A 57,671-nucleotide genomic window follows, 5' to 3' on the forward strand; every position below is an offset into this window, starting at 1 on the left:
GTGCCCTGGGTATCGCCGAAGGACAGATTGAAGAAGTTGTTGAGGACCTGGCCGCCGGCCTCGCCGTCGAAGGCGTAGATGCCCATCACGCCGCGCGCGCGGCCGCCGCCGTCGTAGTTGGCCTGCAGCTCGTGGCTGACCTGCTGATCGCTGTAGAACGCCTTCACGTCGGCGATCTTGTTCTGCAGGGTGTCGAAGTCGATGTTGGTCTCGGTGTCGGACTCGCGCTTGGCCAGCACGTACTTGAACGCCCAGTTCTCGTTGGCGTTCCAGTTCACCGTCGCCGAGGCGCCCTTGATGGTGGTGTCGTTGACGTTAGGCATGCCGTTGCGCACGTCGTAGCGGCTGTCCAGCGGCTGCGTGCCCGGAGCGAAGCGGTTCGCGGCCAGCATCTTGGCGCCGCGCACGCCGGACTGGTCGTCCATCCAGTCGAATGCGAACTGGATGTTGAGGTCGTCGTTGACGTAGGCGCCGAGCTGGCCGCGCAGGGCCAGGATTTCCTTGTCGCTGACTTCGGCGCCGGTCACCACGTTGTTGCCGAAGCCGTCGCGGTTGAGGCTGGCCACCGCGATGCGGCCGCGCAGGGCGTCGTCGCCGCCGATCGGACCACCGATCGCGGCCTTGACGTCGAGCTGGTTGTAATTGCCCACCGTCACCGAGGCGAAACCGTCGAACGAGGTCGGCAGGCCGCGCGAGATGTACTTGATCGCGCCGCCGATGGTGTTCTTGCCGTACAGCGTGCCCTGCGGGCCGCGCAGCACTTCGATGCGGTCGACATCGAACACGTCCAGCAACGCGCCCTGCGGCCGCGCGATGTAGACGTCGTCCATGTAGATGCCCACGCCCGGGTCCACGCCCCACAACGGATCGGACTGGCCGACGCCGCGGATGTAGGCGGTGATGGTGCTGCTGGAGCCGCGCGCGGCGTAGATGGTCAGGTTGGGCACCTGCGCGTCGAGGTCGCTGAGGTCCTCGACGTTGAGGCGGTCCAGCGAATCGGCGGTGAACGCGGTGACCGCGACCGGCACCTCCTGCAACGTCTCCTCGCGCTTGCGCGCGGTGACGGTGACCGAGCCCAGGGTCTTGGCCTGGTCGCCAGCGGCGGCGGGCGCGGCATCCTGGGCCCAGGCCGTCGGCGCCAACAGGGCGCAGGCAATGGCCAGACTCAGACTGCGGCGGCTCATGGTGGTGCGTGCGATCACGATGCTCTCCTCCCCAAGGTGACGCCGGCGGCGGTGCGACCCGACAGGCGGCGGACGGGCATTCCCGTCATGCGGCACAGACTAGGAGGCGACCGGCGCGGGCGGCAGCTGTACCTTCGGACAATGCCCCTGCGCCGCCGCGATGCGGACACTGCGCCCTTACGCGCGGGCATCCGTCCGCAGACGGGATTGGGGCTGTTCAATGGATTTTCTGATCGTGCTGGCCGCGCTGTGCTTCCTGATGTTCGTGGCCTACCGCGGCTACAGCGTGATCCTGTTCGCGCCGGTGGCGGCGCTAGGCGCGGTGCTGCTGACCGACCCGGCCCTGGTCGCGCCGATGTTCACCGGCCTGTTCATGGACAAGATGGTCGGCTTCCTCAAGCTGTACTTCCCGGTGTTCCTGCTCGGCGCGATCTTCGGCAAGCTGATCGAACTGTCCGGCTTCTCCAAGGCCATCGTGGCCGCGACCATCCGCCTGCTCGGGCGCGAGCGCGCGATGTTGTCGATCGTGATGGTGTGCGCGTTGCTGACCTACGGCGGCGTGTCGCTGTTCGTGGTGGTGTTCGCGGTGTATCCGTTCGCGGCCGAGCTGTTCCGCCAGAGCGATATTCCCAAGCGCCTGATCCCCGGCACCATCGCCCTGGGTGCGTTCACCTTCACCATGGACGCACTGCCGGGCACGCCGCAGATCCAGAACATCATTCCGGCCTCGTTCTTCGGCACCAACGCCTGGGCCGCGCCCTGGCTGGGCAGCCTGGGCGGCGTGTTCATCCTGATCGTGGGCCTGAGTTATTTGAACTGGCGCCGGCGCGGCGCGCTCAAGGCCGGCGAAGGCTACGGCACCGCTCTGCTCAACGAGCCCGCGCCCTTCGTCGGCGGCAAGCTCGTCAACCCGGTGCTGGCGATCCTGCCCTTGGTGCTGGTGGGCGTGTCCAACAAACTGCTGACCGCCTGGGTGCCGGCCTACTACGGCGCCAGCCACAGCTTCGATCCGGCGGTGATCGGCGACGCCGCGCCGGTGGTGCAGGACGTGGCCAAGCTGGCGGCGATCTGGGCGGTCGAAGGCGCTTTGTTGATCGGCATCCTCAGCGTGCTCGCCCTGGCCTGGAAACCGGTGATGGCGAGCTTCGCCGAGGGCACCAAGTCGGCGATCGGCGGGGCCTTGCTCGCGGCCATGAACACCGCGTCGGAATACGGCTTCGGCGCGGTGATCGCGGCGCTGCCGGGCTTCTTGATCGTCGCCAATGCGCTGGGCTCGATCCCGAACCCGCTGGTCAACGAAGCCGTGACCGTGACCGCGCTGGCCGGCATCACCGGCTCGGCCTCGGGCGGCATGAGCATCGCCCTGGCCGCGATGTCGGAGACTTTCATCGCCAACGCCAACGCCGCCGGCATTCCGATGGAGGTTCTGCACCGGGTCGCGGCCATGGCCTCCGGCGGCATGGACACCCTGCCCCACAACGGCGCGGTGATCACCCTGTTGGCGGTGACCGGGCTCAGCCACCGTCAGGCCTACAAGGACATCTTCGCGATCACCCTGGTCAAGACCTTGGCGGTGTTCGTGGTGATCGCCCTGTACTACGCGACCGGCCTGGTCTGAGGCCGCCGCGCCTGTTGTAGGCTGGCCGCATCCGTCCCCAGCGCAGGCCGCCATGCCGCCCACCACCTCCGCGCCCGACCGCCGGCGCGCGCGTAACGGCCACGATCTGAGAGGCGTGCAGCGCCTGACCATCGACGCGATCACCGGCGTCACCGACCTGGTCGAAGCCATGCACGCCAACATCAGCGCCCTGCCAGGCGTGCTCGGCAAGCCCGCCGCGGGCCCGGCGCCGGGCATCGCCGGCCTGGTCTACCGCAGCGTGCGCGGGGTCACGCGCTTCGTCGGCGACGGGCTCGATCTGGCCTTCTCCAAACTCGCGCCGCTGCTGGACGTGGTGCGCCCGCCGCCGCAGCGCGAGGCCGTGGTCGCAGCGCTCAACGGAGTGCTCGGCGATCATCTCGACGCCACCGGCAACCCGCTCGCGATCGAGATGCGCCTGCGCCACGACGGCCATGCCCTGACGCTGCGCCGCGACGCCCTCGCGCAAGCCCTGCCCGAAGCCGGCGGCAAGCTGCTGGTGCTGGTCCACGGCCTGTGCATGAACGATCAGCAGTGGCGCTACAACGGCCACGATCACGGCGCCGCGCTCGCCCGCGATCTGGGCTATACGCCGCTGTACCTGCACTACAACAGCGGCCGCCACATCTCGAGCAACGGGCGCGAGTTCGCCGCGCTGATGGAGCAGTTGCTGCGGCAGTGGCCGGTGCCGGTCGAACGCCTGAGCATCCTCTGCCACAGCATGGGCGGGCTAGTCGCGCGCAGCGCCTGCGTCGCCGCGCAGGAACAGCGGCACACCTGGCTGGCGCGCCTGGACAAGCTGGTCTTCCTGGGCACGCCGCATCAGGGCGCCCCGCTGGAACGCGCGGGCAGCTGGGTCGACGCGCTGATCGCGCTGAGCCCCTATACCGCGCCGTTCGCGCGCCTGGGCAAGGTGCGCAGTGCCGGCATCCAGGACCTGCGCCACGGCAACGTGCGCGACGAGGACTGGCGCGACCGCGACGGCGACGGGCGCGAGGACGGCCGGCTACCGTCGCCGCTGCCCAAGGGCCCGCGTTGCTATGCGATCGCCGCGAGCACCACCGCCCAACCCAGCGACGACGACGAACTGCCCAAGGGCGACGGCCTGGTGCCGGTCGCGAGCGCGTTGGGCTGGCACGAGGACCGCGCCTACGACCTGCGTATCCCGAAGGCGCGTCAGCGCATCGCCTACGGCGTGCATCACCTGGAGCTGCTCGACGACAAGGGCGTCTACCCCCAGCTGCTGCTCTGGCTGGCCTGAGCGGCGCGCTCAGTCGCTGCGCGGTACCGCGTCCCAGGCCAGGCCCAGGGTGAAGCCGCGGCCCGCACCGGGCTCGAAGTAGCGCGCATTGCCTTCGTTGACGATCACCGAGCCCACGTAATCGCGGTCGAACAGGTTGTCGACGCGCGCGAAGGCGCGCCAGCCGTGCATGTTGCGCGGGCGCCAGTCCAGACGCAGCGCATAGCGCGCGTTGCCGGCGACGCGGTCGGTGTTGCGGTCGTCGACCGCGATGCGGTCGCTGAAACGCCCCTCCAGCGCCGCGTTCAAGACGCCGTCGCGCGAGCGCCAGGCGAGTTCGGCGTAACCGTCGGCGCGCGGCACGCCCGGCACCCGATTGCCGGCGGCGACCGTGCGCGTGGCGCCCTGCACGCGATAGCTGTAACTCTGCTCGAAGCGCGCATCGATCCAGTTCGCGGCCAGCGCGTAACGCCACTGCGCGCCCCAGGCGCCCTCCACGCCCAGTTCGATGCCGTCGCGGCGGGTGCGCCCGGCGTTGGCGAAACTGGCGCGGCCACCGCGGCTGTCGGCGGGCACGATCTCGTGCTCGCCCTCGACCCGATACGCGGCCAGGCTGGCGCGGCCGCCGGCGTAGCGCCAGCGCAGACCGAGCTCGGCGCTGTCGTAGCGCGCCGCGCGCAATTCGCGATTGAAGCCGGCGCTGCCGTCGGCGCGATAGGCCAGTTCGGTCGCGGTCGGCGTCTCGAAGCCGCGGCCGACGCTGGCGAAAGCCTCGCCGCGTCCGAACGCGCGCGCCACGCCCAGCGCGGCGGAACTTTCGCGATAGTCGGCACCGCCGCTGTCGTCGCCGTTGCCCGGCGCCAGGTAGCGGTCGTTGGAGCGGAACGCCAGGCGCGCATGCCGCAGCGCCGCCAGCACGGTCCAATCCTGCGCCGGCGCGTAATCGCCGATCGCGTATACCTCGCGGCTTGAGATGCGGTTGCGCTCGTCGCGGCGCAGGCGGCCGCGCACGCCCAGGCGGTCGCCGACGAAGTTCTCGTAGCCGCGCCGGTCTTCGTCCAGGCGCGCCCACTCGACACCGAGCGCGAACGCGCCGCGCGCACCGCGCCAGCGATGTCCGGCGTCCACGCCTAACGAACTGCGGCCCAGGTCGATCACGCCGCCGGCGCTGCCCAGCGCGGCCTGCGCCGCCACCGGCAGGGCCAGGTACTGCAGCACGTCGCGCTCGATGCGGTAGCCGCCGATCCAGACCTCGCGCCCCGGTGCGTAATCGCGCTGCCAACGCAGCCCGGCCTGATGGTTCTCGATGCGCTTGCGGGTATCGAACAACGACGCGACCGCGTCGGTACCGTGCGCGTCGGCGCGCAGGCCGGCGCGGTCCAGGCCCAGCGGGTCCTGGGTGTCGGGCTGCGACAGCGAGTTCAGCACCAGACGAACGCGTTCGCCCTCGCGCGGCGCCCATTCGGCCACGGCATCGAACTGCGAGCGCTGCGCGGCCGCGTGCGCGCGCTCGCCGTCGGTCTGGAAATAACTGGCGCCGACCCGGCCGCGCCAGCGTCCGTCGTCGCTGGCCGCGTCGGCGACCGCGCTCGCACGCGCGCTGCCGTGATCGCCGCCCCAGGCCTGCAGGCTGGCGCCGCGCAGACGCTCCAGATCGGTCGCGGCCACGATCGCGCCGCCGGCGGCGTTGCCGTACTGCAGAGCCAGGGGGCCGCGCAGCACTTCGATCCGGTCCAAGGCATCCAGCGGAAAGTTCGCCGCCTGCCCCTGCCCGTCCGCGGCCGAGGCCGGAATGCCGTCGACGACCAGGCGGATGCCACGGATGCCGAAGGTCGACCGCGCGCCGAAGCCGCGGCTTTGTATCTGCAGGTCCTGGGCGTAGTTCTGGCGATCCAGCACGCTGATGCCGGGCACCCGCGCCAGGGCCTCGGACAGGTTCACCTGGCGCTGGCCCGCGCGCAGGGTGTCGCCGTCGATGGCAGTGACCGCGCCTGGGAACGTGGACAAGGCACGTCGCGGCGCGACGACTTCGACTGTGTCCAAAGTTCGCGCATCCGCATCCGCTTGTTGTGCCGCGGCGGGAGCGGCCAGCGCACCCAGGACCAGGACGCAGGTCATGGACAAGCGCCGGCGCTGCAAAGGCGATAGGCGAGACCGGGAGGGCGCGACGGGCGGCATGCAGTTCAGTTCGGAGAGCAGCGCTCATGATGCCATCGCCGCTGCGACGGGCACGCTACGACGGTCTCAGTCACGGCGGCCGATGGTGCGCTGGTTTGTGCGGTGCCTTGTAAAGCAAATCCCCCTCAATCCCCCTTTTTCAAAGGGGGAGGCCAAAGCATGGCCAGCTAGGCTTCGCCCCTGTCGGAGAGGGAGAAGCCGATGCCCTTTCTGCCCCCTTTGCCAAAGGGGCAGGCGGCCACGTAGCGGACGACCGGGGATTGTTGCTGTCACGCGCACCTTGCGCGGAACCCTCCCTACAACCCGCAGCGCAGCCACCGCCCGTCGTCAGCGCCGCACCGCCTCGCGTTCGAAGCAATGCTCGCCCACGTCGTGCAACCAGTCGCTATCGCTGTCGTAATTGTCCTCGTCGCTGGCCGTGTCGGTGACGAAGCGCGCGCACAGCTGGTAATCCAGGTCTTCGCCCGCGCGATAGACGTAGGGCATACCGTCGACAGGATCCACGATCGACAGGTTCATGCCGGGTTGGGCGGCCAAGGTCTGGAGGTCGGGCGGCAAACGCTCGTGCTGGCGCACGTAGTTGTTCACCACATAGGTGATGCGGGTCAGATCCTGCACGCGGCGCGCGTCCAGCCGCTGTTCGCGCTGAACCGCGGGGCCGCCGGTGGTCACGATCGCCGCGGCCGACGCCGCCAAGATCACCACCGCGGTCGCGATCAGCAGGCCGCGCCCGACCGGTCTGCCGCCCGAGCCCTCGACTTCTTCGCGGCGCAGATCGCGCAGGTAGTAGCCGAAGACGGTACCGGCGATCGTCGCCACCACCACCACCTTCAGCACGAAGCGCAGGCTGAGCTCGCCGCCGAGCAGGTTGTAGACCAGCACGGTCATGTCGCCGATCAATACCGACGCCGCCACGAACAGGGTCAGGTAGGTCAACCAGCGGCGTACCGGCGACAGACGCTTGATCGGATAGCGCTCGACCTCGCGTGCGAGGTAGGCGGACACGAAGGCGAACACCGGGAAGGCGATGGTTAGGGCCGCGACCGACCAGCGCATGCTGGGCCCGAGCACCGCGGCGCTGGCGTCGTAGCCGTTGGCGGCGTCCGGCCACATCCGGTTGATCAGATCGAACAGCAGGCTGCCCAGGCTGAAGGCGACGCAGTACAAGGTCGCGAATAGCACCAGATAGAGGAAGGCCTCGCGCGCTGACAGCGAGGCGCGCGGCTTCGGCACCGGCACCACGAAACCCACGTCGGCATAGGCATCGAGCACGCCGCGGGTCTGTTCGGCGGTCCAACCGGCCTGGCCCAGGGCCTGCGCGATCGCCTCCTTGGATTGGCCGCGCATCAACGCTTCGCGTACGAACAGTTCGAGTTCCTGGGTTCCCGCCGCCATGCCCCGTTCTCCTGAGTGGACGCGGCGAATCTAGCAGCCTCGCTGCGACGTCCGGCGGCGATCGTCGGGGTCGAGCATTACGCTACCGGCGGGCGCCGACGGCGCTACGTCGGGTCGCCGGACCCGGCCTCGACCCGATGCTGGCGCAGGCCATCCACCGCCCTCGCCCAGAGACGAAGACAGCGCGAAATCGCGTCGCCTCGGTCCGCGTTGAGTCCGTACGAATCGCAGCCCCATAATCGGGAGCGGCTCGACGGTTTCAGTTTCGCTGGCGCGCAATTCCCTGGTAGTGGAGGAAGACCGGCATGAGCCTCTCGCACATCGCCCCCCTGGCCATCCTGCTGGCGCTCGCGGGCGTCGCCACGGCGGCGCCCGATGCCGGCGCAGGCGGCGCTCGCAAGCCGGCTTGCGAGCTCGATGCGTATTCCAAGGACACCGATCCCCAGGGTCTCAATGTCCGCTCAGGCCCCTCGATCGACGCCCCCATTCTTGCGACCTTGCCGGGCTGGAAGCCACCCGGGCCCGATGACGAGTTGGAAGGACATCTCCCGGTAGGATTCACCATCGTCGAGGCGCGCAACGGCTGGGTGCGCATCGCGAACGTGTCGATACCGGACCCCGACAGCGGTGCCCATCAGGCCTCCCCGATCAGCGGCTGGGTCAGCGGCAAGAAGGTCGGTTACGCCCTGCAGACCGAGGTCGGCTTCGAACGGCCCGATCCGACCAGCCCGGTGGCGATCCGCAGCGACGACTGGATCCGCCTCGATGACGCGATCGGCATCAGCGACTGCTCGGGAGAGTGGGCGCAGATCGCTTACGGCGACCGCAAGTCGCCGCAGCGCGCCTGGTTCCGCGGCTTGTGCGGCCTGATCGAGACCACCTGCGATGGCCGGCTGGGCGACGACAGCGAGGATCATGCCGCCGCTGATGCGGACGCAGCGGCCGACGCTCCCAGGCCTTGAGCGAACACGACACAGCGAACGCGCAAAAGAAAAGCGGGCCGTAGCCCGCTTTTCTCCGGTCCAGCGTGGTGCGCGGCGATTACTCGGCCACGACGCCCTCGCCTTCCTCGACGGCCTTCATCGACAGGCGGATGCGGCCCTGCTTGTCGACTTCCAGCACCTTGACCTTGACCACGTCGCCTTCCTTGAGCTTGTCGCTGACCTTCTCGACGCGTTCGTTGGAGATCTGCGACACGTGGACCAGACCGTCCTTGCCCGGCAGGATCGTCACGAAGGCGCCGAAGTCCATGATCTTGGCGACCTTGCCTTCGTAGATGCGGCCCGGCTCGACGTCGGACACGATCTGGTCGATGCGCGCCTTGGCGGCCTGCGCGGCGGCGGCGTTGACCGAAGCGATGACGATGGTGCCGTCGTCTTGGATGTCGATCTGGGTGCCGGTTTCCTTGGTGATCGCCTGGATGGTCGAGCCGCCCTTGCCGATCACTTCGCGGATCTTGTCCGGGTGGATCTTCATGGTCAGCAGACGCGGCGCGTACTCGGACAGCTCCGAACGCGAGGTGGTGATGGCGTTGGCCATCTCGCCCAGGATGTGCAGACGACCGGCCTTGGCCTGGCCCAGCGCGACCTGCATGATCTCTTCGGTGATGCCCTGGATCTTGATGTCCATCTGCAGGGCCGAGATGCCTTCGCTGGTACCGGCGACCTTGAAGTCCATGTCGCCGAGGTGATCCTCGTCGCCCAGGATGTCGGACAGGACGACGAAGTTATCGCCTTCCTTGACCAGGCCCATCGCGATGCCCGCGACCGGCGCCTTGATCGGCACGCCGGCATCCATCAGCGCCAGCGAGCTGCCGCAGACCGAAGCCATCGAGGACGAGCCGTTAGACTCGGTGATTTCCGAGACCACGCGAATGGTGTACGGGAATTCTTCCATGGTCGGCATCACGGCGAGCACGCCGCGCTTGGCCAGACGGCCGTGGCCGATTTCGCGGCGCTTCGGACCCATCATGCGGCCGGCTTCGCCGACCGAGAAGGGCGGGAAGTTGTAATGGAACAGGAAGTGTTCCTTGTACTCGCCCGAGACGGCGTCGATGATCTGACCGTCGCGCGCGGTGCCCAGGGTGGCGACCACGATGGCCTGGGTCTCGCCGCGGGTGAACAGCGAGGAGCCGTGGGTACGCGGCAGCACGCCGACCTTCGAGGAGATCGGGCGCACGGTGTCGAGCGCGCGGCCGTCGATGCGGACCTTGGTGCTCAGCACCGAGTTGCGCATGGTCTGGTACTCGAGCTCGCCGAATTCCTTCGACAGTTCGGCGGTGGCCCAGCCGTCGGCTTCGGCGCGGCCGGCCAGACGCTGCATCACGTCCTTCTTGATCGCACCGATGGCGTCGCGGCGCTGCAGCTTGTCGCGGACCTGGAAGGCGGCGGCGAGCTGGTCGCCCACGGCTTCCTTGAGCGCGCCGATCAGAGCGTCGTTCTTGGCCGGAGCTTCCCAGGTCGAGGCCTTGGTGCCGGCTTCGACGACGAGCTCGTTGATGATGTTGATGACCTTCTGCATTTCGCGATGGCCGAACATCACCGCGCCCAGCATGACGTCCTCGGACAGCATCTTGGCTTCGGATTCGACCATCAGCACCGCGTTGGAGGTGCCGGCGACGACCAGTTCCAGCTCGGAATCGGCCAGCTCGCTCACGGTCGGGTTCAGCAGGTACTGGCCGTTCTTGTAACCGACCTTGGCCGCGCCGATCGGGCCCTGGAACGGGGTGCCGGCCAGCGCCATGGCGGCCGAGGCGCCGATCAGCGCCGGGATGTCGCCGTCGACTTCCGGATTCATCGACATCACGGTGGCGATGATCTGGACTTCGTTCTTGTAGTCCTCGGGGAACAGCGGGCGGATCGGGCGATCGATCAGGCGCGAGATCAGCGTTTCCTTTTCGGTCGCGCGGCCTTCACGCTTGAAGAAGCCGCCCGGGATGCGGCCGCCGGCGTAGAACTTCTCCTGGTAATCGACGGTGAGCGGGAAGAAATCCTGCCCCTCGCGCGCGCTCTTGGCGGCGACGGCCGTCACCAGCAGTACGGTGTCGTCCATCTTGACGATCACGGCGCCGCTGGCCTGACGAGCGATCTCGCCGGTTTCCAGCGTCACCTGGTGGTTGCCGTACTGGAAGGTCTTGGTAATTTTTGCCACGTTGGGTTCCTTCGGTTCGATACGTTCCGGTCGAGGCCCTTGCCTCACCCGGTCGGCCGCCGTAACGGCCTGCGGTTTGGTGTGCACCCTGGCCCGGGCGTCCGCCCTGGCCGGTCACGCGGTCCGGACTGCCGGACCTGGGCCGAAGCGGACTGGACCGGAGCGGTCCTGGGCCGATCGGCTGGCGCTGCATCCTGCATCGCCGCGGGGCGCGGTTCCGAAGATTCCGGTCCCGCAAAAGAAACCGCGGCGCATCGCTGCGCCGCGGTCGGTATCGGTTAGCGGCGCAGACCGAGCTTTTCGATCAGGGCCTTGTAACGCTCGTTGTCTTTGCGCTTCAGGTAGTCGAGCAGGCTGCGGCGGCGGTTGACCATCTGCAGCAGGCCGCGCCGGCTGTGGTGGTCCTGCTTGTGCAGCTTGAAGTGACCGGTGAGCTGCTCGATGCGAGCGGTGAGCAGAGCGACCTGGACTTCCGGCGAACCGGTGTCGTTGGCGCCGCGCTTGTTGTCTTCAATGATCTTGCTGGTGTCGATCGACATGATTGTTCTCTTCCGATGCGTGGCCTGCAGAAGCGAATCGGTCGCGGCCTTGCCGCTCCGACGCACCGCCTGGCTCGCCGTTTGCTATTGAGTAGGGATGCCGTTCAAGCGCGAGTGCTAGCGAAGTGCTTGAAAAGCGGCGGAATTGTAGCAGCCCGCGGCGGCGAATGCGACCTGAATCGCGACCGTCGCCCGCGATAGGCCTCAAGGCCGATGGACGGTAGAGGCCATGCACTGGCCGCCGCCGCGCCGACCGGCCTCAGTCGCGGGCTGCGTCGCGTTCAGTTTCGGTCCCGTCCCGATCCTTCGCCTGCCGTGCCGCTTCCAGCGCCGCGCGTGCGCGCTGGGCTTCGGCGTGGGCCTCGAGCCGCCGCTGCTGGAGGGCCTGAAGCTGCGGACGCCGCAGCGCTCCCTGGGCATCGCCCCCGCCCTGCCCTCCGTCTGTGCCGGCCTGCGCCCGCATGCGCCGCAGGCCCTCGATCATGGCGCGCACGTCGCCCTTGAGTTGCAGACGCCAGCGGCCGTCGATGCGGCGCAGGCTGACGATGTCCATCATGGTCATGGGCGTGTCGGTCAGGCCGGAACGCATGACTGCGCGGGTGACCGCATGGTACTGGTCCTCGCCCTCGGGAATGCCGCCGACCACCTGCAGGCTCTCGATACTGACCCCGCCCACACTGCGCAGCGTGCCGGCCATGAATGCCGCGAAGAACTCGCTGTCGTCCAGGCGCTTGATCTGCTCGGGGGTTTTGCCGTCGAACATGGCCGTAAAGCGCGGATCGGGCGTGGCGCCGGAGATCCTCTCGCCCAGCAGTTCGCGCAGGTCCTTGAGCGCGACCGGGTCCATCAAGCGGGCCAGGCACAGCCAGTCCTGGCGGCGGCTGCACTCGGCCGAGGCTTCGATCACCGGCTGCGGGCGGCTGGTATCGACGCTCGCCAGGGCCTTGCCCGGAGGGGCCGCGGCCGCCAAGAGGGGCATCACGGCGGCGGCCAATGCGGTCGCCAGCCTCAGGTTCATGCGCTTCATCACCACTCCCCTAGTGTCCCTGGACGCGTCGAACGCCGGCGGCCCTCAAGCGTCCGTATCGGATTCCCGCTCCTGGACGACGGTAGCCGCGCCTGGGCTGCCGCTCAAGACCGCCCAGCGGAACAGCCGCTGCGGTTGCAGGCGGCCGGCGTCGCGCTGACCCAGGCCCAGGCAGCGGCCGTCCTCGCCGAACACCGCGACCAGGCCCGGCTCGCCTTCGGCGCAGTCCACCGGCTGGCCGTAGCCGATCCGGCGCTGGGCCTGTGCGTCCAGTTGCACGCGCTCGAACCCGACCAGGCCGGCCTCGATCGGCAGCAGGCAGGCGTCCAGCGCCGCTTCGCCCTGCTCGGCCAAGGCGCGCAACTCGTCCAGGGTGATCATGCGCGGCTGGGCGAAGGGCTCGACCCAGAGCCGGCGCAGCGTGGCCACGTGCGCGCCGCAGCCGAGGGTTTCGCCGAGATCGCGCACCAGGCTGCGCACATAGGTGCCCGAACCGCATTCCACGTGCAGGCGCAGACGCGCGCCCTCGCGCTCGATCACGCGCAGCGCATGCACGCTGACGTCGCGTTCGGGTGCCTCGATGGCTTCGCCGCGGCGGGCCTTGGCGTACAACGGTTCGCCGCCCTGCTTAAGCGCGGAATAGATCGGCGCGCGCTGGCGGATCTCGCCGCGCAGGGGCGCCAGGGCCGCCTCGATCGTGGCCTCGTCCAGCGCCGGCACCGGGCGTTCCAGCAGGGTCGCGCCATCGGCGTCGTCGGTGTCGGTGACCGCGCCGAGCACGGCTTCGGTTTCGTAGGCCTTGCGCGCCCCCAGCAGCAGGCCGGCGATCTTGGTCGCCTCGCCGAAGCACAGCGGCAGCAGCCCGGTCGCCAGCGGATCCAGGCTGCCGGTGTGGCCAGCCTTGTCGGCGCGGAACAGATGACGCACCTGCTGCAGGGCCTGGTTCGAGCTCAGGCCCGGCGGCTTGTCGAGCAGCAGCAGCCCGTCTAGGGGCCGGAACACGGTGCGAGGCTTCTTGCTCATGCGGGCATTGTAGGAGCGATAACGGCCGGCACCAGCCCGGCTGGCGGGTACTGGGGCGCGACGGAATGGGGAGGGATCGCCTACCGCCCTGCTGTGGAAGCGGCATGAGCCGCGATCGCGAATCCGCGACCGCATAGCCAGTGGGTAACCGTTTGAGCACCGATCGCGGCTCACGCCGCTCCCACAGGAAGCGGGCGCGGCGCGAGGTCGTACGAGAGGAACTCAGTCCTGTTCGGACTCCGGCTCCTGCGGCGGCAGATCGCGCAGCAGGTTGTCGATGCGTTCGCCGCGATCGACCGAGTCGTCGTAGTGGAAATGCAGCTCCGGCACGTGCCGCAGCTTCATCGCCTTGCCGAGCTGGAAACGCAGCTGCGGCGAGAGCAGCTTCAGCGCCTTGACCGCTTCCTTGGAACGCTCGGCCTGCAAGGCGGTCACGAACACCTTGGCATGGGCCAGGTCGCGCGTGACCTCGACATCGGACACGCTGACCGACGGCAAGGCGTGCTCGCGCACGGCCTCGTGCACGATCCGGCCCAGCTCGCGACGGAGCTGGGCGGATACGCGATCACTGCGATAAAACGTCTTCTGCGCCATTTCGATTACAGCGTGCGCTGCACTTCGATACGCTCGAAGCACTCGATCTGGTCGCCCGGCTTGACGTCGTTGTACGCCTTCACGCCGATGCCGCACTCGGTGCCGTTACGCACTTCGTCGACGTTCTCCTTGAAGCGGCGCAGCGATTCCAGCTCGCCCTCGAAGACCACGGCATTGTCGCGCAGCACGCGGATCGGCTTGGAGCGCTTGACCACGCCCTCGACCACCATGCAGCCGGCGACCGCGCCGAACTTGGAGCTGCGGAACACGTCGCGCACTTCGGCGATGCCGATGATCTCTTCGCGGATCTCGACGCCGAGGATGCCCGAAGCCACCTGCTTCACCTGATCGATCACGTCATAGATGATCGAGAAGTAACGCAGATCGACGCCGTTGCCCTCGATGATGCGACGCGCGGAGGCGTCGGCACGGACGTTGAAGCCGATCACGGTGGCCTTGGCGGTGGCCGCGGCATTGGCGTCGGACTCGGTGATGCCGCCCACGCCGGAGCTGATCACGTTGATGCGGATCTGATCGTTGGACAGCGCCATCAGCGACTGGCGCAGCGCCTCGACCGAACCCTGCACGTCGGCCTTGATGACCAGGTTGAGGCTCAGCTGGCCCTCGCCCTTGCCCATCTGGGCCATGATGTCTTCCATGCGGTTGCCGGCGGCGGCGACCAGGCGCGATTCGCGGCGCTTGGTGTCGCGCTGCTGAGCGACGTCCTTGGCCAGACGCTCGTCCTCGACCACCACGAAATCGTCGCCGGCGTCGGGCACGCCCGACAGGCCCAGCACCTGCACCGGAATCGACGGACCGGCGAACTCCACCTGCTTGCCGTTCTCGTCGAACAGCGCGCGCACGCGGCCGTACTGCACGCCGCAGACCAGGTAGTCGCCCTTCTTAAGCTGGCCCTGCTGGACCAGCACGGTGGCGACCGGACCGCGGCCCTTGTCGAGCGCCGATTCGATGACCGTACCGGTGGCGCGGCCGACCGGCACCGCCGACAGCTCCAGCACTTCGGCCTGCAGCGAAATCGCGTCGAGCAGGTTGTCCACGCCCTGACCGGTCTTGGCCGACAGCTCGACCATCTGGGTCTCGCCGCCGAACTCTTCGGCCACGACCTGTTCGGCCAGCAGTTCGTTCTTGACCCGCAACGGATCGGAGTCGGATTTGTCGACCTTGTTGATCGCCACGATCAGCGGCACGCCGGCCGCCTTGGCGTGTTGCACGGCCTCGCGGGTCTGCGGCTTGACGCCGTCGTCGGCCGCGACCACCAGCACCACGATGTCGGTCAGCTTGGCGCCGCGCGCACGCATCGAGGTGAAGGCGGCGTGGCCCGGGGTGTCGAGGAAGCTGATCACGCCGCGGTCGGTTTCGACGTGGTACGCGCCGATGTGCTGGGTGATGCCGCCGGCTTCGCCCGAGGCGACCTTGGTGCGGCGGATGTAGTCCAGCAGCGAGGTCTTGCCATGGTCGACGTGACCCATGATGGTGACCACCGGCGGACGCGCGACGCGGTCGCCCTGCTGCTCTTCGACGTGTGCGATCAGCGCGTCTTCGGCGTCGTTGCCGTTGGCCTTGATCACGGTGTGGCCGAGTTCCTCGGTCACCAGCGCCGCGGTGTCGTGGTCGATGCTCTGGTTGATGGTCGCCATGACGCCCATCTTGAACAGCGCCTTGACCACGTCGCCGCCCTTGAGGGCCAGCTTCTGGGCCAGATCGGCGACCGTGATGGTCTCGCCGATTGCGACTTCGCGCACGATCGGCGCGGTCGGACGGGAGAAGCCATGGGCGCCGCCGCCGGAGCGGCTCTGCTCGGCCTGACGGCGCGGCTTGGACTTGCCGCGCGTGCTGCTGGTGCGACGGGCGCGGTCGGAGGCGCTCAGGTGCAGCTGACCGGCGAAGCGGTTGGCGGCATCGTCGTCCTCGACGCCGGCGACCATCGCATGCGAGCCGCGGGTCTTGTGGCGCGGGTTGTTGCGGTCGTCCACGCGGGCCGGCTCCGGACGCGCGGGCGCCGGCTTCGGATGGCCGTGGCCGTGGGTGGTCGGCGGCTTGCGCACCGGCGCTTCGTCGTCCTCGGCCGGCACGACCGCGCTGACGTCGGCCAGCTTGGCCTTCTGCTCTTCCTCGGCCTTGGCGCGCGCAGCCTCTTCGGCTTCGCGGCGCGCGGCGTCGGCGGCTTCGGCGCGACGCTTGTCGACCTCGGCCAGCTTCTGCTGCTCGGCGAGATTGCGCTGCTTGGACTCTTCGAGCTTGCGCAGGATCTCGGCGCGCTCGTCGGTCGGGTCGCCCTGGGCCTCGTTCGGCTTGACCAGGGTGACCTTCTTGCGCACGACCACGTCGACGGTGGTGCGGTTCTTGCCGCCACCGACGGTGAGTTCCTGCTTGCGGCTGCGATTGAGCGTGATCTTCTTCGCTGCCTCGCCCTCTTCGACCGGCTTGTCGACCTTGCCGTGGGAGCGCTTCAGGAAGCCGAGCAGCTTTACTTTCTCGATGCTGGTCACGACCTGGTCGGGGCCGCTGAAGCTCATGCCGGCCTCGGCCAGCTGCTCCAGCAACTTCTCGACCGGCGTGTTCACCAGTTCGGCCAGCTTGCGGATGGTGGTTTGCTGCGACATTCGGTGTCCGTTTCCTTCGTGGCGCGGGACGCATCCCGCGCGTGATGGCGCCATTCTAGCCCCGCGCAACGCCTAACACCTCGGCATCGCGCAGGCCCGGATGGCCTGCCCGCGGACCGGGCCCATGCCCGGTCCAGCGAAGCCGGATCGGGGCGGCAGCCGCGATCCGGGGTGCCGGAAGACGCCCGCCAGGGGCCTCTTCCGACCTGAAGCTAAATCCTCACTCGAACCAGTGCTTGCGCGCTTCCATGATCAGGGCCGCAGCGCGGGCTTCGTCCACACCTTCGATATCGGTCAGCTCGTCGGTCGCCAGGTCGGCCAGGTCGTCGCGCGTGACCACGCCGCGGCCAGCCAGGACGTAGGCGAGCTCGTCGTCCATGCCCTCCAGCGACAGCAGATCCTCGGCCGGCTGGTGCTCGTCGAGCTCTTCCTCGGCGGCCAGAGCCTCGTTCAGCAGGGCGTCGCGGGCGCGGGCGCGCAGCTCCTCGACGATGTCCTCGTCGAAGCCTTCCACCGCCAGCAGCTCGCCGACCGGCACGTAGGCGATTTCCTCGACCGTGCTGAAGCCTTCCGAGACCAGGATGCCGGCGATTTCCTCGTCGACCTCGAGCTTGTCCTGGAACAGCTGGCGGGCCGAATTCTGCTCGGCTTCCGACTTGGCGGTGACCTGGTCCTGGGTCATGACGTTGAGCTGCCAGCCCGACAGGCGGCTGGCCAGACGCACGTTCTGGCCGCCCTTGCCGATCGCCTGGGCCAGACGGTCCTCGGCCACGGCCAGGTCCATCGAATGCTTTTCTTCGTCGACGATGATCGACTGCACTTCCGCCGGCGCCATCGCGTTGATCACGAACTGGGCCGGGTTGTCCGACCACAGCACGATGTCGACGCGCTCGCCGTTGAGCTCGTTGGACACCGCCTGCACGCGCGAACCGCGCATGCCGATGCAGGCGCCGATCGGATCGGTGCGGTTGTCGTGCGCGAGCACGGCGATCTTGGCGCGGTCGCCCGGATCGCGCGCGCAGGCCTTGATCGACACCAGGCCCTGGCCGACTTCCGGCACTTCCAGCTTGAACAGCTCCATCATGAATTCCGGAGCGGCGCGGCTGATGAACAGCTGCGGGCCGCGCGGCTCGGTGCGCACGTCGAACAGGTAGCCGCGCACGCGGTCGCCGGCGCGCAGCACGTCGCGCGGGATGCCCTTGTCCTTCGGAATGATCGCCTCGGCGTTGCCGCCCAGGTCGACGTAGATGTTGCCGCGCTCCACGCGCTTGACGATGCCCGTGACCAGCTCGCCGACGCGGTCCTTCCAGGCGTCCACGACCTGGGCGCGCTCGGCCTCGCGCACGCGCTGCACGATGACCTGCTTGGCGGCCTGGGCGGCGATGCGGCCGAAGTCCGGGTTCTCGATCTGCTCTTCGATGTAGTCGCCGACCTCGACGCCCTCGACTTCGTCGATGGCGTCCATCAGGCGCACCTGGCGGTCGGGCGATTCCATCACCACGTCGTCGGCCACGACCTCCATGCGGCGGAACGTTTCGTAGCTGCCGTCCTTCTGATCGATGGAGACGCGCACCAGCACGTCCTCGTCGTGGTAGCGCTTCTTGGCGGCGGACGCCAGCGCGGCCTCGATGGCCTCGAAGATGACCTCGCGCGGCACGCCCTTTTCGTTGGCGACCGCGTCAACTACCAGCAACAGTTCCTTGCTCATCTCGTCACTCCGCACGGGTCGGCTCGCGGGCCGCCGGCTCTAGGGTTGGTTAATGCTCGTTGGATTGCGATTGCTTCACGAAGCTTTGGGCTTCGTCGGTTTGTTCTTGCCGTCTTTCGGCTTGGGCTTGCCCGGCTTGGTCGGCGCCAGGCCCAGCGCGGCCCAGTCCGGTACCAGCCGCGCCTTGTCGATGTTCGAGAACGGCACGCTGTAACGCACGCCGTCGATCGCGAACACCACCTGCGCGCCCTCCACGCCGACGATCTCGCCCTGCAGCCTGCGCCGGCCTTCGTGCGGCAGCTTCAGGCCGACCTTGGCGGTCTGGCCGGCGAAGCGCGCGTAATGGTCCAGCGCGAACAGCGGGCGATCGATGCCCGGCGACGACACTTCGAGGGTGTAGTTGCCGCTGATCGGGTCCTCGACGTCGAGTTGCGCCGACACTTCGCGGCTGACCGCTTCGCAGTCCTCGATGGTGACCAGACGCGGCTCGCCGTCGGCGCCGCTGGCGTCGTCGGCGGGCACGTCGATGTACAGGCGCAGCACCGCGCTGCCGGGCGACGGCAGGTATTCGGCGCCGAGCAGCTCCACGCCCAGCGAACGGATCGTCGGGGCGAGCATCGCGGCGATTTGGACTGCTTTATCCGACACGCGCATGACTCCTGCGGCTTCGATCGATCGACGGCGCTTGCGGGATCGACCGCTAGGTTGAACGTTGTTTGGCGAAACCCGAACGCGAAAAACAACAAGGGGCCCGGTGGGCCCCTTGTCCGTACAACTGGATTTCGGTGTGTTGGCGCGAGCAGAGCGCCATCACAAAGCCCGACCTGGTTCGAAAAGAAAGCCTCGGTGAAGAGGCTTCTTGCGACCGCCGTTGAACCGGCGGCTTCGAACCGAAGCTGGTAGCGGGGGCAGGATTTGAACCTGCGACCTTCGGGTTATGAGCCCGACGAGCTGCCAGACTGCTCCACCCCGCATCAGGCCGACCATCATAACGGCCGGCTAACCTTCCTGCAAGCCCGCATTCACTTTTATTTTCAACATCCAGTGATTGGGGTTTGCCGCGACACACAACATATAGGCATTCGGCCGGGTTTCAAGCGCCGGCCGCGCTTTTATTTTTCAGCCCGCGAACGCGCGTTGGCACCAGGCCATGATCGGGTTCCAGGCCAGGCCCAACGCCAGCAACGCCAGGGCGTTGACGCCGAAGACCACGTTCAAGGGACGGTCCTCGCGCAGCGGCGGCAGCTCGCCATCGGGCTCGTCGAAGTACATCGCCTTGATCACGCGCAGGTAGTAGAAAGCGCCGACCACCGCGAACACGATGCCCACGATCGCCAGCCACATCATCCCGCCCTGCAGGGCGGCGCGCAGCACGGCCAGCTTGGCCCAGAAGCCCAGGAACGGCGGCAGGCCGGCCAGCGAGGCCATCACGCACAGGACCAGACCGGCCATCCACGGACTGCGCGCGTTGAGGCCCTTGTAGTCGTCGATCCGGTCGGCTTCGAAGCCGCGGCTGGACAGCACCACGATCGCGCCGAAGGCCGCGGCCGACATCAGCGAGTAGCTGATCGCGTAGAACATCGCCGCCGCCATGCCCTGCTCGCCGCCGCCGGCGATGCCCAGGAACAGGAAGCCCACGTGCGACACGGTCGAATAGGCCAGCAGGCGCTTGAGGTTGGTCTGGACCAGCGCGCTGAGGTTGCCGATCGCCAGCGACATCACCGCCAGCCAGGCCAGGGCCAGGCGCCAGTGGTCGTCGAGCGGGCCGGCGCCGACCTCGAGCAGACGGTAGGTCATGCCGAACGCGGCCAGCTTGGGCGCCGAGCCGATGAACAGCGTGATCGGGGTCGGCGCGCCCTGATAGACGTCAGGCAGCCACATGTGGAACGGCGCGGCGCCGAATTTGAAGGCGATGCCGGCGACCACGAACACCACGCCGGTGATCAGCATCAGCGACGAGGGGTTGCCGTAGGCGCTGGCGCCGATCTGGCCCAGGTCCAGCGAGCCGGTGGCGCCGTAGATCAGCGACAGGCCGTACAGCAGCAGGCCCGAGGCCAGCGCGCCCAGCACGAAGTACTTGATCGCCGCTTCCGAGGCCAGCGGGCTGTCGCGGTCGATCGCGACCAGCGCGTACGAGCACAGCGCCAGCATTTCCAGGCCCAGATAGACCATCACCAGGCTGCCGGCCGAGACCAGCAGCATCATGCCGGCGGTCGCGAACAGCATCAGCACCGCGACCTCGCCCTTGTAGAGCTGGCGCTCGCGCAGGTAGGACCAGGTGTAGATCATCGACAGCACGCTGACCACGCCGATCGCGAGCTTGAGCACGTCGGCGGCGGTGTCGCGCACGAACATGCCGCTGAGCACCGTGCCCTGCCCGCCCACGCCGAAGGCCACCAGCGCGGTCGCGACGATCAGCACCGCGATCGCGAAGGCGTGGCTGACGATGCGGTGCCGCTCGGACACGAACAGGTCGATCATCAGCAGCGCGAACGCGCCGACGATCACCACCAGCTCGGGCAGCAAGGGCATCAGGTCGGCGAGTCCTCGTACAGGCATGTTCATGCGTTACAGCCCCATCTGCAGCTTGGAGGTGGCGATCTGCGTCGCCAGGTTGGCGATCGCCGGTTCCATCAGGTCGGTGAGCGGCTTGGGCCAGATGCCCAGCAGCAGCACGCCGGCGGCGAACACGCCCAGCACCAGGGCCTCGCGCGGGTTGATGTCTTCGAGCTCGGCGACGTGGGCGTTGCCGACCTCGCCCCAGATCGTGCGCTTGACCAGCCACAGGGTGTAGGCGGCGCCGATGATGAGGGTGGTGGCGGCGGCGAAGCCGATCAGCGGGTGCTTCTGGAACGCGGCCAGGATCACCATGAACTCGCCGACGAAGCCGGACGTACCCGGCAGGCCGGAGTTGGCCATCGCGAACAGCACCACGAACGCCGCGAACCAGGGCATCACGTTGGCGACGCCGCCGTAGTCCTTGATCATGCGGCTGTGCATGCGGTCGTAAAGCACGCCGACGCAGGTGAACATCGCGCCCGACACGAAGCCGTGGCTGATCATCTGCACCATCGCGCCCTGCAGACCCATGCGGGCGGCGTCGACGTTGCCGTAGTCGCGCACCAGGGCGAAGGAAATGAAGGTGCCCAGGGTCACGAAGCCCATATGCGAGACCGACGAGTACGCGATCAGCTTCTTCATGTCCTCCTGGACCAGGGCGACCAGGCCGACGTAGATCACCGCGATCAGACTCAGCGCGATCACCAGCCAGGCCCACTCCTGCCCCGCGTCCGGCACCACCGGCAGGGTGAAGCGCAGGAAGCCGTAACCGCCGATCTTCAGCATGATCGCGGCCAGGATCACCGAACCGGCGGTCGGCGCCTCGACGTGCGCGTCCGGCAACCAGGTGTGGACCGGGAACATCGGCACCTTGACCGCGAACGCGATCAGGAACCCGAAGAACAACCACATCTGCTCGGTCGCGGTCAGCGACAGCGGGTACCAGTCGGCCAGCTGCCAGCTGCCGCTCTTGAGGTACAGGTAGATCAGCCCGATCAGCATGAACACCGAGCCGAGGAACGTGTACAGGAAGAACTTCACCGCGGCGTAGACGCGGCGCGGGCCGCCCCAGACGCCGATGATGATGAACATCGGGATCAGCATGCCCTCGAAGAACACGTAGAACAGCATCGCGTCCATGGCCGAGAACACGCCGACCATCAGGCCTTCCAGGACCAGGAAGGCGGCGTAGTACTGGCTCACGCGCTTGTCGACCGAGCCCCAGGCGCTGATCAGCACCAGCACGGTGACCAGGGTGGTCAGGCCGATCAGGGCCACCGAAATGCCGTCCGCGCCGAGGTGGTAGCGGATGTCGTAGGCCGGGATCCAGGCCCGGTCCTCGATGAACTGCATGCCGGCATTGGTCGCATCGAAGCCGGTGAACAACAGCACGCTCAGGACCAGGGTCACCAGGCCGATGGCGAGCGCGAACCAGCGCGCGGAACCGGCGCGCTGGTTGCCGAAGGCCAAGGTGGCCAGGCCGCCGACGATGGGCAGCCAGATGATCAAGGAGAGCAGATGGGTGCTCAGCAAGGGAATGGTGCTCTGCAAGGGCTCGGGGCTCACGTCTCGGTCCTTGTCCTGTTAGCGCCAGTAACGAATCAGCACGGCCAGCAGTGCAATCAGGCCGAGGATCATCGCGAAGGCATAGTGATAGAGATAACCGGATTGCGCGCGGCGCACGATTCCGGCGACGAAGTCGACCACGCGCGCGCTGCCTTCGACGATGCCGCCGTCGATGACGCGGCTGTCGACCTCGCGCGAAGCCTTGCCCAGGCGTACACCGCCGGCGGCGAAGCCTTCGATCCAGAGCTTGTCGAAGTAGAACTTGTCTTCGAGCACGCGTACCGGCCAGGCAAACAGCTTGCGGGCCTTGGCGGGCAGATCGGTCCAGATCAGGTACATCGCCGTCGCGAGCGCGAAACCAGTAAAGGCGAACCAGAACGCAGGTGCGAAGAAACCATGCCATGCGAATCCGGCGGGGCCATGCTCCCAGGCTTCCTTACCCACCAGCGCCACGGTGTCGCGCATGGGCTCCAGATCGATCGCGCCCAGGAAGTACGGCAACTGCGGTACATGACCCGTCCAGTCGGTGCCGAACAGCATCGGACCGGCGGTGAAGTAGCCGATCAGCACCGACGGAATCGCCAACAGGATCAGCGGCAGGGTCACCACCCACGGCGACTCGTGCGGCTCGTGCGCGCCGTGGTGGCCGTGGTCGTCGTGCGCATGCTCGTCATGGGCGTGCGCATCGTGATGCGCATCGTGGCCGTGGTCGGCGTGGGCGTCGCGGAAACGCTCCTTGCCGTGGAAGGTCATGTAGAGCAGACGGAAGCTGTAGAACGCGGTCACGAAGGCGCCCGCCAGCACCGCTAGATAGGCGTACTGCGAGACCCAGGTCGCGTGCGCGCCGTTGGCGGCGTGGTGCGCGGCCTCGATGATGGTGTCCTTCGAGTAGAAGCCCGAGAAGAACGGCGTGCCGACCAGGGCCAGCGTGCCCAGCAGGCTGGTCCAGTAGGTGATCGGCATGTACTTGCGCAGGCCGCCCATCTTGCGCATGTCCTGCTCGTGGTGCATGCCGATGATCACCGAGCCCGCGGCCAGGAACAGCAGCGCCTTGAAGAAGGCGTGGGTCATCAGGTGGTACACCGCCGACGAGTAGGCCGACACGCCCAGCGCCACGGTCATGTAGCCTAGCTGCGACAGGGTCGAGTACGCGACCACGCGCTTGATGTCGTTCTGGACGATACCCATCAGGCCGGTCCAGAACGCGGTGGTGGCGCCGATGAACAGCACGAAGTTGAGCGCGGTGTGCGACAGCTCGAACAGCGGCGACATGCGCGCGACCATGAAGATGCCCGCGGTCACCATCGTCGCGGCGTGGATCAGGGCCGAGATCGGGGTCGGGCCTTCCATCGAGTCCGGCAGCCACACGTGCAGCGGCACCTGCGCCGACTTGCCCATGGCGCCGATGAACAGGCAGATGCAGATCGCGGTCGCGGCCGACCAGACCACCGGCGCGGCGGTGACCTGCCAGCTGTGGCCGAACAGGCTGAGGCTGCCGCCCCAGATGCCGATGGTGCGGTTGGCGATCTCGCCGGCCTTGGCGAACACCACGCCGTAGTCCAGCGAACCGGTCGCCCATAGCACGCCGGCGATACCCAGCAGGAAGCCGAAGTCGCCGACGCGGTTGACCAGGAAGGCCTTGAGGTTGGCGAACACCGCGGTCGGGCGCTTGAACCAGAAGCCGATCAGCAGGTACGACACCAGGCCCACCGCTTCCCAGCCGAAGAACAGCTGCAGGAAGTTGTTGCTCATGACCAGCATGAGCATCGAGAAGGTGAACAGCGAGATGTAGCTGAAGAAGCGCTGGTAACCCGGGTCCTCGGCCATGTAGCCGATGGTGTAGATGTGCACCAGCAGCGAGACGAAGGTGACCACCACCATCATCATCGCGGTCAGCTTGTCGATCATGAAGCCGACGTTGGCCTCGATCCCGCCGACCTGGAACCAGGTGTAGAGGTTTTCGTTGAACGGCAGCGCCGCCTGCGCGACCAACTGCCACAACACGTAGCACGACAGCGCGCAGCTGACCGCGACACCGAGGATGGTGACGGTGTGCGCACCGGCGCGGCCGACCTGGCGCCGGAACAAGCCGGCGACGATCGCGCCCAGCAACGGCGCGAGCACGATGGCGAGCAGGACGGACTTGGAGAGTACGACGGGTTGCATGCCGGTCAGCCCTTCATCGTGTCGATTTCAGCGACGTTGATCGTGCGCCGGTTGCGGAACAGCGTGACCAGGATCGCCAGGCCGATGGCGGCCTCGGCGGCGGCGACGGTCAGGATGAAGAACACGAACACCTGACCAGCCGGATCGGCCAGCTGGCGCGAGAACGCGACGAAGTTGATGTTGACGGCGAGCAGCATCAGCTCGATCGACATCAGCAGCACGATCACGTTCTTGCGGTTGAGGAAGATGCCGGCGACGCTGATGCAGAACAGCACCGCGCCCAGCGCGAGATAGTGGCCCAGGGCCAGACCGGCTCCGAAGAATTCGCTCACGGCTTGGCCTCCTCGACGGGCGCTTCGGGTTCGGGCGGCAGCGGCTTGACCGCGTCCATCTTGACCATGCGCAGACGGTCGCCGGCGCGCACGCGCGCCTGCTCCGACGGATTCTGGTGCTTGGCGCCCGGACGGCGACGCAGGGTCAGCATCACCGCGGCGATCACCGCCACGGTCAGGATCACCGCGGCGACCTCGAACGGCAGCAGGAATTCGGTGAACAGCGCGCGCGCCAGCCACTTGGTGTTCTCGCCGCCGGACGGATCGGCGGTCAGTGGCGTGGCGATGTTGGCCTTGACCCCGATCAGGGTCAGCATCTCGACCAGCATCACCACCGCGACCAGCAGGCCGACCGGCAGATAGCGCACATAGCCCTCGCGCAGGGGCGCGACGTCGATGTCGAGCATCATCACCACGAACAGGAACAGCACCATCACCGCGCCGACGTAGACCAGGATCAGGGCCACGCCGAGGAACTCGGCGCCGGCGATGATCCACACGCAGGCGACCGAGAAGAAGGTCAGCACCAGGCTGAGCGCGGCGTGCACCGGGTTCTTGACGCTGATCACCGCCACCGCGGCTGCGGTGGCCGCGAAGGCGAAGACGAAGAAGGCGATCTGGGCGAGATCCATATCAGGCACTCAGCGGAAGGCGGCGTCGGCGGCGCGGCGCTCGGCGATCTCGGGCTCGAGACGGTCGCCGATCGCCAGCAGCTGCTGTTTGGTGACGATGTTCTGTCCGCGCTGGTCGAAGTGGTATTCGTGGATGTGGGTCTCGACGATGGAGTCGACCGGGCAGGACTCCTCGCAGAAACCGCAGAAGATGCACTTGAACAGGTCGATGTCGTAACGCGTGGTGCGGCGGGTGCCGTCCTCGCGCTTGGTCGAGTCGATGGTGATCGCCAGCGCCGGGCACACGGCCTCGCACAGCTTGCAGGCGATGCAGCGCTCTTCCCCGTTGGGGTAGCGGCGCAACGCGTGCACGCCGCGGAAGCGCGGCGATTGCGGCGTCTTCTCCATCGGGTACATCAGCGTGTACTTGGGCTTGAACAGGTACTTGAGCGTCAGCCCGAGGCCCTGCGCGAGCTCGATCAGGAGCAGGCTCTTGAAGTAGGAAACGATGCGATTCATGTCTTGAGCCTGTCCTTACACGCCCGGCAGGAACACTTTGTAGTACGCCATGACGGCGACCACGCAGATCCAGGCGATCGTGAGCGGAATGAACACCTTCCAGCCCAGACGCATGATTTGGTCGTAGCGGTAGCGCGGGAACGAAGCGCGGAACCAGATGAAGCAGCTGGCGAAGAAGAACACCTTCGCGAACAGCCACCACCAGCCATCGACCGAGAGGAACGGAATGCCCAGGCCCTGGAACGGGCTCAGCCAGCCGCCGAGGAAGAAGATCGAGGTCAGGAAGCTGATCAGGATCATGTTCGCGTATTCGGCCAGGAAGAACAGCGCGAACGCCGAACCCGAATACTCGACCATGTGGCCGGCGACGATCTCCGACTCGCCTTCGACCACGTCGAACGGCGCGCGGTTGGTCTCGGCCACACCGGAGATGAAATACACCACGAACAGCGGCAGCATCGGCACCACGAACCATTCCAGCGCGCCGGCGTTGCCGGACTGCGCCATCACGATCTCGGTGAGGTTGAGGCTGCCGGCGCCGACCATCACGCCGACCATGGCGAAGCCCATCGCGATCTCGTAGGACACGACCTGGGCCGCGGCGCGCATCGCGCCGAGGAAGGCGTACTTGGAGTTCGAAGCCCAGCCGGCCAGGATGATGCCGTACACGCCCAGCGAGGTCATCGCCAGCAGATAGAGCAGACCGGCATTGGCGTTGGACAGCACCGCCTGCGCGTCGAAGGGCACCACCGCCCAGGCCGCGAACGCGGGCGCCAGGGTCAGTAGCGGCGCCAGCTTGTACAGGAAGGGCTCGGCGCGGGCCGGCTGGATCACTTCCTTGAACAGCAGCTTGAACACGTCCGCGAAGGCCTGAAGGATGCCCATGCCGACGTACATCGGGCCGCGGCGCACGTGCATCCAGCCGATCAGCTTGCGCTCCCAGACCACGTAGAACGCGACCGTGATGATCACCGGCATGGCGATCAGCAGGATCTTCAGCACGATCCAGGCCACCGCGCCGGCGTTGCCGAACGACAGGAACCATTCGCGGGTCGGGTCGACCAGTTGGGTAGTGAACATACCGTCCGTCATGGCTTATGCCCTCCCCGCCTGGACGCGACCGGCGCCCAGCGGCGCGGTGGCGCCGTGGCCGGTTTCGATCCAGACCGTGCCGCGCGCGACCTTGTCGCTGGTCGCGACCGGCAGGGTCGCGGTACCGGCAGCGGCGGCGAACTTGCCGACCACGCCATCGGCCAGGCCCAGGTCCTGAGCGTCGAGCGGGTGCAGCACCGCGCGCGGCGCGAGGTTGAGCGGATGCGACTGCAGCGCGGCGGCACGACGCACGGTGGCGTCGCTGCGGTAGATCGCGATGCTGGCGGCGACCTCGAAGCCCTCGCCCGCTATATTCGTCGTCTTGCCAGCCGCCGGCTTGAACGAAGCCGGCTGGATGCCGGCGCGCAGGCCGGCCAGATCGGTGAAGTCGAAACCGGCCGCGCCGAGCTCGCCGCCCAGTGCGCGCAGCACGCGCCAACCGGCGCGCGCCTGACCCGGCAGCTTGCCGCCGGCGCTCGCGCTCTGGTCGCGACCGTCGAGGTTGGTCAGGGTGGCGTCGATTTCGGGCAGCAGGCCGATCGGCAGGATCACGTCGGCGACCGCGCGGGTCGAGCGACAGGCGTAGTGGCTGAAGGCCACGACCTGGGCCTGACCCAGCGCCTTGAGCGCGCTGGCGGTGTCGGCGAAATCCAGACCCGGCTCGATGCCGTAGATCAGGTAGGCGCCGCGCGCGTCGGCGAGCATGCCCTGGGCGTCGCGCGCGCTCGGCAGCACGCCGTGGCGGCTCAGGCCCAGCGCGTTGGCGCCCTGCGGGATGCGGCACAGCGCGGCACCGGTGGCGACGGCGAAATCGGCCGCGGCGGCGCGGATCGCGGCCGCGTGCGGGCCGTTCTCGGCCAGCGCGCCCAGCACCACGGCGACGCGGCTGCCGGCCTTGGCGGCCTCGCGCAGCGCGCCGTCGGCGAGCGCCGCGGCCAGCTGCGACGGCGCGACGATGTGCTTGCCGGCCAGATCGAAGGTGAAATCGAAATCGACCGGGTTGACCGCGTGCACCTTGGCGCCGCGGGTCCAGGCCTTGCGCACGCGCTGGTGCGCGAGCGGCAGTTCGTGGCGCAGGTTGCTGCCCACGATCACGATCACGTCGGCCTGCGAGAGGTCGGCGACCGGCATCGCGAAGGCTTCGGCGACGGCGGCGTCGGACAAGTCGTGCTGAGCGATGCGGTGATCGAGGTTGCCGGTACCCAAGGCGCCGGCCAGGCGCGCCAGCAGCGCGCCCTCTTCGTTCGAGGTCGCCGGATGGGCGAGCACGCCCAGCGCGTCGGCGCCGTTGTCGCGCAGGATCCTGGCGGCGCGCGAGATCGCGTCTTCCCACGTCGTCTCACGCCATTCGCCGCCGTCCTTGACCATCGGCGCGGTAGCGCGGTCTTCGGCGTACAGGCCCTGGTGCGAGTAACGATCGCGGTCCGACAGCCAGCATTCGTTGACGGCTTCGTTGTCGCGCGGCACCGCGCGCAGCACGTCGCCGCGACGCACATGCAGGAACAGGTTGCTGCCCAGCGCGTCGTGGTAACCCAGCGACTCGCGCGCGGTCAGCTCCCAGGGACGGGCCTGGAACTGGAACACCTTGTTGGTCAGCGCGCCGACCGGACAGACGTCGATCACGTTGCCGGACAGCTCGGTGGTCAGCGGCTTGCCGTCGTAGGTGCCGATCTGCAGGTTCTCGCCGCGGTACATGCCGCCCAGCTCGTAAGTGCCGGCGACTTCCGCGGTGAAGCGCACGCAGCGCGTGCACTGGATGCAGCGGGTCATCTCGGTGGCGACCAGCGGGCCCATGTCTTCGTCGGGCACCACGCGCTTGCGCTCGGCGAAGCGGCTGACCGAACGGCCGTAGCCCATCGACAGGTCCTGCAGCTCGCACTCGCCGCCCTGGTCGCAGATCGGGCAGTCCAGCGGGTGGTTGACCAGCAGGAACTCCATCACGTTGCGCTGCGACTTCAGCGCCTTGTCGCTGCGCGTGACCACCTTCATGCCGTCCATCACCGGCGTGGCGCAGGCCGGCGCGGGCTTGGGCATCTTCTCCACTTCGACCAGGCACATGCGGCAGTTGGCCGCGATGCTGAGCTTGTCGTGGTAGCAGAAACGCGGGATCGGAATGCCGGCCTTGTCGGCGGCCTGGATGATCATCGAGCCCTTGGGCGCGGCCATCTCGACGCCGTCGATGAAGACGGTGACGTGGTCGGGCGGCAGGTTCGGATTTACCGGCTGGGCGCTCATGCGGCCACCTTCTCGACCGTGCCGGCGGCCTGGTCGTCGACGAGGAAGCGCTTGTTCACGATCGCGTACTCGAACTCGTTCCAGTAGTGGCGCAGGAAGCCCTGCACCGGCCACGCCGCGGCTTCGCCGAACGCGCAGATGGTGTGGCCTTCGATCTGGCCGGCGGCGGCGCGCAGCATCTGCAGGTCTTCCAGCGTGGCCTGCTTTTCGACGATGCGGGTCAGCATGCGGTACATCCAGCCGGTGCCTTCGCGGCAGGGCGTGCACTGGCCGCAGCTTTCCTTGAAATAGAAACGCGCGATGCGCTGGCAGGCGCGGACCATGCAGGTGGTCTCGTCCATCACGATCACGGCGCCGGAACCCAGGCCGGAACCGGCCTTCTGGATCGCGTCGTAATCCATGGTCAGGCCCATCATGGTCTCGCCCGGCAGCACCGGCATCGAGGAACCGCCCGGGATCACCGCCTTGAGCTTGCGGCCGTCGCGCATGCCGCCGGCCATTTCCAGCAGGTCGGCGAACGGCGTGCCCAGGCGGATCTCGAAGTTGCCCGGCTTGGCGACGTGGCCGGACACCGAGAAGATCTTGGGACCGCCGTTGTTGGGCTTGCCGAGGTTGAGGAACCACTCGGCGCCGTTGCGGATGATCGCCGGCACCGAAGCGTAGGTCTCGGTGTTGTTGATCGTGGTCGGCTTGCCGAACAGGCCGAAATTGGCCGGGAACGGCGGCTTGTAGCGCGGCTGGCCCTTCTTGCCCTCCAGCGACTCCATCAGCGCGGTTTCTTCGCCGCAGATGTAGGCGCCGGCGCCGAGCGCGCCGTAGATGTCGATGTCGATGCCGCTGCCCAGCACGTTCTTGCCCAGCCAGCCGTGCTCGTAGGCTTCCTTCAGCGCCTGCTCGAAATGCTCGAACGGCTCGTGGTGGAATTCGCCGCGCAGGTAGTTGTAGGCCACGGTGGAACCGGTGGCGTAGCAGGCGATCGCCATGCCCTCCACCACCGAGTGCGGGTTGTAGCGCAGGATGTCGCGGTCCTTGGCGGTGCCCGGCTCGGACTCGTCCGAGTTGCACAGGATGTACTTCTGGGTACCGCTGCCCTTGGGCATGAAGCTCCACTTCAGGCCGGTCGGGAAGCCCGCGCCGCCGCGGCCGCGCAGGCCCGAGCCCTTGACCATATCCACCACCTGGGCCGGATCGATCTTCTCGCTCAGGATCTTGCGCAGCGCCGCGTAACCGCCGGTCTTGAGGTAGTTCTCGTACGACCAGGGCGTGTCGAAATGCAGGGTCGTGTAGACGACCTGATGCTCCTGCGGAGCCGGGCCGACCGGACCGTAGCCCTGGGAATAGTCGTGGTGATCGTGATGCGCCATCTGGCCCTGCCTCACTTCAAACCGTCGAGAATCTCGTCCACCTTGGCGGTGTCGAGCTTCTCGCGGTAATGACCGTTGACGACGACTACCGGCGCGCCGCAGCACGCGGCCAGGCACTCTTCCTCGCGCTTGAGGAAGATGCGGCCGTCGGCGGTGGACTCGCCGAGCTTGCAGCCCAGCTTCTTCTCGGCGTGGCGGACCAGGTCCTCGGCGCCGTTGAGCCAGCAGCTGATGTTGGTGCAGAAGGCGACGTTGTGGCGGCCGACCTTCTCGGTCTCGAACATCGAATAGAAGCTCGCGACCTCGTAGGCCCACACCGGAGGCAGGCCCAGGTACTTGGCGACGCCGGCGATCAGCTCGTCGCTGAGCCAGCCGCCGTTCTGCTCCTGCGCGGCGTGCAGGCCCTGCAGCACGGCCGAACGCTTACGGTCCGGCGGAAACTTGCTCAGCCAGTGATCGATATGCGCGCGCGTCTTGTCCGACAGCACCGCCATCGGATCGACATGCTGCGCGGTTTCGAAATTGCCAGTCGCCTTCATTCGCTCTATTCCTCAGTGATCGCCGCGATCAGCGGTCGATCTCGCCGAACACGACGTCGTAGGTGCCGATCATGGCCACCACGTCGGCCAGCATGTGACCCTTCACGATCTCGTCCATCGAAGACAGGTGCGCGAAACCCGGCGCACGCAGCTTGCAGCGGAACGGCTTGTTGGCGCCGTCGGAGACCAGGTAGCAGCCGAATTCGCCCTTGGGCGCTTCGACCGCGGCGTAGGTCTCGCCGGCCGGCACGCAATAGCCTTCGGAGAACAGCTTGAAGTGGTGGATCAGGGCTTCCATGTCGTCCTTCATTTCCTCGCGCTTGGGCGGCGCGACCTTGAAGTTGTCGACGATGACGGGGCCCGGATTGGCCTTCAGCCACTTCACGCACTGCTTGATGATGCGGTTGGACTCGCGCATTTCCGCTATCCGGACCAGGTAGCGGTCGTAGCAGTCGCCGTTGACGCCGACCGGGATATCGAAATCGACCTCCGCGTACTTGGCGTAGGGCTGCTTCTTGCGCAGATCCCAGGCGATGCCGGAGCCGCGGACCATCGGCCCGGTCATGCCCAGGGCCAAGGCCTGCTCCGGCGACACCACGCCCACGCCGACGGTGCGCTGCTTCCAGATGCGGTTGTCGGTGAGCAGGGTCTCGTACTCGTCGACGCGCTTGGGGAAGTCGTCGGTGAACGCGTCCAGGTAGTCCAGCAGCGAACCTTCGCGCCATTCGTTGAAGCGCTTGAGGCTGCTGCCCTTCTTCCACGGCGATTCGCGGTACTTGGGCATGCGGTCCGGCAGGTCGCGGTAGACGCCGCCCGGACGGTAGTAGGCCGCGTGCATGCGCGCGCCGCTGACCGCTTCGTAGCAGTCCATCAGCTCTTCGCGCTCGCGGAACGCGTACAGGAACACCGCCATCGCGCCCAGGTCGAGCGCGTTCGAACCCACCCACATCAGGTGGTTCAGGATGCGGGTGATCTCGTCGAACATGGTGCGGATGTACTGCGCGCGCTCCGGCGCCTCGATCCCCAGCAGGTTCTCGATCGCGCGCACGTAAGCGTGCTCGTTGCACATCATCGACACGTAGTCCAGGCGATCCATGTAGCCGATCGACTGGTTGAAGGGCTTGGACTCGGCCAGCTTCTCGGTACCGCGGTGGAGCAGACCGATATGCGGGTCGGCGCGCTGCACGACCTCGCCGTCCATTTCCAGGATCAGGCGCAGCACGCCGTGCGCGGCCGGATGCTGGGGGCCGAAATTGAGGGTGTAGTTGCGGATCTCGGCGTTGTTCAGGCCCGAGGTCGCGCTGGCCTTGCCCGGCAGTTGAGCGCTCACTTCTTCACCTCCGAGCGCTGCGCGGCTTCGCCGACGGCGGTCTGGTAGCGGGCGTCGTCGCGGATCACGCGCGGCACGCCGACGCGCGGCTCGATCGACACCGGTTCGTAGACCACGCGGCGCTTGTCGGGGTCGTAACGCACTTCGACGTTGCCGATCAGCGGGAAGTCCTTGCGGAACGGATGACCGACGAAGCCGTAGTCGGTGAGGATGCGGCGCAGGTCCGGATGGCCTTCGAAGATGATGCCGAACAGGTCGAAAGCTTCGCGTTCGAACCAGTTCACGCCCGGCCAGATCGAGGTCAGCGAGGCCACGGTCGGCAGATCGTCGTTGTCGGCGAACGCGCGCAGACGCACGCGGCGGTTGTGTTGGTACGACAGCAGGTGCGCGACCGCGGCGTAGCGACGCGCCGGCAGGGTCGGCACGCCGTTGGGCGACTCGCCCCAGACGAAACGGCCGGCGCTCTTGCCTTCGACGCCGCGCGAGAAGCCTTCCGAGGACACGTCGGTGTCCCACTCGTCGCTGCCGTAGCTGAGGTAGTCGACGCCGCTGACGTCGACGCATTGTTCGAAGCCGAACTCGTCGCGCAGCGCGCGCGCGGCGTCCAGCCAGTCGGCGGCGCTGGTTTCCAGCGTCACTTCGCCGCGCGGCTGGGCGACCACGATGGCGGCGCCCGGAAAACGGGCGCGCAGGCGGTCGGCGAAAGCGTTCACGGTTTCGGTCATGTCAGCGCATGCCCTGCTTGTGCTCGCCGAAGTTGGTGCCGCGACGGATCTTGCGCTGCAGCTGCAGGATGCCGTAGACCAGCGCTTCGGCGGTCGGCGGGCAGCCCGGCACGTAGACGTCGACCGGGACCACGCGGTCGCAACCGCGCACCACCGCATAGGAATAGTGGTAGTAGCCGCCGCCGTTGGCGCAGCTGCCCATCGAGATCACCCACTTGGGGTCGGGCATCTGGTCGTAGACCTTGCGCAAGGCCGGGGCCATCTTGTTGACCAGGGTGCCGGCCACGATCATCACGTCGGACTGGCGCGGCGACGGGCGGAACACCACGCCGTAGCGGTCCAGGTCCAGGCGCGAGGCGCCGGCGTGCATCATTTCGACCGCGCAGCAGGCCAGACCGAAGGTCATCGGCCACATCGAGCCGGTACGCGCCCAGTTCCAGAGCGTGTCCAGATTGGTGGTGACGAAACCCTGCTGCAGCAGCGGGTTTTCGCCTTCCGGGCGCAGGATGTCGTCGAGGCGGCCTTCCGGGATCGGGTTGTGCATCAGACCCGAGACGGTGTCGCTGACGGTTTGGATCACTCCCATTCGAGCGCTCCCTTCTTCCAGACGTAGACGAAGCCGAGCAGGAGCATGCTGGCGAAGATGCCCATCTCGATCAGGCCGACCGGACCGAGTTCGCGGAACACGGTGGCCCAGGGCACGATGAAGATGATTTCCAGATCGAAAATGATGAACTGGATGGCGATGAGGTAGTAGCGCACGTCGAATTGCATGCGCGCGGCCTCGAAGGCCTCGAAGCCGCATTCGTAGGGAGATAGTTTCTCCACAGTCGGGCGCTTGGGCCCGAGCGTGTTGCCTACCACCAACAGGGCGACGCCAATGACGCTGGCGACGATCAGGAACAGCAGGGTCGGCAGGTATTCGGCCAGCACTCGGTGTTCTCTCGGCTACTTGGCCGCGTTTCCGCAGCCTTGGCTCGGCGGTATGGTCCTGTTCGGAATGCCGATCAGGCCAGTGGCGCGGCCCGCCGTGCGTGCCGCACCTCGGGTAGTTGGTGCGTGTGCTGCTGTTTAGGTGTGGTGCCCAAAGGGGGACTCGAACCCCCACGACTTGCGTCGCTACCACCTCAAGGTAGTGCGTCTACCAATTCCGCCATCTGGGCAATCAAACCTGGCCATCCTGGCCGTCGCCTCGTCAGTACCGCGCGAAGCCCTTTCGGTCATTGCTGACCGCGCCCCGGTCGTCCGTTCCGGGCCGCTGAACGCATTCCACTATGTTACCGCGCTTTGTCAGCCGCCCGAAGCCGGTTGCGACTGCGGCGGAGCCTGCTGCGGGGCCGGAGCGGCCGGGACCGTGGTCCCACTGGCGGCCGGCGCCTGCGGCGCGGTGGTCGCCGGCGCGCTGGGCACGGTCGAGGCCGGGGCGGCCGGCGCCGTCTGCGCCGGAGCGCTCGGGACCGTGCTGCCGGGCGCCGGGGTAGCGGGCTTGGCCGGGGTGTTGGCGATGTCCGCGGCCAGGCCGACGTCCTGCGAGGCCGGAGCAGCGCCGCCAGCGGCGCCGCGCGAGGCCTGCCAGGCCATGAACAGGCTGATCGCGAAGAACGCGATCGCCAGCCACTTGGTGGCCTTGGACAGGAAATTGGAGGAACCGCGGGCACCGAACACGGTCGCCGAGGCGCCGCCGCCGAAACCCGAGCCCGCCTGCGCGCCTGCGCCGCGTTGCATCAGGATCAGCGCGACCATGGCGATCGCGATCAGCACATAGATGACGTTGAGGAACAACAGCATCGTCGAATTCTTTTCTTTGGCTACGTTGTGACGACCGCCGGGCGGGCCCGAAAGTTCGTCAGGGTGCCGCCGCGGCTGCGATGGCGTTGAAATCGGCGGCGACCAGGGAGGCCCCTCCGACCAGGCCGCCGTCGACGTCCGGCTGGGAAAACAGCGCGGCGGCGTTGTCGGCCTTCACGCTACCGCCGTACAGAATGGGTAGCGAGCCAGCAATTCTAGCATCGTGTCCGGCGATTTCGCTACGAATGAATGCGTGCACGGCCTGCGCCTGCTCCGGGCTGGCGGTCTTGCCGGTGCCGATGGCCCAGACCGGCTCGTAGGCCAGGATCGCGCCTTCCAGCGCCGCCACGCCCAGCAGGTCCAGCACCGGACCCAGCTGCTCCTGCAGGCGGTATTCGGTCTGGCCGTCCTCGCGCTCGCTCAGGGTCTCGCCCACGCACAGGATCGGCACCAGGCCGGCGGCCTTGGCGGCGGCGAACTTGCGCGCGACCAGCTCGCTGCTCTCGGCGTGGTACTGGCGGCGCTCGGAATGGCCGACCAGGCCGTAGCCCGCCCCCACATCCTTGAGCATCGCCGCCGAGACTTCGCCGGTGTACGCGCCCTTCTCGTTGCTGCTCACGTCCTGCGCGCCGAAGTCCAGGCCGCGACCGAGGTAATGCTCGATCAGCTCGCCCAGGTAGGGCAGCGGCGGCAGGATGATGCGCTCGACCCCGGCCGGCGCCTGCGCGGCGACCTGATCCAGCAACCCGAAGGCGAACTCGCGGCTGCCGTGCAGCTTCCAGTTTCCGGCGACGATCCTGCGGCGCATGGCCACTCCGTGGTACGAAAGGACGCAAGTTTACCGCAGCCCCGCGCCGCGCACGGACCGCACGCGGCGAGGAACCCCGACACGACCGGCAACGAAGCCCTCCATGCCCGAAACCGCAAACACCCCTTATGCCCTGATCACGGGCGCCTCCGCCGGCATCGGCGCCGCCCTCGCCCGCGAATACGCCCGCCGCGGCGTGCCGCTGGTGCTGACCGCGCGCCGCGAGGATCGCCTGCAGGCCCTGGCCGCGGAGCTGCGCGATCGCGTCGCGGTGGAAGTGATCGCCGCCGACCTCGCCGACCCGGCCGCGCCCGCGCAGCTACAGGCCGAAACCCGCCGCCGCGGCCTGACGATCGGCCATCTGGTCAACAACGCCGGCTACGGCGTGCCCGGGCGCTACCTGGCCGACGACTGGAAGGTGCACGCCGACTTCCTGCAGGTGATGGTGACCGCGGTCGCGGAACTCACCCATCGCTACCTGCCCGAGATGGAGCAGCGCGGCCACGGCCGCATCCTCAACATCGCCTCGCTGGCCGGGCTGGCGCCGCCCTCGGCCGGGCACACCCTGTACGGCGCCGCCAAGAGCTTCGTGATCCGCTTCAGCCAATCGCTGGCGCTGGAAAGCCGGCCGCGCGGCGTGCACGTAACCGCGCTCTGTCCGGGCTTCACCTACACCGAGTTCCACGACGTCAACGGCATGCGCGAGCGCATCTCGCGCCTGCCCAAGTGGCTGTGGCTGGACGCCGACACGGTCGCGCGCCTGGGCGTGGACGCGGTCGAGCGCGGCGACGCGCGCTGCATCACCGGCACCGCCAACAAGATCGTGGCCGGGCTGGCGAAGTACCTGCCCGACAGCGTCGCCACCGCCCTGGTCGCGCGCCGCGCCAGCGATTTCCGCGACGCCGAATGAGCGGCGGCGACGCGCGGGTCCGCAGTTTCGCGCCGGTGGCGGATGCCGGTGCGCGCGTGCTGGTGCTGGGCAGCATGCCCGGCGAGGCCTCGCTGGCGGCGACGCGCTACTACGCGCATCCGCAGAATCGGTTCTGGCCGATCATGGGCGCGCTGGTCGGCGCCACGCCCGCCCTGCCCTACGAGCAACGCCTGCAGCGGCTGCTCGACGCGGGGATCGCGCTGTGGGACGTGCTGGCCAGCTGCGAGCGCGTCGGCAGCCTGGACACGGCGATCCGGGCGCCGCAGGCCAACGACTTCGCGGGCTTTTTCGTCGCGCATCCGCGGGTGGCGACGGTGCTGTTCAACGGGGCGCAGGCGGAAACCAGCTTTCGACGCCTGGTGTTGCCGGGGCTGGCGGGGCCGGCGCCGCTGCTGCGACGGCTGCCCTCGACAAGCCCGGCGAATGCGGGGCAGCGGCCGGAAGTGAAGCTGGCGGCTTGGCGGGAGGCCTTGTCCGACGCGGGCATTGCCCTGACCCCCGCCTGACATCGTGTCGCGAGCGCCCTAATCCCGCTGGCGGCGAGCGTAGGAAGGGCTGAGTAGGTGGCGTGTAGCGCCGGAGGGGGCGCGCGAAATGGGAGCGGCGGCGCGGGCTTGATGCTGCGCGGGCCCTCACCCCAACCCCTCTCCCGCGAGCGGGAGAGGGGCTCATGAGCCAGGGCGTAACGAACCTTACTTCAGCTTGATCTCGCGCAAGCGCTCTTCCAGATACCCTTGCGCTGTGATCGGCTCCGGATAGCGCGACGGGTTGTCCGCGCTGATCGTCGAGGGCAGCACGTCGATCAGGAAATCCGGATTCGGGTGCAGGAAGAACGGGGTCGAGTAGCGCGGCTGGCGCGCCTTTTCGCCGGGCGGATTGACCACGCGGTGGGTGGTCGAGGGATACACGTGGTTGGTCAGGCGCTGCAGCATATCGCCGATGTTGACCACGATGGTGTCGGCGTCGGCGGTGAACGGCACCCACTCGCCCTTGCGCGACTTCACTTCCAGGCCTTCCGAGCTCGCGCCGACCAGCAGCGTGATCAGATTGATGTCCTCGTGCGCGCCGGCGCGCTCGTTGGGAATGTTGTCGGCGGTGATCGGCGGGTAGTGGATCGGGCGCAGGATCGAATTGCCCGAGTCGGTCTTGTCGGCGAAGTAGTTCTCCGGCAGACCGATGTGCAGGGCCAGCGCGCTGAGCACGCGCGAACCCAGATTGTCGAGCGCCTGGTACAGGCCGTAGGCCTGCTCGCGGAACTCGGGAATCTCGTCCGGCCACAGGTTGGCCGGCATCGCCTCGGCGTACTTGGAGTCGCGCGGAATCTCGCGGCCGACGTGCCAGAACTCCTTGAGGTCGAAGTGCTTGGAGTCCTTGGCGGTCTCCACGCCGAACGGGGTGTAGCCGCGCGCGCCGCCGCTGCCGGGCACGTGGTACTTGCGCTTGGTTTCCTCCGGCAGGGCGAAGAAGCGCTTGAACAGGTCGTAGGACTGGTCGATCTGCTCGGCCGGGATGCCGTGGCCGCGGATGCCGGCGAAGCCCCACTCGCGGTAGGCCGCGCCGAGCTCGGCGACGAAGGCGTCGCGGTCGGTGTCGAAACGGCGGATGTCCAGGGTCGGAATCTGAGAGGTCATGTCTGGGTCTCGTGGGTTCATTGCGCCGCAGCGCGCACGGCTTCGGCCAGGCGCTGCAGCGTGTCCAGCATCAGTTGGCGATCATCCGCCTCGACGGTCACGCGCACCACCGGCTCGGTGCCGGAGGGCCGCAGGAAGGCGCGGCCGCGGCCGGCCACGGCGGTCTGCGCCTGCGCCAACGCGGCCTGCACCGCCGGCGCCTCGGCCGGCTTGGCGCTGCCTTCGTAACGCACGTTGACGGTTTTCTGCGGCACTTTGACGAAACCCTGCAGGGCCTGGGACAGGCTGACGCCGCGGCGGCGCAGCACCTCCAGCACCTGCAGCGCGCTGACGATGCCGTCGCCGGTGCTGGCGCGGTCCAGACACAGCAAGTGACCGGAGGCCTCGCCGCCGAGCACGGCGTCGTGGGCGATCAGTTGCTGGTGCACGTAACGGTCGCCGACCTTGGCGCGCAGGAAGCCGATGCCGCGCTGTTGGAACGCGCGCTCCAGGGCGTAGTTGGTCATCAGGGTGCCGACCACCGGGCCCTGCAGGCGGCCGCTGTCCTGCCAGTCGCAGGCCAGCACGTACAGCAGGTCGTCGCCGTCGCGCACCGTGCCGTCGCCGTCGACGAACAGCACGCGGTCGCCGTCGCCGTCGAAGGCGATGCCCAGATCGGCGCCGCTGGCCCTGACGCGTTCGGCCAGGGTCTCCGGGTGGGTCGAGCCGACGCCGTCGTTGATGTTGAGGCCGTTGGGGTCGATGCCGATCGCATCCACGCGCGCGCCCAGCTCGCGCAGCACCAGCGGGCCGAGCTGATAGGTCGCGCCGTTGGCGCAGTCCATGGCGATGCGCATGCCACCCAGGTCGAAGCCCTTGGGCACCGAGCCCTTGCAGGCCTCGATGTAACGGCCCAGCGCATCGCGCGTGCGCACCGCCTTGCCCAGCTCTTCGGACGGCACGGTGCGGAACGGCTGTTCCAGCGCGGCCTCGATCGCCAACTCGGTGGCGTCGTCGAGCTTCTCGCCCTCGGCCGAGAAGAACTTGATGCCGTTGTCGTAATGCGGATTGTGCGAAGCCGAGATCACGATGCCGCCGTCGGCGCGCATCGAGTGGGTCAGGTGCGCGACCGCCGGGGTCGGCATCGGGCCCATCAGCTGCACGTCGACGCCGGCGGCGACCAGGCCGGCCTCGAGCGCGGCCTCGAACATGTAGTTCGAAATGCGGGTGTCCTTGCCGATGATCACCACCGGCTTGCGCCAGTCGCGGCGCGCCAGGGCGTGGCCGTAGGCATTGCCCAGGCGGAGCACGAAATCGGCCGAGATGACGCCCTCGCCTACCCGTCCGCGGATGCCGTCGGTGCCGAAGTACTTGCGGCTCAAGCGGCGGCCTCCGCGTCGTCTTCCGGCTGCGGCTGCTTCATCAACAGGGCCAACAGGTGGGCCAGGCGCTCGCGCAGTTCGCGGCGGTCGCAGATCTGGTCGATCGCGCCGTGCGCGACCAGGAACTCGCTGCGCTGGAAGCCTTCGGGCAGCTTCTCGCGCACGGTCTGTTCGATCACGCGCGGGCCGGCGAAGCCGATCAGGGCCTCGGGTTCGGCCATGTTGATGTCGCCCAGCATCGCGAACGAGGCCGAGACGCCGCCGGTGGTCGGATGGGTCATCACCGAGATGTAGGGCAGACCGGCCTCGCGCAGGCGCCCGAGCGCGGCCGAGGTCTTGGCCATCTGCATCAGCGAAAACAGGCTTTCCTGCATGCGCGCGCCGCCGCTGGCGGAGAAGCACACGAAGGGGCAGCCGATTTCCAGCGCGGCCTCGGCCGCGCGCGCGAACCGCTCGCCGACCACCGAACCCATCGAACCGCCCATGTAGGCAAAGTCGAACGAGCACGCGACCAGCGGGCGCTGCTTGAGCGTGCCGCGCATCGCGATCAGGGCGTCGCGCTCGCCGGTGGCTTTCTGCGCGGCCTTGATGCGGTCGGAGTACTTCTTCTGGTCCTTGAACTTGAGCACGTCGGTCGGGCCCAGTTCGGCGCCGATCTCGGTGGTGCTGCCGGGGTCGAACAGGGCGTTCAGGCGCACCCGGCCGCGGATCGGCATGTGGAAGCTGCACTTGGGGCAGACCTCGAGGTTTTCCTCGAGCTCGGGCCGGTAGAGCACGGCGCCGCAGCGGTCGCACTTCTCCCACAGCCCTTCGGGCACGCTACGGCGCTTGGCGCCGGCGGAGTCGGTGCGGATGCCGGTGCGACTGCCGGGCATGAGTTTTTTGAGCCAGGACATGCGGTGCGTTTTTCCCGTTCAGGCTGCCAAAGGTGCCGGTCCACGGTCCGTGGCGGAACCCGGCCTAGCGGGTCAGTTTAGCGCAGCCAGGTTTGGGCCAGGCAGAGGCGCCTGGAAACGCCGGAACTCAGGCCGGGGCGTCCAGCGCCCGCCGCAGCGGCGCCAGGAACGCGCTGGCGGCCGCGACCGCACCGGCGACGTCGGTCTCGGCGATCGCCGCGACCAGCGCGCTGCCCACCACCACGCCTTCGGCCTCGCGCGCCATCGCGCTCGCGCTGGCGGCGTCCTTGATGCCGAAGCCGGCCACCACCGGCACCCGGCTGCGCAGGCGGATCTCGCGCAGGCGCTCGTTGGCGGCGACCGCGTCGAGGCGGTCGGCGCCGGTCACGCCAGCGAAGCTCACGTAATACAGATAGCCCTGGGCGTCGTCGCAGAGCAGGGCCAGGCGCTGATCGGTGGTGGTCGGCGAGGCCAGCAGGATCAGCTGCAGGCCGGCGGCGACGAAGGCCGCGCGCAGTTCGGCGGCTTCCTCGGGCGGCAGATCGACCAGCAGCACGCCGTCGACGCCGGCCGCGACCGCTTCGGCGGCGAAGCGCGCCGAGCCGCGGATCTCGATCGGATTGAGATAGCCCATCAGCACCACCGGGGTGTCGGGGTCGCGCTGGCGGAACTCGGCCACGCAGCGCAGCGCATAGGACAGGCCGGCGCCGCGCGCGATCGCGCGTTCGGAGCTGCGCTGGATGGTCGGGCCGTCGGCCATGGGATCGGAGAACGGCACCCCGAGCTCGATCACGTCGGCGCCGGCGGCGGCCAATGCGTGCATCACCGGCACGGTCGCCTGCAGCGACGGATCGCCGGCGGTGACGAACGGAACCAGGGCCTTGCGGCTTTGCGCCTTGAGCGCGGCGAAACGGGTGTCGATGCGGTTCATGAGGGCAGGAGTGAGCTTAGAGGAGTGAGGAGTGAGTTAGAGCGAGAGCGCAAGGGTGGAGAAACAGCGGGGAGCCGGCTGGCGGATTGATCGCGCGCTCCTCGCTCCCTTCTCGCTCCTGTGCGCTCACTCCCGTTTCAAAACACGATGCCCTCGCGCCCGGCGATCGTATGCACGTCCTTGTCGCCGCGCCCGGACAGATTGCACAGCACGATCTGGTCCTTGGGCATGGTGCGCGCCAGCTTCACCGCCTGCGCGATCGCATGGCTGGACTCCAGCGCGGCCAGGATGCCTTCGGTGCGCGCGAGTTGATGGAACGCGGCCAGGGCTTCGTCGTCGCTCACGCCCACGTATTCGGCGCGGCCGGCATCCTTGAGGAAGGCGTGTTCGGGGCCGACCCCGGGATAGTCCAGGCCGGCGGAAACCGAATGGGTTTCGATGATCTGGCCCTCGTCGTCGCACAGCACATAGGTGCGGTTGCCGTGCAGCACGCCGGGGCGGCCGGCGGCCAGCGAAGCGGCGTGGTGGCCGCTGGCGATGCCCTCGCCCGCCGCCTCGGCGCCGACGATGCGCACCGAGGGGTCGTTGAGGAAAGCGTGGAACAGGCCGATCGCGTTGCTGCCGCCGCCGACGCAGGCGGTGATCGCATCGGGCAGACAGCCGTACTCGGCCAGCATCTGCGCGCGCGCCTCGCGGCCGACGATGGCGTTGAAGTCGCGCACCATGCGCGGATACGGGTCCGGGCCGGCGACGGTGCCGATGATGTAGAAGGTGTCGCGCACATTGGTGACCCAGTCGCGCATGGCCTCGTTGAGCGCGTCCTTGAGCGTGGCCGAACCGCTGGTCACCGGAACCACCGTCGCGCCCAGCAGCTTCATGCGGTAGACGTTGATCTTCTGGCGCTCGATGTCGGTCGCGCCCATGTAGACCACGCATTCCAGGCCCAGCCGCGCGGCCACGGTGGCGCTGGCGACGCCGTGCTGGCCGGCGCCGGTCTCGGCGATGATCCGGGTCTTGCCCATGCGGCTGGCCAGCAGGGCCTGGCCGATGGTGTTGTTGATCTTGTGCGCGCCGGTGTGGTTCAGGTCCTCGCGCTTGAGCAGGATGCGCGCGCCGCCGACCTCCTCGCTCAGGCGCTGGGCGTGGTAGATCGGGCTGGGCCGGCCCACGTAGTGCGCGAGGTCGCGGTCGAAAGCCTCGATGAAGGCCGGGTCGATGCGCGCGGCGTCGTAGGCCGCGGCCAGCTCCTCCAGCGGACCGATCAGGGTCTCGGCGACGAAGCGGCCGCCGTAGCGGCCGAAATGTCCGGAGGCGTCCGGGTAGGCGTGGTAATCGGTAATGGCGGTCACGGTGGGGCTGGCGAGTAGGATTCCGTCACTTTATCGCAAGCAAGACGGCCCCATAACCCATAAAATAGCCATGACCCCTCAGTAAAACTCACCTATTTATGAGCCGTGCCCTGCCCCCGCTCAATGCCCTGCGCGCCTTCGAGGCCGTGGCCCGGCTGGACGGCGTCGGCCGCGCCGCGGCCGAGCTGCACGTGACCCACGGCGCGGTCAGCCGCCAGCTGCGGCTATTGGAAGAGGCGCTGGGCAGCGCCTTGTTCCAGCGCGAAGGGCGCGGCCTGGCGCTGACGCCGGCCGGGCAGCGCCTGTACGAGGCCGCCAGCGACGGCTTCGCGCCGCTGCGCGCGGCCTGGGCCGAACTGCAGCGGCGGCCGGAACAGACCCCGCTGGTGCTGGGCTGCCCCGGCAGCGTGCTGGCGCGCTGGATGATTCCGCGCCTGGACCGGCTGGCGCGCGAGCGCCCCGCGCTGCGCCTGCATCTGGCCGCCAACGACACCGCCCCCGACGCCGCGCTGGCCGGGCTGGATGCGGCGCTGTTGATCGCGGCGCCGCCGTGGCCGTCCGATTGGAGCGTGTACGAACTAGCGGTGGAACGCATCGGCCCGGTGCTGAGCCCGCGCTGGCCGGGCGCGGCCGCATTGAGCGGGTCGCCGCCGGACGCGCTGTGCGGGCCGGAGCTGCTGCATACCGCCTCGCGGCCGCAGGCCTGGCGCGACTGGGCCGCACGGGTCGGCCTGGACCCGGCCGCGCTGCGTCAAGGCACCGGCTTCGCGCACCTGTATTACCTGCTGGAAGCGGCCAACGCCGGCCTGGGCGTGGCGATCGCGCCGCAGCCGCTGGTGGCCGAGGATCTGGCCGCCGGCCGCCTGCTCGCGCCTTGGGGTTTCGTCGACACCGATGCGCGTTGGCTGCTGTGCGCGCCGAAACGGCGCGAGGATGCGCGGGTGGCGGAATTAGCGACGTGGTTGCGTGAGGCGTTGTCGGAATCTGCCTAGCGCGCGAACCGTCGGGTGCGGTGGCAACCGCACCGTCGCGCGCAGCCGGTGCTGAGTGAGGGTGCGGTTCGCCTTTGGCTCACCACACCCTACGCCTTGCGTCGCTCGCCGTAGCTCACGGTCGCGCCTACCGCAAGGCAGTGAGCGCTACGCGACTCAGTCGGAGTGGCAATCCGCGCGCCGCACTTCCTCGACGAAACGTCGCATCAGGTCGCCGTCCTTGCGCCCGGGGGCGCTTTCGATGCCGCTGGAGACGTCCACGCCCCAGGGCCGGGTCGCCAGGATGGCCTCGTAGACGTTGTCGGGCACCAGCCCGCCCGCGAGCAGGAAGGGCTTGTGCATGCCGGCCGGAATCCGCGACCAGTCGAAGGTCTTGCCGCTGCCGCCGCTGCCGCCGGCGACATGGCTGTCGAGCAGGAAACCGGCCGCGGCCGGATAACGCGCGTGCAGGGCCAAACCCTGCGGCAAGGCCGGATCGCCGCCCTCGCCCATCGCCACCGCCTTCAGATAGGGCACCCCGAAGGAGCGGCAAAACGCGTCGTTCTCGTCGCCGTGGAACTGCAACAGGCTGGGCCGGACCTGGCGCACCACCTCGCGCACCTGTTCGGCCGGGTTGTCCATGAACAAGGCCACCGCGTCCACCAGCGGCGCCAGCGCCTGACGCATCGCGCGCGCCTCTTCGGCTTCGACGCGGCGCTTGCTGGACTCGGCGAACACGAAGCCGATCGCGTCCGCGCCCAGCTCGCAGGCCAGGCGCACGTCGCCCGGACGGGTGAAGCCGCAGAACTTGATGCGGGTGCGGAACAGGGTCTTGGGCGCGTGGGTCACAGCAATACCTCCGCCGGCAGTGGCCAGTCCGCAGGGTAGCGCGGACCGACGAACACCAGCCCGGCCGAGGGCGCGGTCGGCCCGGCTTTGGCGCGGTCGCGCCCGGCCAGCAACTGCGCGATCCAGTCCTCGGGCTGCTCGCCGCGCCCCACCGGCAGCAGGCTGCCGACGATGTTGCGGACCATGTGATGGAGAAAGGCGTTGGCCTGCACTTCCATCTCGACGATGTCGCCGTCGCGGCGCACCGCGATGTATTGCAGATCGCGGCGGGCGTGCGGGGCCTGGCAGTGCACGGTGCGGAAAGCGGAGAAATCGTTCTCGCCCAGCAGCGCCTGCGCCGCGCGATGCATGGCGTCGGCGTCGAGCGGACGCCGCTCCCAGCTCAGGTACTGGCGCTGCAAGGCCGGCCGCACCGGGCGGTTGAGAATGCGATAGCGGTAGCGGCGCGCGCGCGCCGAGAAGCGGGCGTGGAAATCGTCGGCCACCGGCACGCACCAGCGCACGCACACCGACGGCGGCAGGCGCGAGGTCGTACCCAGCACCCAGCCACGCGGCTCGCGCTCGGCCGGACCGTCGAAATGCACCACCTGGCAGGAGGCATGCACGCCGGCGTCGGTGCGGCCGGCGCAGGTCACATCGATCTGGCGACCGGCGACGAAGGACAGCGCCGCCTCGACCGCGCCTTGCACCGTGGGCTCGCCGCGCAGGTCGGGCTCGCCCGGCCGGCTCAGGCGCTGCCAGCCGGAGAACTCGCCGCCGTCGTACTCGATGCCCAAGGCGTAGCGCCGCGTCGCACCCGCCGCACGCACGGCCGAATCCGCCGCGTCGGGTGCCGCCGAAACCTCAGACGCCACGCCTTACTCCAGTTCGCGCAACATCCGCGCGGCCTGCTGGCGCGCGGCCAGGTCGCCGGTGACCGCGACTTCGCCCAGCAGCTGACGCGCGCTCTCGTGATCGCCCAGGTCCATGTAGGCGCGCGCGAGCTCCAGGCGCTCCTGGCCCGGTTGCGCGGCCAACAAAGGTTCCTGCACCGGCGCCTCGCCGTGACCGACCGCGGCCACGTGCCAGGCCGGCACCTTGCGCTCGCTGCCGGGCGCCGACTGCGGCGTGGTCCAGAACGGTGCGGTCTGCGCCGCGCCGCCGGGCGCCGCTGCCGGCGAGTCGACCACGGCCGGCTCCGGCTCCGGCTCCGGCTCGGGCGCAGGCGCGGGTTCGGCGAAGGCGTCGGCGATCGAAGGGCCGGCGGCTCCAGCCGCGAGTGGCGCGCGGAACACCGGCTTGGACGGACGCCGGCGCATGAACCACGCGCCGAACGCCGCCAGCAACAGGACCGCGCCGGTGATCGCCCACGGCAGCATCGCGCCGCCCTGAGCGACCGCCTGCTTCTGATTGGATTCGGCCAGGCGCTGCTGCGCCGCGGCCAGTTCGGTGTCCTTGAGCTGGATCAGCTGTTGCTGCTGCTTCTGCAGTTGCTCCAACTCGGCGACGCGGCCCTTGAGGTCGCTGAGTTCGGCCTCGCGTGCGGCGAGCGATTCCTTGGATTCTTGCAGTTCCTGTCGCAGCATCTGGCCCTCGCCTCCGGCATTGATGCCGGACTGTGTACCCGCCCGCGCGGCGCGGCTGGCGCCGGGCGGGACGATTTCCAGACGCGCGCCGGCCGAGGCCGCCGCGTCCGTCGCAGCGCCGGCGCTGTTGCCGGCCGCGCGCGGCGCCGTCGCCAGCGGCACCGGCTCCACCGCCGGCTGCGGCGCCGGACGGCGCGCCTGGCGCCACTGCTGTATCTGTCCACGCACCAGCGCGCTGGCTTCGCCGGCGTCGATGCTGGCCACTTCGTTGCCGCTGGGCACGCGCAGTACCGCGCCCTGCTTGAGTCGATTGACGTCGCCGCCGATGAAGGCGTCGGGGTTGGCGCGCAGCAGCGCGACCATGGTCTGGTCCAGGCTGGCGCCCTCGCCCAACTCCAGTCCGCTGGCGATACGCGACAAGGCGTCGCCGCGCTTGACCTCGATCGTCCCGTCCGTGGCGCTCGCCGGCGCGGCGGTCAGCGGCGGCGCGGGCGTCGGTGCCGGCGGCGCGATCGCGATCGCGGTCGGTTGTTCGGGGAACGCGTTGGCAGGCGCGGCCGGCACGGCGTCGACGCTGGCCGGGTCCGGCACCACCGCGGCCGGATCGGTCGGGGTGTCGCTGGCGATCACCGCGGCCGGATCGATCGGACGCTCGATCAGATTGGACGGCGCCGACACCGGCGCCTCGATCGGCGGTTGCAGCGGCGCCGAGACGGTCTTAGGGGTGTCGATCAGCGCCGAGTACTCGCGCACCAGGCGCCCCTGGCCCCAGTCGACCTCGATCAGGAAGGTCACCAGCGGCTGGTTCACCGGCTGCTCGCTGGTGACCCGGATCACCGGGTTGCCGCGCGCGTCCAGAGCGACCTGGAACTGCAGGTCGGAGACGATGCCCTGCGGCGGCATCAGGCCGATGCGGGCGAAGGTCTCCGGCGACGCCAGGCGTGCCTGCAGTTGCTCGAGTTCGGCCGGATCGCTGGAGACGATCGGGATCTCCGCCAGCAGCGGCTGGTCGGAACGCGACTTGACCTCGATCTGGCCCAGACCGAGCGCGCAGGCGCCGCCGCTGGCCAAAGCCAGCGCCAATGCCAACGCGGTGCGCGTGAAACGATGCTTCACTCTGGTCCCACTCCCGTTCCCCTGGCGGCGACTCTAGCCGCCGCCACGGTTAATGCGCAATGCGGCCGCAATACGGTCACATTACGCCCTAGGCCACGTTTTAGGCTGCCCGATGCGGACAGCCCGACTCAAGCGGCGTGCTGCGCGCGCTGCTCGGCCCAGACCAGCTCGGCCAGTTGCACGGCGTTGAGCGCCGCGCCCTTGCGGATGTTGTCGGCCACCACCCACATCGACAGGCCGCGCGGATGCGAGATGTCGTCGCGGATGCGGCCCACGTAGACCGCGTCATGGCCGGAGGCGTGGGTGACCGGGGTCGGATAACCGCCGCCCACCGCCTCGTCCACCACTTCCAGGCCCGGCGCGCCTTCCAGCAGCTTGCGCGCATCCAGCGCGCTGAGCTTCTCGCGGGTTTCGATGTGCACGGCCTCGGAGTGGGCGTAGAACACCGGCACCCGGACCACGGTGGCGTTCACGCCGATCGAGTCGTCGCCGAGGATCTTGCGGGTCTCCCAGACCAGCTTCATCTCTTCGCTGGTGTAGCCGTTGTCGAGGAAGTCGCCGCCGTGCGGGATCACGTTGAACGCGATCTGCACCGGATACACCTCGGCCTTGGTCTCCTGGAAGTTCAGCAGCCCGGCGGTCTGCCGGCCCAGCTCCTCCAGCGCGCGCCGGCCGGTGCCGGACACCGACTGGTAGGTGGCGACGTTGATGCGCTCGATGCCGACCTTGCGATGGATCGGCGCCAGCGCGACCAGCATCTGCATGGTCGAGCAGTTCGGGTTGGCGATGATGCCGCGCGGACGGTTGGCCAACTGCTCGGGATTGACCTCGCTGATCACCAGCGGGATGTCGTCGTCGTAGCGGAAGGCCGAGGAGTTGTCGATCACCACCGCGCCGGCGGCGGCGAACTTGGGCGCGTATTCCTTGGACACCGAACCGCCCGCCGAGAACAGGGCGATGTCGACGCCGGACGGGTCGAACGTCGCCAGATCCTCGATCACCAGGGTTTTGCCTTCGAACTGGATTTTCTCGCCCGCCGAGCGTTCGCTCGCCAACACATGCAGATTGCCGATCGGGAATTTCCGCTCAGCGAGGACCTTCAGCATGGTTTCACCGACCGCTCCGGTAGCACCGACCACGGCGACATTGCAGGACGTCTTGGCGTTCATCAGTTTCGATTTACCTGGCTTGGGGGCCGCCGGACCCATTTCCGGCGGGTGTTGCTTAAAGGGATAGGCCGATTATCGGCTAAGCGCGGCGCCAATGCGCGGATCGGCGTTGGCATTCGCGCGCGGCGCGCGCGCCGGGTTCAGGCGCTGCGTTTTCCGCCGGCCCGGGCCAGGGCATCGGCGTTGAGCGGCGACGGCGGACGGCCGGCATCGGGGCCGCGGTCCAGCGCGGCGATCAGGTTGGCCACCGCCAAGGCGACCATGGCGCGGCGCGTGGCCAGGCTGGCGCTGGCGATGTGCGGGGTCAGGACCACGTTGCGCAGCGCCAGCAGGCGCGGATTGACCGCCGGCTCGCCCTCGAACACGTCCAGTCCGGCCGCGGCCAGGCGCCCGCCAGCCAACGCGTCGGCCAGGGCCTCTTCGTCGATCAGGCCGCCGCGCGCGATATTGGTCAGGGTGGCGTGCGGGCGCAGCCGCGCCAATGCGACCGCGTCGACCAGGTGATGATTGGCCGGCGAATACGGCAGCACCAGGACCAGGTGATCGGCGCGCTCGAACAGCGCTTCGAAGCCGACGTACTCGGCGGCGTGCTCGCGTTCCACCGCATCGGGCAGGCGGCTGCGGTTGTGGTACAGCACACGCATGCCGAAACCGGAGGCGCGCCGGGCGATGCCGCGGCCGATCCGGCCCATGCCGAGGATGCCCAGGGTGGCGCCATGGACGTCGCCGCCCAGCAGCGATTCGAAACTCCACTGCCGCCAATGGCCGTCGCGCAGCCAGCGCTCGGCCTCGGTGATCCGGCGCGCGGTCGCCATCATCAGGGCGAAGCCGAAGTCGGCGGTGGTCTCGGTCAGCACGTCCGGGGTGTTGGTGGCCAGAATCCCGGCCGCGCTCAATGCCGCCAGGTCGAGGTTGTTGTAGCCCACGCCGACGTTGGCGATCGCGCGCAGGCGCGAGGCGCCGGTCACCTGGGCCGCGCCGATCGCGTCGTTGAGGGTGACCAGGGCGCCGTCGGCCTCGCGCAGGGCCGCGGCCACCGCATCCGGGCGGTGCTGGGTGACCGTGGCGGTGCTGGCCACGTCGAAGTGCTCGTCCAGCCGCGCGAGGAGGTCGGCGAACAGCGGTTGCGAGACCCAGACGCGCGGACGCTCAGCCATCCGCGTCGCCGGCCGGAATGCGCGGCGTCACCTCGCCCACGTCGCCGCACTGGGCCCGGTGGCGCAAGGCCTGGTCCATCAGCACCAGCGCGACCATGGCCTCGCAGATCGGGGTGGCGCGGATGCCGACGCAGGGGTCGTGGCGGCCGGTGGTGATCACTTCGACCTCGTTGCCGTGCACGTCCAGACCGCGCCCGGGCAGGCGCAGGCTGGAGGTCGGCTTGAACGCGGTCGAGCAATGCAGCTGCTGGCCGGTGCTGATGCCGCCGAGGATGCCGCCGGCGTGGTTGGAGGCGAAACCGCTGCGCGACATCTCGTCGCGGTGCTCGGTGCCGCGCGCGGCCACCGCCGCGAAGCCGTCGCCGATCTCCACGCCCTTGACCGCGTTGATGCTCATCAGCGCTGCCGCCAGCTCGCCGTCGAGCTTGCCGTAGATCGGCTCGCCCCAGCCCGGCGGCACGTTGTCGGCGATCACGTCCACGCGCGCGCCGACCGAATCGCCGGACTTGCGCAGCGCGTCCATGAAGGCCTCGAGCTCGGCGACCTGGGCCGCGTCGGGCCAGAAGAAGGGATTGTCCTCGACCACGCCGAGGTCGTAACCGTTGGGAAAGATCTCGCCGATCTGCGACATGAAGCCGCGCACCCGCACCCCATGACGCTCGGCCAGCCACTTCTTGGCGATCACGCCCGCGGCCACGCGCATGGTGGTCTCGCGCGCCGAGGAGCGCCCGCCGCCGCGCGGGTCGCGCAAGCCGTACTTCTGCCAATAGCTGTAGTCGGCGTGGCCGGGACGGAACTGCTCGGCGATCGAGCCGTAGTCCTTGCTGCGCGCGTCGGTGTTGCGGATCAGCAGCGCGATCGGGGTGCCGGTGGTGAGGCCCTCGTACACGCCGCTGAGGATCTCGATCTCGTCGGCCTCGCGCCGCGCCGAGGTGTGACGGGTCTTGCCGGTGGCGCGGCGGTCCAGATCGTGGCGGAACTCCTCCGGCGCGATCGCCAGCCCCGGCGGGCAGCCGTCGACCACGCAGCCGATCGCCGGGCCGTGGCTCTCGCCGAAGGTGGTGACCCGCAACAGGCGGCCGAAGGTGTTGTTCGACATGCGTCTCTCTCGTCAGCCGCGGCACGCGCGTTTCACAGCGCGCATGCCGCCATTTCGGTTTCGGCCTCACGCATCAGCGCCAGGCGGTCGCGATCGGGGCCTGCGCCGTCGCGGGACAACGCGATATAGAACTCGTGACCCTGGGTGCCGCTGAACGACCGCTCGCGCAGCGCCACCAGACCCAATCGATTCAGATCGTCCAACAGCAGCCGGAACCAGCTCGGGGTGAAGCACCAGGCGTGGATGTCCAGGTAGGCGTCGTGCTTGCGCACCGCGTGCATGCCCGCATTCGCCTCCTGGACAGTGTGCACGAACTCCACCGAGCTCAGCGAGCGCCCGGCCGCCAGGGCCGCATCCCAGGCGATCCGCCCGTCCAGCTTGACCACGTTGAGGAAGTAGTCGGCGACCTGGCCCGGGCTGTGATTGCGCCGGCCCTGCAGGTGCGCGTCGATCAGCTGCGACAGCCCGGTCAGGGCGCGCAGGCGGTCGAAGCAGTAACGCTTGTCGGGCACCGCCAACGACAGCACCCCGCCCTCGCGCAGCAGGGTGTCGCAGTCGTTGAGGAAGCCGACCAGATCGGGCACGTGCTCGATCACATGCGAGGCGATGATCCAGTCGTAGTGCGCGCTGCGGCCGGTCAGTTCGGCGTAGCTGCCGCCCTTCCAGACGAAGTCGACCTCTTCGATCGCGTCCAGGTCGACACCGTGATCGCGGTACTTGTGCAACAGCGCCGCGCGATCGGCGTGGTCCAGCACGTCGACATCGTAGCCCTCGCGCTTGGGCGCGACCGGGTTGTGCGAGGGGCCGATCTCCAGACCACGCCCGCGCGCATCGAGCGGAGCCAGTATGCGAGCCTTCCTGTCCATGCCGGCCCGGATCAGCCGCCGCGCTGGCTCGCGAGCTCGGCGATGCGGGCGTGGTGCTCGACCAGATCGCCGCGCTCGGCGACGAAGATGCCCATCTGCCCGACCTTGAACTCGACCCAGGCCAGCGGCAGCTCGGGCAGCAACTCGACCAGGGCGCGCTCGGCCTCGCCGACTTCGCAGATCAGCAGCCCGTGCTCGCTCAGATGGTCCGGGGCGTCGCGCAGGATGCGCAGGGCCAGGTCCAGGCCGTCGTCGCCCGCGCGCAGGCCCAGTTCGGGCTCGTAGGAGTATTCCTTGGGCAGCGCGTCGGTCTCGTCGTTGGTGACGTAGGGCGGATTGGTCACGATCAGGTCGTAGACCTCGCCCTGCAGGCCGTCGAACAGGTCCGACGTGCGCAGCTCGACGTTGTCGGCGTGCAGGCGGGCCTTGTTCTCGGCCGCCAGCGCCAGCGCGTCGTCGTTGATGTCGGCGCCGTGCACCTGCCAATCGGGGTGGTAGTGCGCGGTCGCGATCGCGATGCAGCCCGAACCGGTGCACAGGTCCAGCGCGCGCTCGACCTGGCGGCCGCCCAGCCAGGGCTCGAAACCCGACTCGATCAGCTCGGCGATCGGCGAACGCGGCACCAGAGCGCGGCGGTCGCTCTTGAAGCTCAGGCCCGCGAACCAGGCCTCGCCAGTCAGGTAGGCGGCCGGGATGCGCTCGCCGATGCGGCGCTCGAACAGCGCCAGCACCGCATCCTTCTCCTCCGTGGTCACCTTGGAGGCGCCGTACACCGGGCTCAGGTCGTGCGGCAGGTGCAGCGCGTGCAGGACCAGCTGGGTGGCCTCGTCCAGGGCGTTGTCGTAGCTGTGACCAAAGGTCAGCCCGGCCCCATTGAAGCGACTGGCGCCGTAGCGGATCAGGTCGATGACGGTCAGTTGCTCGAAGGTGACGGAAGGCACGGCGGATCCGGAAACGTAGCAGGGCCGCGCATTATAGCGGCCCGCCGCCCGGCCACGGCCGCCGTGCTCCGGCCGGAGCGGGCTCGCGGCCCTGTATCGCCCCGCCCGCGGCGCTTACAGCCTCAATTCGTAGGACGCGGCATCCGCCTGCGCGGCCACCGCCGACACCAGCGACCGGTAGACCATCGCCCCGACCGCGACCTGCGCGGCGCCGGCCAGCAGCAACAAGCCGAACACCAGCCCGGTCTCGGGCACATGCAGGGGCAGCTCCATCATCAGCGGCAGACTGACCATGGCCAGCCCGAGCAGCCAGGCGATCGCGACCAGCTTCCTGGCCGCCCGCAAGGACCGCGCGCCGACCGCCGCCGCGCCCTGCCCCGTACCGTCCAACAGTCGCCGGCCCGCCAGCGCCACCAGACAGGTCGCCAGCACCGAGGCCCGAATCTGCAGCATCCCGGCGGTGATCGCGCCCCACTTGGACAACTCGACGACGTTCAGGTTGGTCCCGCTGATCCCCAGCACCGCAACCGCGATCGCCAGCAGCAGCACCGCGAAGCCGGCCAACACCCCGCCCTCGACCATGCGCGCGGAGGCGGACCAGTCGAAATCCGGGGTGGTGCCTGGGTTTGGGTCTCTTGGGGTCATGGCCTACCTCTACCCCGCATCCTCGCTTAGACGCGTTAGCTTGTCATGCCGAACAGTTTGCATCGATGCTCCGCCCGAGATTCTTAGCCAACACCCAGTCTATTGAATCTGCTCAGGCAGGCTGCAGGCTTTGTAATAGACCTGACAATTGTCGAAGCCCTCAGCTTTGCACAGTTCCATCCCGCGCTGCGCAGCTATCTCGGTGGTAGCGCCTCCATGCGCTCGCGAGTAACCGGTCGCGGCGATGACCACTGCACACTGGTTGTCGTATATCAGATTCACCCTACAGTCCAGGCCTCCCTTAGCCCGGCAGTCCGCTAACGCCGCACTCTTCGCCCTGCGCTTGCTGCTACTGGCAACCGCAATTCCCAACCCCACGTTGCTGACCCCGTAGTCGAACGCGATCGCGCCCCAACGACTTGCCCAGCGTGGCCCGCCATCTTGCGGCTCAGTATTGTCGGTACTAGTGGATCGCGGCAGACAGTTGATGACCCCTTGCTCAGGTCCCGGGGCCTGGTAGTAGCCTTCGGGGCACTTACCCTCGCCCGACGCCTGTGTGCTCGCGCACAACAGAAATAAGAAAAAGCGTCGTCGATAACGACGCATTCTTCTCTCAACAGCTTGAGCAGAACACTTCACCTGATTCGAACTGGAAGGCTACAACCGGAATAGTAGACTCGGCACCCTGCGTCGAGCTCGCCGCACCTCTTCATTCCAACCTCTGTTGCGACCCGAACTGACTCCGCGCCTTGCGACAAGTACTTGAAATCACCAGTGATCATCACCGCGCATTGATTGTAGTAGACCAGATCAACCTTGCAGGCCTGGCCGCCACGGGCCTTGCATTGAGCGAGCGCTTCCTTCTGTGCCGCCCGCTTTCTCGGTATGTCGGAAGCCGCGCCGAACGCAGCATTGGCGCCATCGGTTGCAATCGCTCCCCAACGCGTGGCCCACTTTGGACCGGACCCAACCGACTCCGCCCCTCCATCCGGAATTGGAGCGCAGCCTAGTACGCCGGGACCGTTCTGAGGATAAAAGCCTGGCGGGCAGGTGCCTCCTTCCGCCCGAGCCATACCTACCGGCCCAACGACTAGCAGCAAGAGGACAATGAGTGGAATCTTCATCGGCGATTTCCACTTGATTTAATGACTTCATCCCGTCCTGGCTGGCTGCTTGCAACACCGCAGGGAGTATTTGCGGGATTGTTGAATGCCCGGGTTCTCACTGTCTCTATCCGCTTCGAAACGTCGAACTGCGCTTGCGCAGGGAAATTTACTGTATCTGCTGAGGCAGGCTGCAGGCCTTGTAATAGACTTGGCATTGACTAGTCCCAGCCTCATTACACATCTTCAAACCTCGTGTTGCTGCAATCTCTACAGTTGCTCCACCGTGTGACCTCGAGTAGCCCACGCCAGCAATGACGACGGCACATTGATTGTCGTATATCAGGCTGATCTCACACTTCTGCCCGCCTTTCCCTCGGCACTCCGCCAACGCCGCTTGTATTGCTTTGCGCTTGCTGCTCATTGCCGCAGCCGCCCCTACGCCGACATTGCTTTCGCCCTCATCGATCGCGATAGCACCCCATCGACTGGCCCAGCGTGGGCCCGCCTCGGCTTCAGAGGCGTTGTCGCCGGGAACGGGGCCGCAGTTGATGACTCCCTGAGTCGGGCCCGGCAACTGATAGTAGCCAGGGGGGCAGTTCCCCTCAGCCTCAACTTTGGTTGAGATGGCGCTGCAAGTAATCGCTAAAGCAAAGATCGCCCTCAACTTCATATGCATCTCCTTGAAGCTCAATCACGGCCGTGCGCCTATGGAGTTCTGGGCCCTAAACCAGGCAGAGTTTGCCCACCTGTGCGACCAGAGTCAGGATTTGACGCTGCGGGCATGGGCGGTTGATAGGCAGCCCTCGCTTGCGACGTGGCTTCAGATTTGGCTTGAAAACCAGAGAAGTGGTTGAACCCTCCGAGCGTCCCCTGAAAAAACATCGCAGCCGCCGGCGGCACCGTGATGATCAGCACCGTCAGCAGCAGCCCTATCCCGCCTTGCTGCATCGCCTGGGTCGTCAGGCCTTCTACGTCTGTGCCGAGGATGCCGTTGATCGCTTTGGCCATCCACAGCGCCCCCGCCACGCGCGAAGCCAGTTCCAGCGCTATCGCGGTCACCGCGCTGAGCATGGCCATCGAGAACAAGGTGCCGAGGCCGTACATCAGCCATTTTCGGAACAGGTCCTTGGTCTGGTCGAAGATCAGGCACAGGATGAACAAGGGCCCCAGGCCGACGAACAGCGCCAGGGTGAACTTGTAGAGCAGCAGCATCGCGCCGGCCGTCATCGGCGGGCTGGCGGTGCCGAAGCCGGCGAACAGCAACGCGCGGGCTTTTTCGTCGTACATCTGCTGGTCGCCGTCGACGATCTGGACCGCGTCGATCGCGCTCAGGGCCACCTGCATGTAGGCCAGGTTCTCGTCGATCGCGTCGGCCGAACTGCGGTCGCTGTTGCCGGTGAACATGCCATGCACTTCGCGGTCCAGGTCCCCGGTCAGCGTCTGGTGCAAATCGCCGCCGAACACCGACATGGTGGTGGCCACGCCGACGATCACCGCGATCCGGGTCATGCTAGTGACCAGCGCGATCATCGGCTCGCGCGACTGCCCGGTGACGATGCGATAGCCGGCGATCAGTATCCACAGCGTGACCAGGGTCAGCGCGATGCCGGTGGCCCAGGTCATGAAGCGCCCCATGAGCTCCAAGCCGAACTCATCGACCTTGACGCTGAGGTAGTCGTTGACCAGCTTGAAGAAGGCGAACTCGCCGATGCCGGCCGCGCGCGGCGACCAGGCCTCCCACGCGGCCACAAAGCCGCTGCCCCATTGCAACCCTGCTGGCATCGTTAGCTTCCTGCTGGGGCCAAGCCCCGTTCGATGAAATGCGATTCGCCCGCGCTACCGGCGACTCAGGGCTTCAGAGCGGCTTTGAGCGCAGCGGCCTGGACGACCTGACCGACGATGCCGCCCATGCCCTGTCCCTTCTTGCCGCGCATCGCGCGCTTGGCCAGCCGTGCCTGATCCCACTTCAAGGACTCGATATAGCTTTGGTAGGCGGTCATGCGGGCCTGCCAGTAATCGAGATCCATCGAAGTGCGCGCCACGAAACGCTGGACCTCGTTGTCGTTGGCCGCCAACGCCCCTTGCTCGTCGCCGACCTGGTCGCGCTGCCGCTGCACGTCCTGGAACTCGCGATTGCGCTTCATCAGCGTCTTGAGCATGCGCACGGACTCGTTGTACTTGGCGTTCTCGGCCTGGACCATGCGCTCGCAGATCTTCTGCTGTTCGTCCAGCACCTTGCCGTCCATCTTCGGCTGCGCAGCCGCGAACACGCCCGTCAACAGACCGCGCGCGCCACCCTCGCCGTTGCCTTTCTCGGGACAGCTATCCGCCATCCCGTAGTTCAGATCGCGCTCGGGAAAGGTGTCTTCCATCTGCGGATCGCCCATGTTCAGGCGCTGCAGACGGATCAACTGCTGTTGATAGTGCTTGTACGTTTCGGTGTAGGACTTGTAGGTCTCGCCCCAGCGCTGGGCCTGAAGACCGAACTCCTTGGCATCCGCGAAGGTTTGCTTGATCTGGCCCATGATCAGGCCCGGGTCCTCGACTACGACTTGCGCCGCAACGGGCCCTGACGCCAGGCCGCAAACGGCCAGCAAGGCGATCGTACAGCGGCGCTTGCGCGACAAAGACGGGAAACTCCATTTCATCGTATTCATCCTCTCGCGATTCATTTCGCGACCGGCCTGATGCCAAAAAATAATGCGCAATTTATACACAAACATTCACCCACACAGATCGCGACAGAAACCATCCACAACGCGATCACGGTCACATTAGCGCGGGTTTTCAGCGGCAGTGCAAGAGGTGTTTTCCACTAGGCGGAGACGCTATTCAGTGATGCGCGGACTATCTACGGATAATGCGTGCCATATCACACTAATAATCACCAAACCCCGCAACATGAATATCAAAAATAAGAATTACTAACTCACAATCTAAGCAAGAGCGGACACCACTGGTATTTGCCTTCACGACGAACGCGAACGTCGCGTACGAGCCGCTCCCTCGATGCCCAAGCGCCAGCGTCCTTGCTCGTGGGCCTGAAGACGGACCGCCCCCCGCCCGCTGCGGCGCTATGCCGCACCCGTCCCGCACGGCCGGCCCGGTATCATGGTTGGGATACCCCTGTCGGACCGGCCATGTTCAATCGCACCA

Annotated in this window: 50 protein-coding genes and 2 tRNA genes (2 of these 52 cut by a window edge); 7 read left to right on the forward strand and 45 right to left on the reverse strand. The window is 68.0% G+C overall.

What is annotated here, in order from left to right; genetic code table 11:
* On the reverse strand, positions 1-1,184 hold the 5' portion of the coding sequence (locus tag BMZ45_RS13630; protein WP_091637078.1) for a TonB-dependent receptor. Its footprint begins 1,018 nt before the window's first position; 1,184 of the gene's 2,202 nt are visible here — the first part of the coding sequence; its start codon is at positions 1,182-1,184; its stop codon lies off the left edge, out of view.
* Positions 1,185-1,404: 220 nt separating this feature from the next.
* On the opposite strand from BMZ45_RS13630, the gene BMZ45_RS13635 reads away from it, so the two are divergent.
* Both BMZ45_RS13635 and BMZ45_RS13640 read left to right on the forward strand, forming a co-directional pair.
* A complete protein-coding gene (locus BMZ45_RS13635; protein ID WP_091637079.1) occupies positions 1,405-2,802 on the forward strand; it encodes a GntP family permease in 1,398 nt (465 codons plus the stop codon).
* Between the two features lie 52 nt (positions 2,803-2,854).
* Positions 2,855-4,081, forward strand: a complete 1,227-nt coding sequence (locus BMZ45_RS13640; protein WP_091637080.1) for an esterase/lipase family protein — start codon at positions 2,855-2,857, stop codon at positions 4,079-4,081.
* Between the two features lie 9 nt (positions 4,082-4,090).
* Here BMZ45_RS13640 and BMZ45_RS13645 read toward each other — a convergent pair whose 3' ends face one another.
* Both BMZ45_RS13645 and BMZ45_RS21695 read right to left on the reverse strand, forming a co-directional pair.
* Entirely contained in the window at positions 4,091-6,067 is a 1,977-nt protein-coding gene (locus BMZ45_RS13645; RefSeq protein ID WP_175489063.1) for a TonB-dependent receptor family protein, read from the reverse strand.
* A 498-nt stretch (positions 6,068-6,565) separates the two neighbouring features.
* Positions 6,566-7,633: a DUF5671 domain-containing protein gene (locus tag BMZ45_RS21695; RefSeq protein WP_175489064.1), complete on the reverse strand. Its 1,068-nt coding sequence runs from the start codon at positions 7,631-7,633 to the stop codon at positions 6,566-6,568.
* Between the two features lie 305 nt (positions 7,634-7,938).
* Between BMZ45_RS21695 and BMZ45_RS13655 the strand changes: the two genes are divergently transcribed.
* A complete protein-coding gene (locus tag BMZ45_RS13655) occupies positions 7,939-8,595 on the forward strand; it encodes an SH3 domain-containing protein (protein WP_091637082.1) in 657 nt (218 codons plus the stop codon).
* A 79-nt stretch (positions 8,596-8,674) separates the two neighbouring features.
* Here BMZ45_RS13655 and pnp read toward each other — a convergent pair whose 3' ends face one another.
* The 26 genes from pnp to tpiA all read right to left on the reverse strand — a co-directional run bounded on the left by pnp (position 8,675) and on the right by tpiA (position 35,932).
* The gene (gene pnp, locus BMZ45_RS13660; RefSeq protein WP_091637083.1) at positions 8,675-10,783 is read right to left on the reverse strand and encodes a polyribonucleotide nucleotidyltransferase; all 2,109 of its coding nucleotides are present in this window, start codon (positions 10,781-10,783) and stop codon (positions 8,675-8,677) included.
* A 278-nt stretch (positions 10,784-11,061) separates the two neighbouring features.
* A complete protein-coding gene (rpsO, locus tag BMZ45_RS13665; protein WP_091637084.1) occupies positions 11,062-11,322 on the reverse strand; it encodes a 30S ribosomal protein S15 in 261 nt (86 codons plus the stop codon).
* A gap of 259 nt (positions 11,323-11,581) precedes the next feature.
* Positions 11,582-12,349: a hypothetical protein gene (locus tag BMZ45_RS13670; RefSeq protein ID WP_091637085.1), complete on the reverse strand. Its 768-nt coding sequence runs from the start codon at positions 12,347-12,349 to the stop codon at positions 11,582-11,584.
* 45 nt (positions 12,350-12,394) lie between these two features.
* Positions 12,395-13,372, reverse strand: a complete 978-nt coding sequence (gene truB / locus BMZ45_RS13675; protein ID WP_091637086.1) for a tRNA pseudouridine(55) synthase TruB — start codon at positions 13,370-13,372, stop codon at positions 12,395-12,397.
* Between the two features lie 222 nt (positions 13,373-13,594).
* The gene (gene rbfA / locus BMZ45_RS13680) at positions 13,595-13,966 is read right to left on the reverse strand and encodes a 30S ribosome-binding factor RbfA (RefSeq protein ID WP_091637087.1); all 372 of its coding nucleotides are present in this window, start codon (positions 13,964-13,966) and stop codon (positions 13,595-13,597) included.
* 5 nt (positions 13,967-13,971) lie between these two features.
* Positions 13,972-16,590 (reverse strand): translation initiation factor IF-2, encoded by a 2,619-nt coding sequence (gene infB / locus BMZ45_RS13685; RefSeq protein WP_091637088.1) that lies wholly within the window; start codon positions 16,588-16,590, stop codon positions 13,972-13,974.
* A 220-nt stretch (positions 16,591-16,810) separates the two neighbouring features.
* Complete coding sequence (nusA, locus tag BMZ45_RS13690) at positions 16,811-18,298, reverse strand: transcription termination factor NusA (protein ID WP_091637089.1); 1,488 nt, start codon at positions 18,296-18,298, stop codon at positions 16,811-16,813.
* A gap of 75 nt (positions 18,299-18,373) precedes the next feature.
* Positions 18,374-18,946: a ribosome maturation factor RimP gene (locus BMZ45_RS13695; RefSeq protein ID WP_091637262.1), complete on the reverse strand. Its 573-nt coding sequence runs from the start codon at positions 18,944-18,946 to the stop codon at positions 18,374-18,376.
* Between the two features lie 249 nt (positions 18,947-19,195).
* A tRNA-Met gene (locus BMZ45_RS13700) sits at positions 19,196-19,272 on the reverse strand.
* Positions 19,273-19,417: 145 nt separating this feature from the next.
* On the reverse strand, positions 19,418-20,863 hold the full coding sequence (nuoN, locus tag BMZ45_RS13705) for an NADH-quinone oxidoreductase subunit NuoN (protein WP_091637090.1): 1,446 nt from the start codon (positions 20,861-20,863) through the stop codon (positions 19,418-19,420).
* A 3-nt stretch (positions 20,864-20,866) separates the two neighbouring features.
* A complete protein-coding gene (locus BMZ45_RS13710; protein ID WP_091637263.1) occupies positions 20,867-22,390 on the reverse strand; it encodes an NADH-quinone oxidoreductase subunit M in 1,524 nt (507 codons plus the stop codon).
* Between the two features lie 51 nt (positions 22,391-22,441).
* A complete protein-coding gene (nuoL, locus tag BMZ45_RS13715) occupies positions 22,442-24,589 on the reverse strand; it encodes an NADH-quinone oxidoreductase subunit L (RefSeq protein ID WP_091637091.1) in 2,148 nt (715 codons plus the stop codon).
* 5 nt (positions 24,590-24,594) lie between these two features.
* Positions 24,595-24,891 (reverse strand): NADH-quinone oxidoreductase subunit NuoK, encoded by a 297-nt coding sequence (gene nuoK, locus BMZ45_RS13720; RefSeq protein WP_148649187.1) that lies wholly within the window; start codon positions 24,889-24,891, stop codon positions 24,595-24,597.
* A gap of 26 nt (positions 24,892-24,917) precedes the next feature.
* Entirely contained in the window at positions 24,918-25,553 is a 636-nt protein-coding gene (locus BMZ45_RS13725; protein WP_091637092.1) for an NADH-quinone oxidoreductase subunit J, read from the reverse strand.
* Between the two features lie 9 nt (positions 25,554-25,562).
* Positions 25,563-26,051: an NADH-quinone oxidoreductase subunit NuoI gene (nuoI, locus tag BMZ45_RS13730; RefSeq protein WP_056175410.1), complete on the reverse strand. Its 489-nt coding sequence runs from the start codon at positions 26,049-26,051 to the stop codon at positions 25,563-25,565.
* Between the two features lie 15 nt (positions 26,052-26,066).
* Positions 26,067-27,131: an NADH-quinone oxidoreductase subunit NuoH gene (gene nuoH, locus BMZ45_RS13735; protein WP_091637093.1), complete on the reverse strand. Its 1,065-nt coding sequence runs from the start codon at positions 27,129-27,131 to the stop codon at positions 26,067-26,069.
* Between the two features lie 15 nt (positions 27,132-27,146).
* The gene (gene nuoG, locus BMZ45_RS13740; protein WP_091637094.1) at positions 27,147-29,378 is read right to left on the reverse strand and encodes an NADH-quinone oxidoreductase subunit NuoG; all 2,232 of its coding nucleotides are present in this window, start codon (positions 29,376-29,378) and stop codon (positions 27,147-27,149) included.
* Positions 29,375-30,742, reverse strand: a complete 1,368-nt coding sequence (gene nuoF, locus BMZ45_RS13745) for an NADH-quinone oxidoreductase subunit NuoF (protein ID WP_091637095.1) — start codon at positions 30,740-30,742, stop codon at positions 29,375-29,377. Before nuoF ends, nuoG begins: the two co-directional genes overlap by 4 nt.
* An 11-nt stretch (positions 30,743-30,753) precedes the next feature.
* Positions 30,754-31,281: an NADH-quinone oxidoreductase subunit NuoE gene (gene nuoE / locus BMZ45_RS13750; RefSeq protein WP_091637096.1), complete on the reverse strand. Its 528-nt coding sequence runs from the start codon at positions 31,279-31,281 to the stop codon at positions 30,754-30,756.
* Between the two features lie 28 nt (positions 31,282-31,309).
* A complete protein-coding gene (locus BMZ45_RS13755; RefSeq protein ID WP_175489065.1) occupies positions 31,310-32,611 on the reverse strand; it encodes an NADH-quinone oxidoreductase subunit D in 1,302 nt (433 codons plus the stop codon).
* Positions 32,608-33,336: an NADH-quinone oxidoreductase subunit C gene (locus BMZ45_RS13760; RefSeq protein ID WP_091637097.1), complete on the reverse strand. Its 729-nt coding sequence runs from the start codon at positions 33,334-33,336 to the stop codon at positions 32,608-32,610. The genes BMZ45_RS13755 and BMZ45_RS13760 overlap by 4 nt, the downstream gene beginning before the upstream one ends.
* Position 33,337: 1 nt before the next feature.
* On the reverse strand, positions 33,338-33,922 hold the full coding sequence (locus tag BMZ45_RS13765; protein ID WP_055899751.1) for a NuoB/complex I 20 kDa subunit family protein: 585 nt from the start codon (positions 33,920-33,922) through the stop codon (positions 33,338-33,340).
* Positions 33,913-34,269 carry an NADH-quinone oxidoreductase subunit A gene (locus BMZ45_RS13770; RefSeq protein WP_091637098.1) on the reverse strand — a complete coding sequence of 119 codons (357 nt, stop codon included), beginning with the start codon at positions 34,267-34,269 and terminating at the stop codon, positions 33,913-33,915. Before BMZ45_RS13770 ends, BMZ45_RS13765 begins: the two co-directional genes overlap by 10 nt.
* Before the next feature lie 145 nt (positions 34,270-34,414).
* Positions 34,415-34,499: transfer RNA gene (locus BMZ45_RS13775), tRNA-Leu, on the reverse strand.
* Between the two features lie 127 nt (positions 34,500-34,626).
* A complete protein-coding gene (gene secG / locus BMZ45_RS13780) occupies positions 34,627-35,124 on the reverse strand; it encodes a preprotein translocase subunit SecG (protein ID WP_056175434.1) in 498 nt (165 codons plus the stop codon).
* Between the two features lie 58 nt (positions 35,125-35,182).
* Positions 35,183-35,932, reverse strand: a complete 750-nt coding sequence (gene tpiA / locus BMZ45_RS13785) for a triose-phosphate isomerase (protein ID WP_091637099.1) — start codon at positions 35,930-35,932, stop codon at positions 35,183-35,185.
* 103 nt (positions 35,933-36,035) lie between these two features.
* Here tpiA and BMZ45_RS13790 point away from each other — a divergent pair, with 103 nt between their 5' ends.
* Positions 36,036-36,842 carry an SDR family NAD(P)-dependent oxidoreductase gene (locus BMZ45_RS13790; RefSeq protein ID WP_091637100.1) on the forward strand — a complete coding sequence of 269 codons (807 nt, stop codon included), beginning with the start codon at positions 36,036-36,038 and terminating at the stop codon, positions 36,840-36,842.
* Complete coding sequence (locus BMZ45_RS13795; protein ID WP_091637101.1) at positions 36,839-37,369, forward strand: DNA-deoxyinosine glycosylase; 531 nt, start codon at positions 36,839-36,841, stop codon at positions 37,367-37,369. The genes BMZ45_RS13790 and BMZ45_RS13795 overlap by 4 nt, the downstream gene beginning before the upstream one ends.
* Positions 37,370-37,555: 186 nt before the next feature.
* Here BMZ45_RS13795 and BMZ45_RS13800 read toward each other — a convergent pair whose 3' ends face one another.
* From BMZ45_RS13800 to trpB, 5 genes are all read right to left on the reverse strand, one after another.
* A complete protein-coding gene (locus BMZ45_RS13800; protein ID WP_091637102.1) occupies positions 37,556-38,494 on the reverse strand; it encodes an isopenicillin N synthase family dioxygenase in 939 nt (312 codons plus the stop codon).
* Positions 38,495-38,511: 17 nt separating this feature from the next.
* A complete protein-coding gene (glmM, locus tag BMZ45_RS13805; RefSeq protein ID WP_091637103.1) occupies positions 38,512-39,855 on the reverse strand; it encodes a phosphoglucosamine mutase in 1,344 nt (447 codons plus the stop codon).
* Complete coding sequence (gene accD / locus BMZ45_RS13810) at positions 39,852-40,751, reverse strand: acetyl-CoA carboxylase, carboxyltransferase subunit beta (protein WP_057159513.1); 900 nt, start codon at positions 40,749-40,751, stop codon at positions 39,852-39,854. Before accD ends, glmM begins: the two co-directional genes overlap by 4 nt.
* A 127-nt stretch (positions 40,752-40,878) precedes the next feature.
* Positions 40,879-41,682, reverse strand: coding sequence for a tryptophan synthase subunit alpha (gene trpA, locus BMZ45_RS13815; protein WP_091637104.1), 804 nt, complete (start codon positions 41,680-41,682; stop codon positions 40,879-40,881).
* Between the two features lie 137 nt (positions 41,683-41,819).
* Positions 41,820-43,031 carry a tryptophan synthase subunit beta gene (trpB, locus tag BMZ45_RS13820; protein ID WP_091637105.1) on the reverse strand — a complete coding sequence of 404 codons (1,212 nt, stop codon included), beginning with the start codon at positions 43,029-43,031 and terminating at the stop codon, positions 41,820-41,822.
* A gap of 98 nt (positions 43,032-43,129) precedes the next feature.
* On the opposite strand from trpB, the gene BMZ45_RS13825 reads away from it, so the two are divergent.
* A complete protein-coding gene (locus tag BMZ45_RS13825) occupies positions 43,130-44,023 on the forward strand; it encodes a LysR family transcriptional regulator (protein WP_139215512.1) in 894 nt (297 codons plus the stop codon).
* Between the two features lie 156 nt (positions 44,024-44,179).
* Here the strand turns inward: BMZ45_RS13825 and BMZ45_RS13830 are convergent, their stop codons facing one another.
* From BMZ45_RS13830 to BMZ45_RS13895, 11 genes are all read right to left on the reverse strand, one after another.
* Positions 44,180-44,851 (reverse strand): phosphoribosylanthranilate isomerase, encoded by a 672-nt coding sequence (locus BMZ45_RS13830; RefSeq protein ID WP_091637106.1) that lies wholly within the window; start codon positions 44,849-44,851, stop codon positions 44,180-44,182.
* Positions 44,848-45,660, reverse strand: coding sequence for a tRNA pseudouridine(38-40) synthase TruA (gene truA, locus BMZ45_RS13835; protein ID WP_091637107.1), 813 nt, complete (start codon positions 45,658-45,660; stop codon positions 44,848-44,850). The genes BMZ45_RS13830 and truA overlap by 4 nt, the downstream gene beginning before the upstream one ends.
* Positions 45,661-45,708: 48 nt before the next feature.
* Positions 45,709-47,532, reverse strand: a complete 1,824-nt coding sequence (locus BMZ45_RS13840) for a FimV/HubP family polar landmark protein (protein WP_254776642.1) — start codon at positions 47,530-47,532, stop codon at positions 45,709-45,711.
* Between the two features lie 128 nt (positions 47,533-47,660).
* Entirely contained in the window at positions 47,661-48,701 is a 1,041-nt protein-coding gene (locus tag BMZ45_RS13845; RefSeq protein WP_091637108.1) for an aspartate-semialdehyde dehydrogenase, read from the reverse strand.
* A gap of 140 nt (positions 48,702-48,841) precedes the next feature.
* A complete protein-coding gene (locus tag BMZ45_RS13850) occupies positions 48,842-49,858 on the reverse strand; it encodes a 2-hydroxyacid dehydrogenase (protein ID WP_091637109.1) in 1,017 nt (338 codons plus the stop codon).
* On the reverse strand, positions 49,851-50,957 hold the full coding sequence (aroC, locus tag BMZ45_RS13855) for a chorismate synthase (RefSeq protein ID WP_091637110.1): 1,107 nt from the start codon (positions 50,955-50,957) through the stop codon (positions 49,851-49,853). The genes BMZ45_RS13850 and aroC overlap by 8 nt, the downstream gene beginning before the upstream one ends.
* Positions 50,958-50,989: 32 nt before the next feature.
* A complete protein-coding gene (locus tag BMZ45_RS13860) occupies positions 50,990-51,823 on the reverse strand; it encodes a class I SAM-dependent methyltransferase (RefSeq protein WP_091637111.1) in 834 nt (277 codons plus the stop codon).
* An 11-nt stretch (positions 51,824-51,834) separates the two neighbouring features.
* Positions 51,835-52,764 (reverse strand): 50S ribosomal protein L3 N(5)-glutamine methyltransferase, encoded by a 930-nt coding sequence (gene prmB, locus BMZ45_RS13865; RefSeq protein ID WP_091637112.1) that lies wholly within the window; start codon positions 52,762-52,764, stop codon positions 51,835-51,837.
* Positions 52,765-52,878: 114 nt separating this feature from the next.
* Positions 52,879-53,409 (reverse strand): hypothetical protein, encoded by a 531-nt coding sequence (locus BMZ45_RS13870; protein WP_139215513.1) that lies wholly within the window; start codon positions 53,407-53,409, stop codon positions 52,879-52,881.
* Between the two features lie 1,811 nt (positions 53,410-55,220).
* Positions 55,221-56,297: a type IV secretion system protein gene (locus tag BMZ45_RS13890; RefSeq protein ID WP_254776643.1), complete on the reverse strand. Its 1,077-nt coding sequence runs from the start codon at positions 56,295-56,297 to the stop codon at positions 55,221-55,223.
* A gap of 65 nt (positions 56,298-56,362) precedes the next feature.
* The gene (locus tag BMZ45_RS13895) at positions 56,363-57,163 is read right to left on the reverse strand and encodes a hypothetical protein (RefSeq protein ID WP_254776644.1); all 801 of its coding nucleotides are present in this window, start codon (positions 57,161-57,163) and stop codon (positions 56,363-56,365) included.
* Positions 57,164-57,655: 492 nt separating this feature from the next.
* On the opposite strand from BMZ45_RS13895, the gene BMZ45_RS13900 reads away from it, so the two are divergent.
* Positions 57,656-57,671: the 5' end (the start) of an SCO family protein gene (locus BMZ45_RS13900; protein WP_091637118.1), read on the forward strand. 629 nt of this gene lie beyond the right edge of the window; 16 of the gene's 645 nt are visible here — the first part of the coding sequence; the start codon lies at positions 57,656-57,658; its stop codon lies off the right edge, out of view.

This window comes from Lysobacter sp. cf310 (assembly GCF_900114355.1).
Classification (GTDB): domain Bacteria; phylum Pseudomonadota; class Gammaproteobacteria; order Xanthomonadales; family Xanthomonadaceae; genus Lysobacter.

Excerpts from the sequence above, each read along its gene's own strand:
- BMZ45_RS13635 (WP_091637079.1), top strand. The coding sequence starts at position 1,405 with ATGGATTTTCTGATCGTGCTGGCCGCGCTGTGCTTCCTGATGTTCGTG.
- BMZ45_RS13640 (WP_091637080.1), top strand. The coding sequence starts at position 2,855 with ATGCCGCCCACCACCTCCGCGCCCGACCGCCGGCGCGCGCGTAACGGC.
- BMZ45_RS21695 (WP_175489064.1), bottom strand. The coding sequence starts at position 7,633 with ATGGCGGCGGGAACCCAGGAACTCGAACTGTTCGTACGCGAAGCGTTG.
- BMZ45_RS13655 (WP_091637082.1), top strand. The coding sequence starts at position 7,939 with ATGAGCCTCTCGCACATCGCCCCCCTGGCCATCCTGCTGGCGCTCGCG.
- rpsO (WP_091637084.1), bottom strand. The coding sequence starts at position 11,322 with ATGTCGATCGACACCAGCAAGATCATTGAAGACAACAAGCGCGGCGCC.
- BMZ45_RS13670 (WP_091637085.1), bottom strand. The coding sequence starts at position 12,349 with ATGAAGCGCATGAACCTGAGGCTGGCGACCGCATTGGCCGCCGCCGTG.
- truB (WP_091637086.1), bottom strand. The coding sequence starts at position 13,372 with ATGAGCAAGAAGCCTCGCACCGTGTTCCGGCCCCTAGACGGGCTGCTG.
- rbfA (WP_091637087.1), bottom strand. The coding sequence starts at position 13,966 with ATGGCGCAGAAGACGTTTTATCGCAGTGATCGCGTATCCGCCCAGCTC.
- infB (WP_091637088.1), bottom strand. The coding sequence starts at position 16,590 with ATGTCGCAGCAAACCACCATCCGCAAGCTGGCCGAACTGGTGAACACG.
- nusA (WP_091637089.1), bottom strand. The coding sequence starts at position 18,298 with ATGAGCAAGGAACTGTTGCTGGTAGTTGACGCGGTCGCCAACGAAAAG.
- nuoN (WP_091637090.1), bottom strand. The coding sequence starts at position 20,863 with ATGAACATGCCTGTACGAGGACTCGCCGACCTGATGCCCTTGCTGCCC.
- nuoL (WP_091637091.1), bottom strand. The coding sequence starts at position 24,589 with ATGCAACCCGTCGTACTCTCCAAGTCCGTCCTGCTCGCCATCGTGCTC.
- BMZ45_RS13725 (WP_091637092.1), bottom strand. The coding sequence starts at position 25,553 with ATGGATCTCGCCCAGATCGCCTTCTTCGTCTTCGCCTTCGCGGCCACC.
- nuoI (WP_056175410.1), bottom strand. The coding sequence starts at position 26,051 with ATGAATCGCATCGTTTCCTACTTCAAGAGCCTGCTCCTGATCGAGCTC.
- nuoH (WP_091637093.1), bottom strand. The coding sequence starts at position 27,131 with ATGTTCACTACCCAACTGGTCGACCCGACCCGCGAATGGTTCCTGTCG.
- nuoG (WP_091637094.1), bottom strand. The coding sequence starts at position 29,378 with ATGAGCGCCCAGCCGGTAAATCCGAACCTGCCGCCCGACCACGTCACC.
- nuoF (WP_091637095.1), bottom strand. The coding sequence starts at position 30,742 with ATGGCGCATCACGATCACCACGACTATTCCCAGGGCTACGGTCCGGTC.
- nuoE (WP_091637096.1), bottom strand. The coding sequence starts at position 31,281 with ATGAAGGCGACTGGCAATTTCGAAACCGCGCAGCATGTCGATCCGATG.
- BMZ45_RS13760 (WP_091637097.1), bottom strand. The coding sequence starts at position 33,336 with ATGACCGAAACCGTGAACGCTTTCGCCGACCGCCTGCGCGCCCGTTTT.
- BMZ45_RS13765 (WP_055899751.1), bottom strand. The coding sequence starts at position 33,922 with ATGGGAGTGATCCAAACCGTCAGCGACACCGTCTCGGGTCTGATGCAC.
- secG (WP_056175434.1), bottom strand. The coding sequence starts at position 35,124 with ATGCTGTTGTTCCTCAACGTCATCTATGTGCTGATCGCGATCGCCATG.
- tpiA (WP_091637099.1), bottom strand. The coding sequence starts at position 35,932 with ATGCGCCGCAGGATCGTCGCCGGAAACTGGAAGCTGCACGGCAGCCGC.
- BMZ45_RS13790 (WP_091637100.1), top strand. The coding sequence starts at position 36,036 with ATGCCCGAAACCGCAAACACCCCTTATGCCCTGATCACGGGCGCCTCC.
- BMZ45_RS13795 (WP_091637101.1), top strand. The coding sequence starts at position 36,839 with ATGAGCGGCGGCGACGCGCGGGTCCGCAGTTTCGCGCCGGTGGCGGAT.
- BMZ45_RS13800 (WP_091637102.1), bottom strand. The coding sequence starts at position 38,494 with ATGACCTCTCAGATTCCGACCCTGGACATCCGCCGTTTCGACACCGAC.
- accD (WP_057159513.1), bottom strand. The coding sequence starts at position 40,751 with ATGTCCTGGCTCAAAAAACTCATGCCCGGCAGTCGCACCGGCATCCGC.
- trpA (WP_091637104.1), bottom strand. The coding sequence starts at position 41,682 with ATGAACCGCATCGACACCCGTTTCGCCGCGCTCAAGGCGCAAAGCCGC.
- BMZ45_RS13825 (WP_139215512.1), top strand. The coding sequence starts at position 43,130 with ATGAGCCGTGCCCTGCCCCCGCTCAATGCCCTGCGCGCCTTCGAGGCC.
- BMZ45_RS13845 (WP_091637108.1), bottom strand. The coding sequence starts at position 48,701 with ATGAACGCCAAGACGTCCTGCAATGTCGCCGTGGTCGGTGCTACCGGA.
- BMZ45_RS13850 (WP_091637109.1), bottom strand. The coding sequence starts at position 49,858 with ATGGCTGAGCGTCCGCGCGTCTGGGTCTCGCAACCGCTGTTCGCCGAC.
- aroC (WP_091637110.1), bottom strand. The coding sequence starts at position 50,957 with ATGTCGAACAACACCTTCGGCCGCCTGTTGCGGGTCACCACCTTCGGC.
- BMZ45_RS13860 (WP_091637111.1), bottom strand. The coding sequence starts at position 51,823 with ATGGACAGGAAGGCTCGCATACTGGCTCCGCTCGATGCGCGCGGGCGT.
- BMZ45_RS13870 (WP_139215513.1), bottom strand. The coding sequence starts at position 53,409 with ATGACCCCAAGAGACCCAAACCCAGGCACCACCCCGGATTTCGACTGG.
- BMZ45_RS13890 (WP_254776643.1), bottom strand. The coding sequence starts at position 56,297 with ATGCCAGCAGGGTTGCAATGGGGCAGCGGCTTTGTGGCCGCGTGGGAG.
- BMZ45_RS13895 (WP_254776644.1), bottom strand. The coding sequence starts at position 57,163 with ATGAAATGGAGTTTCCCGTCTTTGTCGCGCAAGCGCCGCTGTACGATC.